Here is a 54,179-nt window from a genome sequence, read left to right as displayed (position 1 = left end):
AATGCGATCAGAAAAAATATTTAAATCAAACTGAAATGCATGGTTTCTAATCAATTCGGGTTCATGAGGGTCTTCTATTTTACAAAACGCCTGATGGCGATGAGGGGGGGGCATCCCGCGATAATATTGAGATACGTCGCCCTTTGTCTACGCCAATAATGACGAAAGGATAGCTCAATTTATTAAAAGCTTCAACAGAAGTATTCAGCAACATCAATAAAATAAGCAATAAATTCATTGCGTACCAACAAGAAAGTAATATTTCCTGTCTGCTGCTTTTTTCTCCTGTCAATTATAAATGCTATATTTCCCATGTTCTCGAGGTCGATAGCCTTTACCAAGGTTGTCTTTATTTAGTATAATCAGGCAAACTAAACCAAGGAGATATTTTTTGTTGTGGAATACTGAGGTTGATGCGCGATGGGTTGATATTTATAAAACGCTCCATGAGTTGGGCCTATTAAGGTTTGAAAACCTGTCTACTGCGTCGCAGTATTGGTTCGCCTATGAAAATTTTCTAAAACATGTTTCACCCCAGGATTCTCATGTTTTAGATTGGGGGTCAGGAGATGGTCATTTCAGTTATTTCTTGCTTAGCCAGGGGTTTAATACCCATTCTTTTAATGTGAATACATCCGATGCATACAACCCTGGTGGTTTTCAAATTGCAGAATTTTTAGATTCCAGATTTAAAGATGCATTCCATTACAAAGTGTCTTCCGGAGATCCTGTTCATTTGCCTTATGAGGACGAAACCTTTCATGCCGTGGTATCCATTGGAGTATTGGAACATGTGAGGCAGGAAGGAGGGAATGAAATAGGAAGTCTTAAAGAAATTCATCGGATATTAAAAAAGGGGGGACATTTTTTTTGTTTTCATTTTCCCAACAAATACAGTTGGATAGAAGCTCTCGCCAGGAACATAGCCTCCAAGCACCATCATCCATACCGATTTACAAAAAAGGATATTTATTCTTTAAATCAAGCGGCGGGATTAAGAGTCGAAGAGATTAAAGGGTATGCCGTCCTCCCAAGAAATGAACTTTCTCGCCTGCCGTTAAGCATTAAAAACAACCTATGTGTTGTAAAATCCTACAACGCAGCGGACCATTTTCTATACTCTTTATTGCCCCCGTTCTTTCAAAATTATTATTTCCTGTCAAGAAAGCCGCATTGAACCCAGGTCAAATTGTTTTTTTTCATCATACTTATTCCACTATTCTTTATTTCTAATCAAGGATAGTGGCCAAAATCCAAAAAATAATCACCACAACCCATGAAGGGCTGAACTTCCTATAAATAAAAGTGCTGCTGTCAGAAATAAAAATTGCGGAAAGGAAAAGTTAGCCGTGCTTTTTCAGCATTGATGTTTTCGATACCGATCTTCAATAAAATGCTGAATGCGATCAGAAAAAATATTTAAATCAAACTGAAGTGCATGGTTTCTAATCGATTCAGGTTCAAACCGGTCTTCTATTTTTTCAAAATGATTTACGGCGGATAACAGGGCTTGCGGCGATTGCTCGTAGAAAAATACTCCTGTAGGGCGGTCTGTTTTTTCTTCGCTGATTCCAGTCTCCGGTTTCCAGGTTCCCCTGTCTGGAATCACAGTTTCCAATAAACCACCCTTCGCAAAACCTATAACCGGACGCCCCATCGACTGTGCTTCCAAGGGAGTGATTCCGAAATCCTCTTCCCCGCAAAATACAAACGCCCGACATCGTGCAAGATAGGAACGGATTTCCTCATCAGTCAACCGACCCTTGAACTGGACGTTGGGACCGGCGATGCTCTTGAGATACTTCCCCCTTTGCCCCTCACCTATGATGACGAGAGGACAGCCTAACTGATTAAAAGCTTCAACCGCTAAATCCAACCGCTTATAGGGCGCGAATGCGGAGACGATCAGGAAAAAATCTTCCTTGTGTTCCTTAATCGGAGAATAAAACACACTATCCACAGGGGGATAAATTATTGTGGATTCCTTATCGTAATATTTTTTGATTCGTTTTTGCACATGCCTGGAAATGGCGATAAACTCATCTACTCTTTTACTCGACCGCACATCCCAACGTCTGAGACGAGGGGCAATAAGGCGCATGGCTGTAGAAGTTAATATCCCACTCGATTTTCTATTGAAATACTGGTCATACTGGTCCCAGATATACCTCATGGGAGTATAACAGTAACAAATATGTAAACTCCCTTTTTCAGGAACAATTCCCTTGGCAACACAATGACTGCTACTCAAAACCAGATCATAACCCTTCAGATCGAATTTCTCTATGGCACGCGGCATCAAGAATAAAAAATGGCGGTATTTTTTTTCAATAAAGGGAAGGGACTGCAAAAACGAGGTGTGAATTTTCCTGTTTTCTATTACGGAAGAAACGGAGCCCGGAATATGCAGAAGGGTGAACAGGTCGGCTTCAGGATAAAGCCGGCAGAAAACTTCAAGACATTTCTCCCCGCCCCGCATTCCTGTCAGCCAATCATGAACGAGCGCAATCTTCATTTACAGGGAGGTCATCAAAAACTCGCAGGCGGGAGTTTGTGATGGGATGGAACCGGATTATTGAATTGCATTCAACTGGGCTAATATTTTCCCTTTGACCGCTGAGGGCGGATTATATTTCAGAGCAGACTCTAAAACTTCGATGGCCCGGCTGGCCTCTCCTTTTTTATAATAACTGATGCCCAGCATCAATCTGGAATCGTGCGCTTTGTTTCCACGAGGAAACTGGTTGATAACCGTATCAAATTGCTTGATCGCATTATCATACATTTCCAGTTTGACGTAATTGCTTCCAATCCAGAAAAGAATATTATCCTTCAAGTTCAACGGCGGATTGCTCAAGGCAAAGTTCTGAAACAGGAGAATGGACTCATCATAATTCCCTTTCTGATAAGCCTCCAGGGCTTTATTGTATTCGGCGGGAGTTCCAGGACTTTTTGAGGAAGTTCCACGGCTGACACTGCTTTCAGAATGTGGCATTTTTGTCCCGCCCATTTTCAGTCTGGAAATTTCTTCGTTTAATTGACCTACCTTTAATTTAAGGTCTTCAATCTCAGGTTGCAGGAACTCTGACTGGTTTGTAACAGAAGATAGACTGCCCTCCAATCGCTCCTGAGTTGCACTCACTTTGGGTTCCAAGGTTTGAAGAATTTCTTCCAACTCTCTAACCTTGCTGATCAATGCCTCCTGCTGGTATTGAAGACTTTCCACATCCCCCTTCAACTCTTTAGAGTCGGTGCCCTGTTCAATACTGGAAAAATCCCCGCTACTCTTTTCCGCCAAAGCTCCGTCCTCTGCAAAAAAATCATCATCACCACCGGAACTCTTGGCGGTCTTTGCAGTCTGTTCGTCTTCAAAAGGAAAATCTTCTTCGAAGGCAAGGTCTTCCTCTTCGCTATCCCCAATCCAGGGGATGTAGCTGCACCCATTCAGGACTAACGGGGAGGCCACAAGGAAAACGACCAGAAGACGAAATAATAAATTCTTTGGGGACATGCGTTTCTCCATTATTTTGAGCAAAGGATTGAATAACCCTTAATTATCAATGGATAATATTATACGATTTTATCAGGTCAATACAAATAAAAGAAATTGGAGTTGCGATATTTTTTCAAAAAAAACCTAAAGTTAGGCTTATCGGGCCATCACCGATTTTTTTCGATTCAAAGTTACAAGGCGACTGAGCGCCTGAGCCGCAAAGTTCAACTGTTCTTTAGTGTTTCTCCACCCCAGGCTGAACCGTAGAGAAGATTTGATTCGATCCTCGGGAACCTGCATATTTGTAAGAACATGAGAAGGAAGAGAAGATCCTGAACTGCAAGCCGAACCTGTCGATACGGAAATTCCCTCCACATCAAGACCGATCATCAGAGTTTCCCCGTCCGCATCTTCAATAGAAAGGTTTAAAGTATTAGGAAGAGAAAACTCTTTGTCTCCCAACATTTCAACTCCCGAAAGCAATTCAGTGATCCGTTGGTAAAAATGATTACGTAAATCTTCCAACGCCTTGACGCCGCCCGATTCCAACCGAGCGTTAGCAAGTTCACAAGCTTTACCAAAACCTACAATGCCGGCCACATTTTCCGTGCCTCCCCGTCTTTTCTTTTCCTGATTGCCTCCACATACCGGGGAAAATAAGGCGGGACTCCCTTTTTTAACAAATAACGCTCCCGAGCCCTTGGGTCCGTTCAACTTATGGGACGACATGGAAAGAAAGTCCACGGGAATTTTTTTTATATCAACGGGAATCTTTCCGACACTCTGAACGGCGTCGGTATGAAAATAGACCGAATTTTCCCGTGCAATTTGCCCGATCTTTTCGATCTGTTGCAAGGTTCCCACCTCGCTGTTCGCGTGTTGCAGTGAAATTAAAACGGTGGAATCTTTTAGGGTACGCTGCAATTGCTCAAGGTCAATGCGACCCTTTGGGTCCACTGGCAGGCGATCAATCTGAAATCCCAGATTTTCGAGTTGTTGGCAGGGATTTAGTATGGACGGGTGTTCTATTTCACAGGTGATAATGTGACGACCCTTTTCCTGCTGACTGAAGGCTACACCGAGAAGAGCCAGGTTATTTGATTCGGTTCCCCCGCTGGTAAAAATAATTTCTCCCGGACTGGCCCCAATGAGACCTGCAACTTGCTCCCGCGCCTCATCCAGGAAGACCCTGGCTTTTCTCCCCTCTGAATGGATGCTCGAAGGATTTCCGAAAAATTCCTGCATTACAGGGAGCATGGCATCCAGAACCTCCGGATGCAAAGGGGTGGTGGCGTTATGATCCAGATATATTTTCTGCAAAATGAATTCTCGTACTTTATGGACAAATAGGAGCGGGTCTGAGGATAAGAACTTATTAACCCGCAAATAATAACCGGAATATTAAGGGTATCTCTAAAAATTGACTAAATGCTCCTAATCGTCAATTTAAGGAAATAGCTTTGTTTTAGTGGAACAGGCGACCTGCCCTTAAAGGTTATACGGAAGTGCGGAATTTAATTCCGCCTTTCCAGCCTGTTCGCACGGGCTAGAAAGCCCGTGCCACCAATATAAGAAATCCTTGTACAGTGTTCGATTTCCTGTAATAAACTAATTTTTAGAGATGCCCTTAATAGCTTTCCCGGAGCAATCGACCCACTTTATTTATTTTTTCCTCCAGGGTCTTCTCGTCCGGAACTTCTCCACCATCAGGATCATCTTTTTTAACCCGGGTCAGCGATAAGCTGGTTTGCCAGGCGCCGTGCGCTTCATCATAGTTTTTCAAGGCAAACTGGACATCGCCCAGATGGTCATAAAGAACCGGATCCGGGGAGGTGTAGACCATGGCTTTTTTGATTTCCGTCAACGCTTTTTCCGAATCCCCCTGTTTAAAATAAATCCAGCCCAGACTGTCCAGAAAATATCCATTGCGCGGCTGAATGGAAAGCGCTTTCTTTAAATGCGTCAACGCCTTGTCCAGATACTGCCCTTCCTGGGCATACATATAGCCGATAAAATTATGCGCGTTCGAGTGCATGGGGTTTAATTCGATGGCCCTCTGCATATTCTCTATGGCGTCCGTGTATTTCCCCGACCGCTCCAAAAGAGCCCCCAACTCAAAATAATAGGAATCTTTACTGTCATTTAGGGTAATAGCGGTGCGCATGCTTTCAATGGCAAGATCAAATTTCTCCACAGCCATATAGGCCAGCGACAGCGAGTGGTACAGGGAATCATTTTTAGGTTGAATGTGAACCGCCTTCTCAACCAACAGAACCGCTTCATTGGGTTGCTCGTTCAAACTGTACAAGCGTGCGGTGTAGCGCAAGATATCCACCGACTCCGGGTCCATTTTTCTCAGAATTTCAAATTCATCAATGGCTTTGTCCAACCTTCCCAGAATTTCATAGATTCTGGACATGAGCATGTGCGGTTCTTTCCTGTCCTCACCGATCAGGGCAAGTTGAAATTCATCCAGAGCTTTAAGATAATCCGCCTGCTCATAAAAAATTGCCGCGATATTCATATGAATATCAACCGGGCGGCTCAAATCTTCGGGAACGTCCTGGGAGTCCAGGGGGACTGCTTTTGCCGCAGACGAAATATTCTGCAGTTGTTCAAGATATTTGCGGACTTTTTCATTACGGGGGTCCAACTTAATGAGCAATTTTAATTCCCGGATTGCCTGTTCGGTTATTCCCAGTTTCATTAGAACCCAGGCAAAATGCTCCCTCGCCTGGATAAAGTTAGGTCTTAAGGAAACGGCTTTCCCCAGGCTCACCTGAGCGGCTTCTAAATCGCCTTGACGAATTTGCGACTGGCTCAGAAGATGATAACCCAGAGGGTTCGACGGTTCGGTCAAAACCACCTTCTCGTACATTTCCCTGGCCGGGTCGTATTGTTTGAGAGCGTCGTACACCGTCCCCATGAGCAGATAAGCCCTGGACCCATCGGGGTCCGCCTCCGCCGCCTTGCGGTAATATTTAATAGCGCCGTAATAATCTTTGCGTCCCGCCAGAACATCCGCCAGGATCAGATTGAGGGCGGGGTTATTGGGAAACTGCTCCAAAGAACTCTGGCAAACTTTGAGAAGCTCGTCCAATTGTCCGGACCTGAGAAGCAGAACCGCTAACGTTTCATGCATTTCCTCCACGGTCGGGTCGTGTTTCACCACTTCCCCGTAATGCGAGGCCGCAAGTTCAAATTGCGATTCGCTTTCAGCTTTCAGGGCCAGAAGAAAATGATAATAAGCCCTGGGGTCTTTGGAAGCTTGCGTGGTTTTGTCCGTTTTCACGCTTTTTACGGCATACGATGAAGCAAGGTCACCATCCCTCATTGAAGAAGACTGGCCCAGAGGCAGTGCACTGCAATTGGCGATCATCATCCACCCCGCAAGCACCAACGGCATACTAAAGGTTCTTCTATCCAGAGGAGTGAGGGACTTGGTGAAACTTAAGACTTTTGTCATTTCTTGATTTCCTTTTCCGCATTATCCTTAATGGCCGCTTGGGTTCGGGTTTTCGATGGAGAGGCTGACACGACCTTAAACAGGATCCGCGTTAATTCTCCACAACCTTCCTGCTCTCGCATTTCAGCAATTATTTTTTCTTGCAACGCCTGCAGAGCGGACAACCATTCGTTCCCCGCCACATCGATGTAAAGCGTTTTCGGTGTCACTTTGTTTACTTGCGTGACTTCGGCGATTTCTTTTCCCGCGACGAGCGCCCAGCGGAGCGCCATCAACTCCAGGGAATCCCTGGGATCGACAACAACCTGTTTTAGCGAATGCGAAAGAATCGAGCGAATCCCCGACCAGGGGCGTTGTTGGCTCATCTTAAGTCGACACCTTCAATAATATGAAATACTTCAACCAGTTTCATTTTAACTGCGTTGTCTGGCAAGATCAAAGTTTTATTTTAGTGCTTCCTCTGCAAAAAACCCCAAAAGTATTCCTGCGAGTCCCCTCCCACCACCTTGCTATTTCCAAAGAATTTTCCCGCTAAAAACGTCAGGCGACTTCCTCCGCTTCTTATCCGTCCCCTTTTTACAATCATATTGAAAAATCGCGGGTCACAAAAAATAGCATGATTATGTACAAGTTTTTTATCGGGCCTGTTTTCAATTTAACCCATAGGCTTGAGCAAGAAAATGTTTTATAATGGTGGGCTTATTGACCATTTGAAAAATAGGGCTTTATGACAGAATCTGTCAAACTCACTATTCCCAGTAATTCCAAATACCTGTGCCTTGTCCGCAAGGTTCTGCACCATCTGCTGCTCGACCATCAGGTGTCTGAGGAAACTGCCCAGCGGTTGATCCTGTGTGTCGATGAAGCGTGCTCCAATATCATCAAATACAGTTATGCCGGTTGCCCGGATCAACCGATAGAGATTTGCTTCTCCCTGGCTGAGGATTCATTTCAAGCAAAGATCCGCGACTATGGCAAACAATGCGATTCCAAAGAAATCAAACCCCGGCCTCTCGATCAGATAGAACCGGGGGGCCTTGGAACCTTTTTTATGAATGAAATCATGGATGAAGTCAGTTATTGCACCGATCGTGAAACCGGGACCCTGCTTACAATGAGCAAGCGTCTGAAAAATGAATTAACCTCTTCGCGATAACAAAACAAACATATGTCAATTGAACTTCAATCCATTGAATCTGGCAACGGAACTGCAACCCTCATAATCCAGGGGGAAATTGACATGAGCACCTCGACCCTGGTGCGAACACATTTAACGGATTTATTTAAAAAAAATCAAAAGATGATTGTGGTTGACCTTTCCAACGTGTCCTATATCGACAGTTCGGGCATTGCCACCCTGGTGGAAGGATTGCAATGGAGCCACAGCAACAACACCAAATTCCGGCTCACAAATTTGACCCCTATGGTCAAGGACGTTTTTGAGATCGCCCGTCTGCTGACGGTATTTGAGGTTTACGATTCCCAGGAAGAAGCTCTGAAAGGGGTTTAGCGATAACCACAGCCTTGCAGGTTGAGCGAAGTCGAATTGCAGGAACTGAAAAAACAGGAAGATCAACGTTCCCTGGCCCAAAGCCCGTAGGCGCAGAGATCACCTGACCCTGACAACCCTCATAGAACAGGGGAAATGTCACCCGGTTTCTCAAAACCCTGTTCCTCACAGATTTTCATATCAGCAGTTCACGTTTCAGCCCTATGCGCTCTCACCGTCAGTTACTTACCTTGGGAATACCCAGTCTGGTTTTGTACGCCTGCCTGACCGCGCTCTCCCGGCAGTTCAACTGGGGGGGCGGATATGCGGACCGGCCCATTCTCACCTACCTGGCAATTTATTTCGCTCTGTTCGGGCTCTACGCTTTTGCCTGCAGGAGGGTGATTCAGAAAACCGACTCCTCATCTTCTGCTCTTTGGGTCATCATCGTCTTGGGTCTTCTGTTTCGGGTGGGCATCCTGCCGGCAAACCAGATTCAGGAAGATGACGTTTACCGCTACCTGTGGGACGGCAAAGTGTTTGCCAACGGCATCAACCCCTATAAATACGCGCCGGAGGAAACTGACGATTACCTGTCTTTTAAAATCCAGGACCCTGAAAATTTCGAGAAACGATACGACCTTGAAAGCCAAAAGAACCTTGATCTTCTCAACGGCCTGAAATGGCAAAACGAAAAAGCCTTGAGAACCCTGGAACGGGTCAACCATCCGGACGTTCCCACGATCTATCCGCCCATGGCGCAGTTTATTTTCCGCGCCGTCGCCAGCATCCAGCCAGATAGCATTTTAGCCATGCGGTTGACCTTTTTGCTTTTTGATCTGATCGCTCTTTTTTTCATCATCAAAATCCTTGCGGCTCTCGGCAAAAACCGCAACCTTTGCCTGATTTACTTCTGGTCGCCGCTACTCATCAAGGAAACGTTCAACTCCACCCATCTGGATGTGCTTGGAGTCGCTTTTTTGTGCGCCGCCGTCTATTACCTGATCGTTCATCGTCATCTGCTGGCCCAAATATTATTGGCGTTCAGTTTTCTGGTCAAGCTGTACCCCATCATCCTCCTGCCCCTGTTCCTGCAACAGGCCGCAATCACCAGCAAACAGAACAACGCCCCCATTTGGAAAGCGCCGCTTTTCCTGCTTCTGGTGTTTGGCGGAGGGGTGATCTTATGCTACCTGCCATTCATCGATTCGGGTCTAAAAACCTTCGAAGGTCTGAAAACATTTTCCATCTACTGGCAAAGCAACGACAGCCTGTTTTCCCTGCTGGTTTATTTTTTTGCAGACGTTCTGGGAATGAATCGCGTGGAGGAAACTTTTTTTTCCAACGACCTGCCGACGTTTTTAAGCAAAATCACCGTTGCGGCGATCCTCATCGGCGCCGTCATCTACCTGGGGGTCAGAAAGGGGTTTTTGCAGAAATCAAAAGCCGAGCTGATGCGCGATATTTTTGTTCTCATGAGCCTGGTATTTCTGCTCAGTCCAGTACAAAACCCGTGGTACCTTTCCTGGGTGATCCCTTTCATCTGCCTGTTTCCCTTACGGTCCTGGATTCTCTTGACCGGACTGGCGGGACTCTACTACCTTGATTTTTACTTCGATTATCAGGACATCCCGCAATATTCCTCATGGATTCCCTGGCTGGAATACACCCCGTTTTATATTTATCTCGCGTTTGAGCTTTGGAAAAACCGGACCCGAGAAATAGAAGAACCCCTGACAGCCACGAAATAAAAGGCGACCCCCTAAAGTTTATAGGAATTGTCAAAATTTGACTTAAAAACTATATTGGCATCTGCATAAAGAACCCTGGATAAATCTTGAACCGCAGGAAGAACGCAAACAAGAAAGGCAGTCCATGGCAAACATTACCGTCGCCAAAATAAAAGCAATGTTGAAAGAGGACACCCGGCCTCATTTGATAGACATTGACTTATCCGGTCTCGATCTTTCCGGGTTGGATTTCAGTGGGGTGACCTGCGTAAAAGGCAATTTCAATAAAACCGCTCTGGTAAAAACCAAATTTGAAAATGCCTATCTCTCCGGGTCCAGTTTCAGGGAAGCCGATTTAAACAGCGCCAATTTTAACGAAGCCAAACTGGAAAATACCGACTTCAGCAATTCTAACCTGCTCAATGCTTCTCTCAGCCGGGCGACCTTGACTTCGGCAAAATTCTTCAGGGCAAACCTCACGGAGGCGAGTTTGACTTTTGCCAATCTTGCAGGCGCCAACCTGCAGGGAGCCAACCTGGAAGCCGCTTCATTTTTTGGAGCCGACCTGACCAACGCCGACCTGACCCAGGCCAAAACCGTCAAAGCCACTTTCTCAAAAGCCAAACTGGACGGAGTCATCGGTTACAAGCCATAAAGACAAACCCCGGTCAAACCATCTCCAGAAAAGAACTCACTTTTAGAGCCGGGAAATCTGCATGCCGCCCGGTCCGGTCGATGAGAATCCCATCCACTCCCGCGAGCCTTGCCCCCTTGATGTCCGTCAGCGGTTCGTCGCCGATGTGGCAGGCTTCCTCCGCGCGGACTCCGCTCAATTTTAACGCCTCAGCGAATATCTTTTGATCCGGTTTGGCCGACCCCACCACCGTTGACGCGAGGATAAAATCGAAATGCCGGGCCAGCCCGATATCATCCAGAGTGTCTTGAAGTCGTGAATCCCAGTTCGAAACGACTCCCAAAATAACCCCTCGGCGCTTTAATTTTTCCAGAATGCCCGACTCTAAAACATCTTCATAAACCCGCCAGCAGTCCTTTTTCCGGAACACATCGTAGATCTGCTCGAAATAATTTTCAAAATCCTGCAAACCGCCAAAATGTTCGAACACTTGAAATACAAGATCCCGCCAGAATTTTTTCTCTATCGTCATTCCACTTTGCCGACCCAGCGATTCAATGCCGCCCATCGCGTTCCATTGCAGACGGAATTGCTTGTCCACATCTGCCGCGTCACCGGAAAACCCGTAGCTCCGGGCATGCCGGGTATAAACTTCCCCGACCGATGGATGCACGCGCAGCAGAGTCCCGCCAACGTCGAAAAACACCGCCTTGTATTTGGTTAACATCCAAACCCCTTCCTGCAAAAATTCCACTGCCGTCCACACAACCTACCCGTGGCTTATAGGATGCCTGACATGAGAATGGAGGTCTTTAAAAATTTACAACCGCATTAAAAAATTTTTATCACTATCCTTCAACTTTTTGTCAACCAATACAAATTTCAATTTTATCCTTGCCCTGAAGTTTGATACGTTAAATGAAACAACATCCCAGATTGCGGATTCATTTCAATATAGAACTGCCGAGGTTCTTCCTGCTCAAGGTTTGCCAGATAATTAAAATACCCGTTCAAAAGGTGGTTGAAAAGTCTCTGCAAGTGAAAGGGAGGAAAATCCAATGGTGGGGGGTGTGCTGATCGTACTGCTTTTCACGACAGAGGCCTCCGCCGATAAAATCCTAATGAAAAACGGAGACCGTTTCCAGGGAACCGTACAAACAATGAAGGGCGGTGTCCTGACGCTGGCAACGGGTTATTCCGAAACCATTCAAATACAAACTTCCGAGATCAAAAAGATCCTTACCGCAAAGCCCGCCAAAATTGTTCTCAACAACGGCAAAACCATCAAAGGACGGTTTCTGCCCTCCACCCCCGGTCAAATCAAAGTGAAATCCCCGTCAGGCAGAGGCTATGCCCTCATTAACAGCAACCCCGGAACCGGCGTGAGGAAAAACGACGTCAATTGGATTCTCTCTCTGGGCTATGCCTTCTGAGGGAAAGATTCCGAGTCCCACCCCGTTCAGTAGCGCAATCGTTCCATCAACCGTAAATATCGCGATGGCGCCCGAAATAATCAAGAGCGTGTTCGTACTCTTCCTGCGTGTCGATTTCAAAACAACCCGGCTGGGTCGTGCTCCAGGCCGCAAGGTCCACGTCACGAGCAAATTCGGTGAACGGGATTTCCCAGAGAACTTTCTCGTACTCGGCTTCGTGTTGCTCGTACAAATCCACAAATCGATTCACGTTGACTGCTGAGAGTTTAAAAAACCCGATCGCTTCCCCGCCAAACGCAAATCCGTTTTTCTCTTCCTCGGTGAAATGCCGTTTGGTGATAAACGCATGAATGTCCCCGGATGCCTTCAACAACGCCTTCGATGATTCTTCGTCATCAATTTCTCCGGGAGTCAACGCGAAAGAAGTCGGGCCTGACGCCCGCACATAATCGATTAAAATCCGCCGCGGGTAAAGAACATCTCCATCCAGAATGAGGACATCACCTGAGCATTGCCTGAGCCCCATTACCATCGAAAGCGTGTTTCCGGTGGTTCGATAAACCTTGTTATCGATGAATTCGATGGGCAACTCGAGCTGTAAGCCCCGAACATAGCTCTCAACCTTCTCTTTGTTGTGCCCCAGAATCAGGTGCGTGCGTTCGATTCCCAGTTCCTGCAAACAGGAAAGGTGGCGGGAAAGAAGAGTGCCGCCGCTGAAAGGCAATAACGCTTTGTGGGGAATGTCCTGCCGGTTCAGGCGCGACCCGTATCCGGCTAAAAGAATAATTGCTTCCATAAGTTGACTGGTATTGATCTCCAGGAAGAAATGACAATGCCTGGATCAGAAGTGAAAAAATATTTAAACCGGCCAAAGGGAAACTTCCCTCCGTTCGCGCAACCCGTCTATTTACTGTAGGCCCAGAAATGCGACATAGGGTCGCCGGAACAAAATCTTCTGAACTTAAGCAGCGTGTCCAGACCGTCCGCCGTGCGTTCCACGTTACTGGGTTCTTCTGGAAAGTCGCCCCAGCCCTGGTCGTTTTTTTCGTCGATGAGCCAGCGAACGCCTTTTGCAATGAAGGGCGTGAATTTTTCACGCTTGCCAAACGTATCGGCAACCAGCATCAGATTGCGGCAGGCATCCATCGTGTGATCCATGTTTTCCTGGTCCCAGGAGCCATTGGCCGCTTGTTCTCCTGCCAGCGAGTCGGCGACATCCATGCAAAGTTTTTCGGCGTAATCAATTCCATCCATAAAATACGCTGGCACGAGGGTGTATTGCATCAGATGAGCGGTGGTTTCAATGCCGGCAGGATGAAAGGTGTTATCCTTCCATAACCCGGAGTCCTGTTGCCAGTTCTTGACAAACTCAAAGCCGCCGATTCTCGCCTTGTTAATCCTTTCTTCACTCTGCCTGTCATGCGTGACCTGATAGATGGTTAGAAAACAAGTCACCGAGCAGGTGGTATCCAGGTGCGACCATTCAGGGTCGTTCCAATGCCCGTCCGCTTCCTGAGTGGACAGCACGTATTCCAGCGCCCGTTGAATGGCAGCCTCGATCTCAGGGTCCTGCAAAATGAGGTTGCCCCGGCAAAGTTTCAAGGCCACAAACGTCGTGATCCACATCGAGGTCTGGTTGGCATGAGACACTTTAGACCAGCCGCCATCCGGGTTTTGTACCTTCACGCATTCCCGGAAATCGTTTCCGAATGTCCGTGTGCTTCCCAAGTGCAGAATACATCTTAGAATATGTTCCAAAACCTCCATGTCCTGCTCACCTTCCAGGAGGCTCCATTCGCCTTTTTTGGAGTCCAGATATTGCCATTCATTGGCAATCAATTGATCGAGTTCTTCCTGCGCAATCGTGGTCATGATGAGACTGGTTTTTACTCAACCCTATTCAAAGTTTTCCCGGAGCAAATCGGATTTGGAAAATCGCAAGGGCAAGCCTGCCTCAATATTTCAGGTTAGATCGCCCAACCTGGAGAGTTATTCCATCAGCCGCGAGAATTTTTTTGAAACCCAACCCATTTGGCCCGAGGAAAATTGAACCTTATACCATCCATTCTGTTCTCTGACAAAGGGGAACTGCGAACCCTTATCCACGGTACCAAGAACCCTGGAGTTCGAGGAAGGTTCTTCCCTGACTCTGAGCGGATCATTGCGAGTGACGATCTCCACGATCTTTTTCGGCGGCTGGCTCCCTTCAAGAGAGTCAAACAGATTGGCAACTTCCGGCGGCTCTTGAGCGGGGAAAAGATCGGTGCCGGTGGAGGGTTTGGGCTCCGGTTGCGTGGCGATTTCTATAGGACGATCGACACTGCGCACAACTTCTTGCGGTTGCTCGGGAACAATTCCCTCATCCAGACTTTCAATCAAAGGCCGTTCCTCAGCTTTTTCGGCTGTTTCCATGATTTTCCCGGCCCCTTCTTTCATGGGGGAGCCAACTTCATCCATGTGCCCTTTGTCCGCACTTTCCAGGATCGAGCTTTCAGCCCCGGAAATATCTTTCTCCATGTCCTCATCACCTGTCTTCGCCATTGCAGGCGCGGGATCACTGTCCGGAATCTCTGTACCACCCGGCGAAACGGCTGGTGAAGAATCTTCCGTTTGCATGCCATCCAGCGCAGTTTCACTCACTTCAGAACTTATTGGCTTCAGTCCTGCTATTTTCGTCCGCGCTTCATCGGCTTTTTTCCCGCTGTTTGGAAAACGTTTGAGGAAACCTTCGTAAGCTTGCAACGTGTTGGATTGTTTGGCTTGCTCGAAAACTTTATCTTCAAACTTCTCAATAATAAAACCGATTTTCTCCTTCTGCTCCGGTGAAGAAAGTTCCTGCGCCTGTTTCAGGGTATCGACCGCGCCGTTGTAATCCCTGGCTTCATTAAGGAGGGTGGACTTGAACATGAGCACCCGGACCAGATTATTTTTGATTTTCTCGTCGTTTGGCTCCAGCGACAGGGCGGTTTCAAATTCGACAATGGACGGGCCCACTTGATCGTCTCCAAAATAAACCAGGCCCAGGTTATTGTGAGCCTCAAAAGAACGCGGATATTTCTGCAGGAATTGTTTCCACACCTTGATCGCCGCCGCACTCCTGTTGTTCTCCTGCCGGAACAAGGCCCGGTCAAAAAGCTCCCGGTCCTCTCTTGTCATTTGTCCCTGCGGGGCCGTAAAATAAGGTTTTTCAGAAAAGTAACCGAGAGGATTGCTGGCGCACGCCTGAATGCACACCAGGAGTCCAATAACACAAAATCTGCTTAACGTTTTTAAATTCATAGTCATAGTTTGAATTATCACTCTTTTTTAAAATTCCGTCAATAACTCTTGACATAAAAGTAAAACTATCGAATGCTAGTCACTTCACTAGGGGTGTTGCACCAACTGAGATTTCCGTAAGGATGACCCTTGGAACCTGATCTGGATTATGCCAGCGAAGGGAAGTGAAGCTATCTTATTCAGATGTGCTGCCATTTCTTCAGACTGCAATCCCGATGATCGGGTTGCAGTTTTGTTTTATCGGTCCCTCCCGCAGAAATCTTACCCAAACAACACACCAGAAAGATTCAGTTCTACTTTCATACGTAATGGAGAAAGCTGGATTTTGTTTAATGAAGTTAAAATGGGGAATCTCGGTGAAGCTGACGATTAACGGTGAAGAACGGGAAATTCATTCCAGTAATACCGTGACCGAACTGGTAGAAGAGCTGAAAATTGTAGCTCCCAACATCGCCGTGGCCGTCAATCATCAGGTCGTTCCCAGATCGCAGTACCCGACCACCGCCGTTCAAGAGGGCGATACCATAGAGATCGTCCACGCAGTTGGCGGCGGAGTTTAACCCGATTAAAAACACGTTTGGGAGGAACATCATTTCCCATGGAAAATACAGTCGCCGCAGAAAAGAACAGTTTTAAAATTGGCGATAAAACCCTGACGTCACGATTGATCGTCGGCACGGGGAAATACGCTTCCTTTGAAGAAACTCGTCGAGCGATTGAAATTTCCGGCGCCGAAATCGTGACCGTAGCCGTCCGCCGCATCGAGCTGGACACCACCAAGGAATCGCTGCTCAACCACCTCGATCCCAAAAAATACATATTTCTACCGAACACCGCCGGTTGCTATTCCGTGAAGGAAGCGGTCATGACCTGTCAGCTGGCCCGGGAAGCCGGGTTGGGCAATTTCGTCAAAGTGGAAGTCATCGGCGATGAAAAAACCTTATTCCCCGACAACGAGGCCACGCTCGAAGCCTCCCGGTTGCTGGTCAAGGACGGGTTTCAGGTATTGCCCTATTGTACGGACGATGTCGTATTGTGCAAAAAACTCGAAGACCTGGGCTGTGTCGCCGTCATGCCTCTGGCCGCGCCGATCGGCTCTGGCTTAGGCATTCGCAACCCTTACAACATCAGGCTGATTCTGGAAGCGGTCAAGGTACCCGTAATTATAGACGCCGGTGTCGGCACCGCATCCGACGCCAGCCTGGCCATGGAACTGGGTGTGACCGGCTTGTTGATGAACTCCGCCATCGCCGGAGCCCGTGACCCGTTAAAAATGGCTTTGGCCATGAAAATGGCGGTCGAGAGCGGCAGGCTGGCTTTTGAAGCGGGCAGGATTCCTAAAAAATTATACGCATCCGCCAGCAGTCCGTTGGAAGGGTTGATAGATATTTAACCAGCAAGGCATGAAGGCAGAAGTAATCGTCAGCCCTACAGGTTTTCAGTAGCACAGGCTTTCCAGCCTGTGTGAAAAGTCTATGTGAATGCACAGGCTGGAAAGCCTGTGCTACTATTTTTAGTTTTGAGTTGGGGGCCGGGGAGATTCTAATGAGGCAAACCAAATCAAAGAAATTGCATCGTTAGCACGGGCAAAGACAATGCATCCTCTGGATGATCTCAAAGTGTACCTGATCACCCAGCGCTCCTGTTTTTCGGAGCACGATTTTTTGCCCTGTCTGGAACTAGCCCTTGAAGGCGGTGTTCGGGCCGTGCAATTACGGGAAAAAGACCTCAGCACCGAGGAACTTTTAAAATTGGCCCAAAAAGTTAAGTTAGCGACGGAAAAGTACGGCGCAAAGTTATTTATAAATGAACGGGCGGACATCGCCCATCAAACGGGCGCTGAAGGCGTACATCTTACAGAAGCCAGCGCTCCCGTGGAAAAAGTTCGAAAGAATTTCCCCAACCTGCTGATCGGCGTATCCACGCACTCCCTGGAAAGCGCGCGCCAGGCAGAATTGGGAGGAGCTGACTTCATAACCTTCAGCCCGATATACGAAACGCCTTCCAAGAAGGAGTTCGGTCCGCCCCAGGGGCTGGACCGATTGCAGGAAGTCTGCCGGGAAATTAAAATTCCTGTTCTCGCATTGGGAGGAATTAGTAAAGACCGAGTCCCACCCGTTCTGGATCAAGGAGCCTTCGGAGTCGCCTTAATCTCTGGCATCTGGAACGGTCCCGATATAAAACAAGAATCCTTTGAATATATGAAATTCTTCGGAAGGAGATAAACAACATGACCGACAATACACCCAGCAATGGCAGCCGGCTCAATCAATTGACCACGCACCCCCTGTCCCCCAATTCCAAAAAAATATATGTCGCAGGCTCCATACACAAGGACATCCGCGTTCCCTTCAGGGAAATAACGTTAACGGATAGCGCGCCCCATTCGGGGAATGGCGGCAACGGTGCCGCGTCCAATGGTTCCATTCTCGTCTACGACACCTCCGGGCCTTACACCGACCCCAATGTAAAAATCGACCCCCACAAAGGGCTTGCGCCTATTCGAGCTAAATGGATTTCAGACCGGGGAGATGTCGAAGCCTACGAAGGTCGAGCCGTCCTTCCGGTTGACAATGGTCACAAGCGTCCTGAGCAAACCGAAATCACCCAGCAGTTCAACCGCGAAGGAATGCAGATTCTGCGTGCCAAACCCGGTAAAAATGTGAGCCAGATGCATTATGCCCGAAAAGGCATCATTACTCCTGAGATGGAGTATATCGCCATCCGTGAAAACCAGCGGCGCGTCGAACTGGATCAGGACGCCAACCGGGAACACCGCCTCCGAGGCAATTCCTTTGGAGCCAGCATCCCCGATGAAATCACCCCCGAGTTTGTCCGCGACGAGATTGCCCTGGGACGCGCCATCATCCCGGTCAATATCAATCATCCTGAAATCGAGCCGATCATCATCGGCAGAAATTTTCTGGTGAAAATCAACGCCAACATCGGCAATTCCGCCGTCACCTCCTCCATCGAGGAGGAAGTGGAAAAAATGGTCTGGGCCACCCGCTGGGGCGCAGACACGGTGATGGACCTCTCCACCGGAAAAAATATTCACGATACGAGGGAGTGGATCATTCGCAATTCATCCGTACCCATCGGCACCGTGCCGATTTATCAGGCATTGGAAAAAGTTGAAGGCAAGGCGGAGGAGCTGACCTGGGAGATCTACCGCGACACTCTCATCGAGCAGGCGGAACAAGGGGTGGACTATTTCACCATTCATGCCGGCGTGCTCTTGTCTTATGTCCCCATGACCGCAAAACGGGTCACGGGCATCGTTTCCCGCGGCGGCGCCATCATGGCCAAATGGTGTCTGGCGCATCACAAGGAAAATTTCCTCTACACCCATTTTGAAGATATCTGCGAAATCATGCAGGCTTATGACGTCAGCTTCTCTTTGGGAGACGGCCTGCGTCCCGGCTCCAGCGCCGACGCCAATGACGAAGGCCAGTTTGCCGAGTTGGAAACGCTGGGGGAACTCACCAAAGTCGCCTGGAAATATGAAGTCCAGACCATGATCGAAGGCCCCGGCCATGTGCCCATGCACCTGATCAAGGAAAACATGGAAAAACAGCTCAAGGAATGTCATGAAGCGCCTTTTTACACCTTAGGCCCTTTAACCACCGACATCGCTCCGGGCTACGACCACTTCACCAGCGGCATCGGCGCCGCCATGATCGGCTGGTTCGGATGCGCCATGCTCTGTTACGTGACCCCCAAGGAGCATCTGGGGCTTCCCAACCGCGACGACGTGAAAGAAGGGGTTATCACTTACAAAATTGCCGCCCACGCCGCCGATGTGGCCAAGGGCCATCCGGGAGCCCGGGTGCGGGACGACGCCTTGAGCAAGGCGCGTTTTGAGTTCCGCTGGGAGGATCAGTTCAACCTGTCCCTCGACCCGGAACGGGCGCGGGCGTATCACGATGAAACCATGCCCTCGGAATCCGCCAAGGTGGCGCATTTCTGCTCGATGTGCGGCCCGCATTTCTGTTCCATGAAAATCACTCAGGATGTCCGGGATTACGCCCAGAAAAAGGGACTTGAAGAGGAAAAAGCCCTTGAAGAGGGCATGAAAGAGATGTCAAAAACGTTTAAAGACAGGGGAAGCGAAATTTATAGCCAACCGTCTTGATTAAAGAATAGGCAATAAATTCAAGGGTTGTTTAGGGGTTTTACGGCAATAATCAGCGGCAAAACTTTACCAGCAGTGGGACTCTGCTTGACAAATGGCGGTTTCCCTCTAAAATAGGCAACCATAACGAATTCAGGCGCGTAGCTCAGGGGTAGAGTACTTGCTTGACATGCAAGGGGTCGGCGGTTCGAAACCGCCCGCGCCTATTTTTCGATTCCCCAGGGTAAATAGAAACCTCCGCTCAAGCGCACGATCAGGACAGTATAAAGTGCGTTTTTGCAAAGCTTTAAGTTTCTCCTTCCCTTAAAGGATATCCCTTACAACCCAGCGGTTGGTGTCAAGCAGGCAATGTGCCGGTACATTGCCGATCAGGAACAATAGTGTAAACCGGAGAACCACGGAAAGTAAAAATGAGCAAGACAACTGAAAATTACGATCTGGAAACCATCCGCCACAGTGCCGCCCATTTGATGGCGCAGGCTGTGAAGCAGTTGTATCCCGAAACTAAAGTGACGATCGGCCCCGTGATTGAAGACGGGTTCTATTATGACTTTTCCCGGGAACAACCGTTTGTGCCGGAAGATCTGGAAAAAATAGAAGCCTTGATGAAGGAAATTGTAGCAAAAGATCTCGAAATCGTCCGCCAGGAACTCCCGCGAGCCGATGCGCTCAAGATGTTCGACTCGCTGGGTGAATCTTTCAAGAAAGAGATCATCGACGACATCGATTCCGATCAAGCCTTGTCGGTTTACACGCAAGGGGAGTTCACGGACCTTTGCCGTGGCCCGCACGTCGGCTCCACCAAAGATTTAAAATCGTTCAAGCTGTTGCACACCTCCGCCTCCTACTGGCGTGGGGATGAGCGCAACCCCGTGTTGCAGAGAATCTACGGGACCGCCTGGCATAATGATAAAGAACTTCGCCAATACCTGAATCGACTGGAAGAAGCCAAGAAACGCGACCACCGCAAACTCGGAAAAGAACTGGATTTGTATTCAGTGACCGATGAAATCGGACCGGGGCTGATCCTGTGGCATCCCAAGGGCGCGAGAATCCGCGGCCTGATCGAAGACTTCTGGAAAAAAGAGCACTATAAAAACGGCTATGAGATGGTTTACAGCCCGCACGCCGCCAAAGTGGACTTATGGAAAACCAGCGGACACATGGCTTTCTATAAAGAAAACATATTCTCGCCCATGGATATCGAGGGCAAGGAATATGTGATGAAACCCATGAACTGCCCGTTTCATATTCAAATTTTTCAGAGCCACCTGCGTAGCTACCGCGACCTTCCCATCCGTTTCGGGGAATTTGGCACGGTTTACCGCTATGAGCGTTCCGGCGTTCTGCATGGTCTTTTGCGGGTTCGCGGCTTCACCCAGGACGACGCGCATCTGTTTTGCCGTCCCAGCCAGCTTGAAGAAGAAATCGTCAAGGTGCTGGATCTGATTCTATTCGTTCTCAAGTCCTTCGGGTTTGAAGAGTACAAAGTCTATCTCAGCACCCAGCCGGAAAAATTCGTCGGCGAGCAGGAAGATTGGGAAAAAGCCACCCATGCCCTGAAAGCGGCCTTGGAGAAATCCGATCTTGCCTATGAAATCGATCCTGGGGAAGGCGTGTTTTATGGTCCCAAAATCGACATCAAAATCAAGGACAGCTTGAACCGTTACTGGCAGGTTTCGACCGTGCAGGTCGATTTTAACCTTCCCCAGCGGTTCAACATCAGTTATATTGAGGAAAATGGTCAGCGTCAGCAGCCGATCATGATCCATCGCGCCCTGATGGGCTCCCTGGAGCGTTTTTTCGGATGCCTGATTGAGCATTATGCCGGCGCTTTTCCTTTATGGCTCGCGCCGACCCAGGTCATCCTGCTTCCGATCACCGATAACCAGCTTCCTTATGTAGAAGAGTTGACCCGACTCCTCGAAAAGGAAGAGATCCGGGTAGAAAAAGACTTGCGTAATGAAAAGATTGGGTTCAAAATCAGGGAAGCCCAGTTACAGAAGATCCCATATATGATTGTTTTGGGTGAAAAGGAAGTCGAGACCCTGACGCTTGCCGTCAGGAAGCGCCGGGCCAAGGAAACTCGAACGATGGACATAGACGCCTTTCTCGAAGAAATAAGAACCAATGTACGAGACAAAACCATCGATTGCTTATAAACACCTTTTTATGAGGAGGACCCTTAATTAACGACAATAAGCAACGCATCAATAAAATGATTCGAGTTAAAGAAGTCAGTGTCATCAGTGACGACGGAGAGCAGATGGGAGTATTCCTCACCGAAGAAGCGATCAGTATGGCAATGGAACAGAATCTGGATCTTGTTGAAGTAGCGCCTCAGGCCAAGCCCCCCGTTTGCCGCATCATGGATTTCGGGAAATTCAAATACCGTCAGAGTAAAAAAGCGCACGAAGCCAAGAAGAACCAAAAGATCGTCCACCTGAAGGAAGTTAAATTCAGGCCCAATACCGACCAGCATGATTTTGATTTCAAGCTGAAGCACGTTTTTCGTTTCATTGAAGCGGGAGACAAGGCCAAAGTGGTTATATTTTTTAAAGGCCGAGAAATCGTTCATCGCGAAAACGGCGTAAAATTGCTCAACCGGGTCATTGCCGCAACCGATGAAATTGCAGCGGTCGAGACCGCCGCCAAGCAGGAAGGCCGGACACTGATTGTGATCCTTGCGCCAAAAGGCAAGAAGAAAGGCCAGTGACGGCAAAACAAATTTTTTGAACAGATATCAATCGAGAGACTATCCATGCCAAAAATGAAAACCAACAAAGGCGCCGCCAAGCGTTTCAGGAAAACCGGTACAGGGAAAATCAAGGGGAACCACGCCGGTGCCAGCCACATCCTGACCAGCAAAAGTACCAAGACGAAACGAAATTTAAGAAAATCCAGGATCTTGTCCCCTGGAGATGCTAAACGCATTAAAGTCTTGATTCCCTACTAGGGGATCGCTAAACAATATATAGGAGAGAGTGAATGCCTCGCGCAGTAAATGGAACCGTTTCAAGAAAAAGACGAAAAAAAATACTTGATTTAGCCTCCGGGTACCGGAGTGTACGAAGCAAGGCTTATCGAAAGGCTAGAGAATCCGTTGAAAAAGGGCTGTGTTATGCCTATCGGGATCGGAAAGTTCGCAAACGTGAATTTCGACGCCTGTGGATCGCTCGCATCAATGCCGCAGTGAGAGCAAACGGATTGACCTACAGCAAGTTCATGCACGGACTGAAGCTCGCCAATATTGAACTTGACCGTAAAGTTCTCTCCGATCTTGCCATCCACAACCAGGATGCCTTTCAGACCTTGACAAAAACCGCCCAGGCGCAGCTGGCTTGACCTCGCTCCCGCGAGGGGGAATTTGCATCCACGCCCAGGCGAGCCTCAGGGTAAAAGGGAAATTTTTACTTCCTCAAACCCATCGCACGTTGATATTGGGACCAGCGACACTCTGACCCCGCTAAGCGGGGAGGATACGTTGGGCTAATGCTCGCATCGCTCACGAGTCCCGGCGAAAAGTTTGGCATTGGGTAGAACATATTCAGCCATAAATCCATAGAACGTTAATATTTGTTCCAGCCCCAGGCTGGCCGCTATGATCGAAAAAATCCAACAGCACCGTCAGGACTTCGATGACAAACTCAAAGGGTGCTCTTCCTCAGATCATCTAAAACAGATTCGCATCGATTTTCTCGGAAAAAAGGGATGCGTCTCTGAGATAATGAAAGACCTGCGGTCTGTGTCGGCAGAAGAAAAACCCCTGCTTGGCAAATATATCAACGGATTCAAAGTACATATCGAACAGGCCCTGGAGGAAAAAGCCCACGCGCTGGGAACCAAAATTCAGGGAATTCCTGACGTCCTGAAAGGGTTCGACCCCAGCTTGCCTGGAAGGAAAGAAATTACCGGCTCCATCCACCCCATTTCGCAGATGTTGGAGGAAATCACCTCCATTTTTTTCAGTCTGGGGTTCCAGGTGGAGGAAGGCCCCGAAATCGAATCCGATTATTATAATTTCGAAGCCTTGAATATTCCCAAAGACCATCCCGCACGGGATATGCAGGACACTTTCTACATTGAAGATGATCTCGTTCTAAGAACCCATACCTCGCCCGTGCAGATCCACGTCATGGAAAAGCAGAAGCCCCCTTTGCGCATTATCGCCCCTGGAAAAGTTTACCGTTGCGATTCGGATGTCTCACACACCCCGATGTTCCATCAAATCGAGGGGTTGATGATCGACGAAAATATTTCCTTCAGCCATCTCAAGGGCATAATCAACATATTCCTGCATCAGGTATTTGGCAAACAAACCAAAATCCGCTTCCGGCCCAGCTTTTTTCCCTTCACCTGTCCCAGCGCCGAGGTGGATATTCAGTGCGTCATGTGTTCCGGCAAAGGCTGTCGGGTCTGTTCCCAGTCCGGGTGGCTGGAGATCATGGGGGCGGGGATGGTGGACCCGGCGGTGTTTAAGTCCGTGAACTACGATTCCGAGAAATGGACGGGGTTTGCCTTCGGCATGGGCATTGAGCGCATCGCCATGCTCAAATACGGGATCAATGACATCCGCCTGTTTTTTGAAAACGACCTGCGGTTCCTGAAGCAATTTTAAGAAAACTTCTGAATATTACTTCAAGACCCAATCAGAAACCAAAAGTAGTAGCACAGGCTTTCTTGCCTGTGCGCACAGCCTGGAAAGGCTGTGCTACTGAAAACCTGTGAGACTGAAAACCCATCGCGCTAAATATTGAGTCCAGCGGCACGCTGGTCATAAAAAAAGGGAACGGGCTTTTTGGCCCCGTTCCCCCTTTTTTGATCCTTCTTGCTTTGCGGTTCCTGAAGCAATTTTAGGAAACCTCGATAACGACCCAGGCACCCACTAAAAACTAGAAGCAGTAGCACAGGCTTTCCAGCCTGTGCATACACATAGACTTTTCACACAGGCTGGAAAGCCTGTGCTACTAAACCTGGTCATCATAAAAAAAAGGGAACGAGCATTTGAGCCTCGTTCCCCTTCTTCAAATCCCTCTTTTACTGGTCTTTTTTACACTTTGAACTGACCCACCAGGCTTTGCAGTTCCGCCGCCATTTTAGAAAGCTCAGCAGATGCGGCCTGCGTATCGACTGCGCCCTGGGTCGTGCTTTGCGCCGCCTGAGCGACGCCTGTGATGTTCTGCGCGATCTCTGCGGTTCCTTTCGCGGCTTCGGCCACATTACGACCGATCTCCGCCGTGGTCGCCGTCTGTTCCTCAACCGCGCTGGCAATGGTGTTGGAGATATCGCTGATCCTGTTGATGACCTCGGTTATCTCAGCGATCGCTGTGATTGAATTTGCCGTGTCGGTCTGGATGGCGCCGATCTTGCCGCTGATCTCCTCCGTCGCCCTGGCCGTCTGGTTGGCCAGGTCCTTCACCTCGTTGGCCACCACCGCAAAGCCTTTGCCCGCTTCACCCGCCCGCGCCGCCTCGATCGTGGCGTTCAGCGCCAGCAAATTGGTCTGTTCCGCGATGGACGTGATCACCTTCACCACCTGACCGATCTCCGCCGAACTCACCCCCAGTTTACTGATGGTGGCATTTGTGGTTTGCGCGATTTTTACCGCCTCAGTAGCGATTCTTGCCGCCTCGCTGGAGTTTTGCGCGATCTCCTTGATGCTGGCACTCATTTCCTCGGCTCCGGTGGAAACCGTCTGCACGTTTTTACTGACCTGCTCGGAGGCCGCTGACACCACGCCAGACTGCGCCGAAGTTTCTTCCGCGTTCCCTGCCATCTGCTGGCTCACTGCCGTCAATTCCTCAGATGACGATGCCAGCGTTTCCGCATTGTGGCCGATCGCCTGCATATTGGTGCGCATCTTCTGCATAAACGCCGATAAACCTTCACCCATCCGGCCGATGGCGTCTTGGCCCTTGACTGTGACGGCCTGGGTCAAATCGCCTTCCGCCGCCGCAGACACCACCTCCAGCATGCTGTCCACCTTGGTCCGCAACTCATCAGCCTGTTTCTGTTCCCGAGCCGCCGCTTCCTTGGCGTTATTGGCGTTTTGTACCAGTTGGGTAACTATAGACCAACCGGCCATGTAGCCAATGAGTTCTCCCTTTTGATCGTTAATAGCCGCCACATTGAGATCAAGAATCTCCGGCCCCAACTGAATTTGAACTTGATGCGGCAGGTTCTTGGGATTCCCCAGAAACTGTCTCTGATGCGCCGGATTCTTATGGAATATATCGATCGACTGTCCCAAAACCTGATCGGCTTTCACCGGCAACAAATTTTCTATCTGTTTAAACGTTCTGGCGGACGCAGGATTAATATACTGAATTTTAAAATCTTTGTCCGCGTACATGATGTTGGTGGACATGCTTTCTACGATCTGACTGATACGAGAGGTCTCCGCATCGGCTTTTTGCTTCTCCGTCGCCTGCCTATACATGCCCTTCAAGTTATCTTCGAACTCACCCTGCAGGCCGAATTTGTCCGACGCCGGGATTCTCCCTTTCAGCAGTTCGTCCGCGCTCTTCAGAAAAATCTTGACGCCCGAAAACAAACCGTTAAAAGCTTCCGACAGACGCCCGATCTCATCTTTGGACCGCACCGCCATATCCTGCATATTTCTCAGGTTGCCGGCGGCAAAGTTCTCAAGGCCGGTGGTCAAGGCAACAATCGGCATTGTTAAAGCCCGTGCGCTCCAGAAACCGAACATCGCGATCAGGCCAAAACATACTGACGCAATCATAAAGAGTTTGTTTTCGATCGCTATGATCGGTGCGTTCACCAATTCATCCGGCGACCTGGCCAGCACCGACCAGTTCATGCCCGGAAACCCCATGGAGCCTTCGAAGTGCGCAAACCCCGCCGCCTGCACGATTTTCTTGCGTGCATGCGTTGCGTACTCAAACCCGGATTCCTTGTTGCTGGCCGCTTTGACGGCGGCGGAAACCCCTTTTTCCGCCAGGTTCAGCTTGAATAAAACATTCAAATCCCGCTTGACGCCATTTTCCGAGCCGTTTCCGTAGGCCGGGTCAAAATCCAGAATCACCTGACCGGCGCCGTTGAGCAGGGTCAGCTCGACATTGGCAAGCCCGCTTTGTTTCAATTTCTGATACGCCGACACAACGATATCCTCGACCAGAGAATACTTGGCGTAATTGTTCCAGACGGCAATCACTTTTCCATCCGCATCGTAAACCGGAGCGGAAAAATTCAGGGTGAGCCCTTCGTCGCCCGGATAAGCGCCTTTAACGTCCTGATCCACATGCACCGGCGTGATCACCGTTCCCGTAAAGCTGCTGTCCCCGCCGACATTGCCCGCCTGGCTGGTATAAAACTTTTTCTGTATCACATCCTGAAACCACTGAGCCTGGCCGAAATTGCGGCCTAATAAATTACCTGTCGAAATTCCCTTGCCGTCCTGGTCCTTGCTGTTGACGGCGATGACGTTGCCTTCCAGATCCACCAGAAGCGTCAGGGAATAAATATCATAAGTGTCCACATAACTGTTCATGGCCGTCACAATCGGGCTGTCCGCCTTGTACCAGTGCTCCCGGTTCTGCAGAACCGCGTTCAAACCGAAGGCCTGAACATCCCCGTAACGCTCGAAGAGATTACGGTCGATTTTATCGGCGATGTTTTCTGCGATGCCTTGCAGGTTACTGGCATTCAGATTCCTTATCTCTTTGAAAGAAATATTATTAATAACCATGACCACGCCCAGCGGAAGCATGCCGATCAGCAAATAAAGGATGATCTGCTTCCACTTCAAACTCATATTTGTCCAAAATTTCATCGCTTTCTCCCCATAAATTCAACCTGGAATAATAAATGATCCCCGCCCCAAGGGGCGGGGTATTTAAAGGTAGTTTTTTTATAACCTCCCCTAACCCCTCCCTGCAAAGGAGACCTTTGCAAAACCCGTCATTGCGAACGAAGTGAAGCAATCCAGAACACCTGGATCGCCGCGCCGCTTTGCGGCTCGCGATGACGTATAGAATAGTCTCAGGGCAAACTCCATGAAGATTCTCGACTTACGCAAAGTTCTCCTTGCAAAGGAGGGGAATGTGGATGGATCTTAATTCCTACTGTTTCCCTCTCCCCCCAGCACCAACAGTGTCATACAACAAACCATATTAGCTTTAACAGTAAGTGTAAAATACATATCACTGTAACCCGTTATTTTTCAAATGACAACAAAAAAATTTAATTGTAAAAAAAATATCGCGCACCGAAGAGGTGGACTCTGCGGTGTTTAAGTCCGTGAACTACGATTCGGAGAAGAAATGGACGGGGTTCCCTTTGGCATGGGCATTGAGCGCATCGGAGAAGGCTGGGATGAGGGGCGCACACTATTATGCAAATGTGAGCTTTTAAGAAAAAAATGAAGGGGAGTAGGAAATTCCGTTATTCGGGTTTCATGGCTTTTTTCACCATGACGCGGTCGAAATAGTTGATGGACATGCCACAGTCGAGGACGATCCCCTGGGCGTTGACGCCGCTCGACCGCTCGCTGAGCAGAAACACGGCTGTATTGGCCACCTCCGGGGTGGTCAGGGCTTTTTTGCGCAGGGTGAGCTGTTCCGCATAAAGATAGGAATCGACGTAACCGGGAATCCCCGCCGAGGCGGAGGTCTTGAGCAGGCCGGCATTGACCGAGTTGAAGCGGATATTGGAAAAGGCGCTGAACGATTTCGCCAGAAAACACAGGGAGGAGTCGAGGGCGGCCTTGGCGGGGGCCATATAGCCATAATTCTCGGCGGCCATGCGGGTGGTGGAGATGGACACCGTCACCACCGAGGCGTTTTTATGCAGAACGTCCTTGAAGGCGTTGGCAAGCCCAATCAGGGAAAAACAGGTGATGTCGATGGATTGCAGGAAATCGGCTTTTTCCGTTTCATGAAAGGGCTTGTTGCCGCCTGCGTAATTGGCGAAAGCGATGGAATGGACCATTCCGTGTAAAGTTTTCCGGTCTTTGGCCACTTCTTGCCGCAGACGGTCGATATCTTCCTTATTTTCGACATCGCACACATACACCGGCGCGTCACCCAGGAGTTTGCCGACGGATTGTTTGCGGGCCTCGGAGCGCACGCTGTAAAGCACATCGGCCCCTTCCTCGGCTAAAGTTTTGCCGATGTGATAGGCCACGCTCTTTTTATTAGCGACGCCGAACACCAGAAAGGTCTTGCCTTTAAGGTCCAAAAAACTCATTTGTGGCGGGCCTCGCTCTTTTTGTTGGAGAACTTTGGATGAGGGCGGCCATCCCCGTTTGCCCAGGGAGCGTATAAATCCCCTCGGCCCCTGTGGTATTTAACATTAGCTCTCATACCCGGCACGGGCACTTCGGTGAAGGGGGAGCAACCGACCCCCCCTTTTAAAAGAGAGCTTTGCTTAAGTCGTCTTTGCGAGAAGCCAACGGCGACGAAGCAATCCAGAGGCCCTGGATCGCCGCGCCGCTTTGCGGCTCGCGATGACGTATGGGGTAGGCTCAGCGGTAATCTGCTTGAAGACGCTCGACTTACGCGAAGGTCTCTTCCCGTTGGCGATGCCAGACACTGAAAACGCTTTAGTTGCCGACTTTTAAAACTCATTTGACTTCCTCCACCAGCATGACGGCGAAATCAAGAGTTGCCACCGTTTTGTCCTTTACCTTTACCCGGCCCGACAGGAAACAGGCGGGTTCCACCCATTCCTTCAGTTTCACCTCGATTTCCATCACATCCCCCGGGAAAACGGCGTGTTTGAACTTGACCTGATTCACCCGCGTGACCACAGGAATGCGGTTGTTAAGATCCTGCATGCGTTTGCCCATGAGGATGGCTCCCGTCTGAAACACCGATTCCAGGATCAACACGCCGGGCATGATGGGCCTGCCGGGGTAATGCCCCTCGAAAAAGGGTTCATCCGCTTTCACATCTTTCTGGGTCTGGATGCACGCGTCCGTGGCGGTTACGACTCGATCCACAAACAGGAAGGGCGGTCGGTGCGGGATAATTTCAAGAAAATCTTGCATGGCTTTATAGTCCGCCGGTGACCTCGTTGACCGCCCCGGTAATATAAGACGATTCTCGGGCGGCCAGAAACAATACGGAGTGCGCGACTTCCTCAGCCGAGCCAAATCGTTTCAAAGGCACTTGCGAGACATAGGCTTTCCGCTGTTCTTCTGAAAGGTCGCCGATAAAGTCGGTGTCAATAAAACCGGGCGAAACGCAATTGACAGTGATCTTGCGGCTGGCCACTTCTTTTGACAGCGAACGGGTGAACGCCACCTGCCCGGCTTTCGATGCGGCATAATTGGATTGCCCGGCAAAACCGAATTTACCGATCGGCGAGGTGATCAGGATGATGCGGCCGTAACGCTTGCGCATGAGGTTCTGCACCGCCAGTTTGCAGACATTAAATGTTCCCGTCAAATTGGTATCGATCACCTGCCGCCAATCTTCTTCTTTCATCAACCCGACCACCGAATCCCGGCGGATGCCGGAGCTGTTGACCAGAATCTGGAAGGGACCGTGATTTTCGTCCACATAGCGAAAAAAATCCTCGACCTGCTGGTAATCGGTGACGTCGAATTTCCTGAGGTCCAGACGGTCGGCACACTCTGCGTTGGCCTCCTGAAACTCCTGCGCGGCGGTATCGTTGGCTTGATAGGTGGCGATGACCTTCGCGCCCGCTTGCAGAAATGCCTCGGAAACCGCTCGCCCGATGCCGCGCGTTCCTCCCGCCACAATGGCGGTCTGACCTTTGAAATCAAATTGCATGGATGGACTTATTAACACTGAGGATGGTTGCGGTTCAAGCGGAAGCTGAAATCAGTTCTTTTTTGGAATCAACGGAGCGGACAAATTTATCCACCTCGTTGGCGACTATGACGCCGTAATTGGCGGCTCCCAGCCAGCCCGACATGATGATCCCCACCGAACCGGAATGAAACAGTCCTGATATCTGCCGGGGCAGATCGCGGCTGACTTTCAGCCCTTCAAATTTGGTCCCGAAAGAAGTTCCGCTCGGGTGCAACGTGTAGCGCTTGAAAGTTTTCGGCGTCGCCGCTTCGACATGGTCGATCTTTTTGCGGATATCGGGAATGTATTTTTCAAGAGCGTTCAGGGTGACTTCGATCAGGCGATTCTTTTCGACCTGATAGGTTTTTTCATCCAGATGGGCCCAGTCGTCATACAGGGCATTGGTCGATGCGACGATGGAATAGCGGTTGGTGCCTGGCCTGATTTCGGGATAATAAAATGAAAATGTCCGGCTGGTGACATCCTTGCTCAAAATCTTTTCGGTGTTGTATTCATCCGCGTCGGAGGAAAAAAGAAGGTCACCGAGGTAGTCGATTTTTTCGCCTTTTTTGATCCCCATATACACCTGGCAACTGGAATTGTTCAGGCGCACTTTTTTGACCTCTTCCACGAACTCAGGCTTGAAGTTTTCGTCTCCCACCAGCCTGTGGACCGTGGTCAGCAAATTGGAGTTGGAGAGCACCGTTTTACAGGCAATGTCTTGCCCGTTGATCCTCACTCCCTGAACAGTCTGGTCTTCCACATGAATTTTTTCGACCAGGCAATGGTTGCGAATGTCCACCCCGTTTTTCAACAGCTCTTTTTTCATTTTTTTGATGAGCTGGTCCGTCCCCCCTTTATAGGTGAAAACCCCCTTGTCCATGAAATTGGAAAACACAATGCCATAGGTCAAAGCCGGGTCGTCCAGGGTGGAGCCGTTGGCGTAGGTGATCGGTTCCATGAGAAAACGCCACACGTCTTTGCGACCGGGAAAAAACTTTTCGAATAATTCGCCGGTGGTCATGAGCAGATCGTCGTAAAAATTCATCCCCCGAGCGGTTTTGAAAAAATCGTCGATCACATCTTTCATGATGCCAAAATGTTCCTGCAAAATCCGGGTGAAATCGGCTTTATCGAACGTCGTGTTCAGGGCGAATTGAGGGTTGTCGAAATGAACGCCTTTTAACTGGATGACCGAATCCGCCATTTCGCGGGTCCAGTATTTACGGAAGGTTTTGATCATGCCTACGGGAAAGCCATGCAGGGAAATATCGAGAACGTGCCCGCCGCGACGCTTGAACCAGGTGGCCATGCCTCCCAGGTTGTAATGGTGTTCCGCCAGAAGCACCGAGTGGCCCAAACGTGCCAGCAGGTTGGCGGACGTCATTCCCGCCAGGCCGCTGCCGATGACGACCACATCATAAAACGATTTTGCGCCCTTCAACCAATCTCTTGCCATAAGATTTTATTCGTTACTTGTTGTCGTTAAGTTTCAACCGCTCGTTGCAAAACATGGAAGTTTGCCATGGAAATGCCGCTCAATGTGGCGCCGACAATTCCCAGAAATCCTTGATCCGTCCCGCAAATGAACAGGTTTTTTACGGGCGTGGTTCCATTTTTTATTTTGCGTGGCGACCCATACACCGCCCCATTCAAATGACCGGTGTATTTTTGGATCGTCCGGGGCGTAAACGTGTCTAAAAATACCACAGAATCGCTAAAATCAGGGAAAAATGTATGCAATGCCTCCAGTGCCTTTGCCCGGCATTCCTTTTTGAGCTGGACATATTCCGTCCGCGCAGGTGCTTTCCACAATTGGGCGCTGGCGAGATTGGTCAACCGCAACATGCCCTCGGAAAGCGGCTCGGGGTAATCAAAGTTATTGGGACAGCACAACACCCCGCTGGTCACATCGATCAACTGATCAGGAACCCGGTAATCGAACTTTGTCTGCGTATTGAAAAAAACGATGCTTTTATCGTAGCCAAGATCCTTGGGCTCCCGGTCGAGCACAAAAATGGATTCCATAAAAGACAACTGGCCCACCGGCCATTCCTGCTCCATCGGCTGAGCAGGCTGACAGCACCTGAGCGTTTCAACCGTCCCCATCGAAGAAATCACCGTATCGGCGGCCAGGCATTCTCCGCCCTTCAAAGTCACCGACTGCACCCGCCCATCTTCCGCATCAATCGACTCCACCTCCGCCCCCAACCGCAATTCCCCGCCCAGTTTCTTGTATTTTTCCACCAGCAGAGAAAGCAGAAACCGCATTCCCTTTAAGGGCTTGGCAAAGCCTTCCACGAAAATGCTTTTAAACATGATGACGAATTGATAAAAATCCATGTCCCGCTCGCGGGCGTTGCCGTAATACATGATCGGGCAGCACAACATATCGATCAGCAGGGGATCGGTGATATAGCTGTTCAATACCGCAAGCGCCGAGGTTTGCGTGTCGCCATCCAGCGAAAGCTCGTCAAATTCCTCAATTTTTTGCACCAGACGCAAAAACCCATCGATTTGACCGGGAAACTTGTCCGCCACCTCCTGCTTTAAAAACTCGAAATCGTTGGAGAAACTCAGGGATTTTTCAGGAAAGCGGATTTCCGACACCTGTTGCGGGCATAACTGAAAATCTTCGTGACGAAAGCGCAGTTGCTTGAGCAGTTTTCCAAGCGGCGAGCTGCGAACGCCTTTCGGGGAGTAGTTGGTCATGGCGTGCAGACCGACATCGAAGGTGCGGTTTTTACGGACATAAAAGGAATTCAACCCGCCCACCTCGATATGCTTTTCGACAATGCACACCTTTTTGTCGAAATGCGCCAGGCGAATTCCTGCCGCCAGCCCCGACAGACCGGAACCTATGATCAGAACATCATAACTCATGGCAGTAAAGACGAAAGTCTGGGATCGCAAAGCCCTGTCCCGCCGGAGACTCCGCACAGGAAAAAGCCCTCCCCGGAGCACACGCAACCGGGGAACGTATTATAAATGGAAGTGGAATTATTTTTATGAAAAACAGCGGGGGAAATAATAGGAAACAATTTCAACCAGCAAGCTGTCGGTCCTTCAAAAGAGGTTGAAGGTAAGTGACGCAGCTGGCCATCGTTGCAAGGTGACCGTAATCCTTCTCGGGGACTTCGATATTAAACCGCTTCCTGAGCTCCATGACGATATCGAGAAAATCCATGGAATCCAGATCGATCTGGTCCCTCAGATTATCCTGATCGTTAATGGAATCGACATCCTCATCAGGAGCAATATCAACAAGTATGTCGATAATGGCTGCTCTGACATCTTCTCCTGTCATCCGGCTCCTCCAAATTTTTTGATTTTATGAAAAAAAACTTAAAAACTCAATAACAAACTAGCCCTGAAACCGTTTCACGATCAGGACGGAATTGATACCAAACATACCAAACGAATTGTTCATTATATAGTTCACAACTTCAAGCTTTTTCGGTCGATTAGCCACAATATTATCAAGAGCGCAATCCGGGTCGAGGTTATCGAGGTTGATAGTCGGATGCACCCAGTTATCCTCAAACGCAGGCAGATTACCTGCAAGCTCCAAAGTTCCCGCCGCTCCCATCGTGTGACCGATAAAGCTTTTGGTGTTGTTGATCCAGACACTCTTTTCGCCACCAAACACGTCGCGGAGGGCGGTGCACTCCTGAATATCCCCAAGCTTCGTCGCCGTCGCGTGGGCATTTAAAATGTCTATATCCCCCGGTTGCAGTCCGGCTTTTTTCAGCGCCAGACGGATGCACTCCGCCTGCCTTATCGGTTCTGGAAGAATAAAATCATGGGCGTCGGAATTGCATGAATAACCAACGATCTCGCCATAGATTTTAGCCCCGCGTTTTTGGGCGTCCGGCAACCGTTCCAGAGTATAGATACAGCCCCCCTCGGAACAGACAATGCCGTTTCGATCCTTATCAAAAGGCCGACTCGCCTTTGTGGGGTCCTCATGCTTCGCCAAGGCCCCTTCGCTGTCGAAACTGGCGAAGATGCCAAATGTATGAATACTTTCTGAAATTCCACCGGCTAAAGCCTGGTCCACTTCTCCCAGACGCAACATCTGCAAGCCCTGAATGACGCCCATATTTCCAGCCGCACAAGCCGCACCGATCGTGTAATGCGGCCCTGTGATCTTCATGTTCAGGGTCACTTCCCCCGCCGGGTTATTGGCCACCGTCCTCGGGTTGTGGTGATGCGACCAGTATTTTACATCGTAATCGTACTGGCTGATGTTATAAACTTCATTTTCCGTCTCGACGTTGCCATGCTCGGTGACGCCAAGATAGACGCCGATACGGGACCGATCCATGTTCTCAAAGTCCCAGCCCGCATCCTGAACCGCTTCCTGAGCGCAATAAATAGAAACCGATCCGGCCCGGGTTCCTCGCCGTAACGCCTTTTTTTTCTGATACTTTAATTCATCAAAGTCACAAACTCCGGCTAAAACCTCGCCCATATACCGGGTTTCAAACTTACGGACGCCTGACTTTCCTTCCAGCAGACTTTTCCTGAAATCCTTCAGGTTATTGCCGTTCGGAGCCGTCAACCCGACTCCCGTTATGACGATGCGTTGTTCAGGGCTGACCCGGTTTTCCATTCCAAAATAATTTCAAATGGATCCTATCGTAACCAGATCCAGAGGCGGGATAAAGTCGTGAACGACCGTAGTATTTAAACTGTTAACTTGTAATCATTCCGATACAGACGGTCCATCAATGGTGCCTAATAAAAATTGACCAGAAAGCCCAGTACTATAACACAAAATTGCTGGCAAGAAAAGTCAAAAGGTTGGCTTGGAAGGGGAAGGCGCGTGAGCCATGTCATCCTGAGCCTGTGATATTCGACCTTTTTCTTCATGCCCCGCAGGGGTATGCCGAAGGTTAAGATGGCCTTAGCAGGTTGCTGAAAAACTATTTTTGGGACCTTAAAATGTTAATTTCAAGTTTACTGTTAATTTAAGAAAACCAGTAGCACAGGCGACCTATCCTTAAAGTTTATGCGGAAGTGCGGAATTTAATTCCGCCTTTCCAGCCTGTGCGCACAGCCTGGAAAGGCTGTGCCACTTAAAAGCAAAAACCTGTAAAACTTAACTCGCTGACGGATTTTTCTCTTTTTCAGCAACCTGCTAAAGAACGATACTCAAAGGTTCTGAAAGCCACAAAGGTTGCGAAAACTTTTGAACCTAAAAATTTTCGACCGCCTTTGGCAAGACAAATTATTTATTTAATGTTATGATGCATTTATGCAACAAAAAATTCTGATCCTCGATTCCAGCCGACCTTCGATTGAAACCCTCAGGCAAGCCCTGAAGCATAAAAACTATGAAGTTATTGCGGCATATACGTCCCTGGAGGGAGAAAAAAGGCTGTTGGAAAAAGTTTTCCATCTGGTCCTGATCAATGAAAATATTGTTGCAAAAAATGGACAAAAATTTCTGGATTTTCTGCATCGCAGGTTCCCCGGTCTTCCGGGAATCCTCCTGACACGCCAGGGCCTGCCGCTCGCAACTGAAGAAACCGCAGAAAAGTCAGGTTTTCACTTGTATCTCCGGTCCCAAGGGACTCCTAAACTACTCGAATTAATAGGCGAAATATTCAGCCAGGGAAACGAGGCCAGCGACAGTTCGGCCCCCGAAACCTCACCGGGCAAACTATTTCAGTTGCTGGGAGAAAGCCCATCCATCCGGCATCTTCGTGAAACCTTGCGCACCGTGGCGGCCACCGATGCAGGGGTCTTACTGCGTGGAGAAACGGGAACCGGCAAAGAACTCGCCGCCCGGTTTCTGCACGCCCACAGCCCCAGGAGCCAGAACCAGTTCGTAGCCGTCAATTGCGCCGCCCTGACGGAATCCCTGCTGGAGAGCGAATTGTTCGGGCACGAAAAGGGAGCCTTCACAGGCGCGCACCGGCAAAAACTGGGTAAATTTGAATACGCGGGTTCCGGCACCCTGTTCCTCGATGAAATCGGCGAAATCTCCCCGCATCTTCAGGCCAAAATGTTGCGTGTTCTGGATGACCGGCAATTTGAGCGGGTGGGCGGGAACAAAACCCTGGACGTGCATTGCCGGGTGATCGCCGCCTCCAACATCGACTTTTCTGAAGCCCTGAAGGCCGGTCGGTTTCGTGAGGATTTGTATTACCGCCTCAATGTGGTCTCCATCGACCTGCCCCCGTTAAGGAACCGCCTGCAGGATATTCCCCTGCTGGCCCGCCATTTTTTAACCCAAAAATCCCAGCACCACAACAAACCGGCGCCGGAGGTTTCCCCTGAAGCACTGAAGCAACTGCAATCCTATGCGTGGCCGGGAAATGTCAGAGAACTGGAAAATAGCATCGAACAGGCTGTGATTCTTTCCAGAACCAGCACCCTCAGCGATTTTCCATTGCCCGGCCATCAAAACCCCACGCCCACTCTGGATGCGTTTGATGACCCCTCACAAATGACCCTCAAGGAATACTTGTCTTCCATTCTCAAGGAGTCCGAAGCCCGCTACTTTGAAGCCCTGCTCAAGCGCCACCAGGGCCATATTTCCCGGGCCGCCCAATCCGCCGGCATCGACCGCAAAACCTTTTACCGGAAAATTGCGCATTGCGGAGTGGACCCAAAAGCATACAAACCCAAAAGGTAGCCGTTATTTTGTAGAATTTATTCATTAAAAATTTATTTTTGTATCTTTTATTCCACAAAATTACCAACAGGCCAACCTCTATTCCTTCCAGCAACTTATAAACCCCTTGCATATCAAAGGATCAGCAATCTCCCCGCCCCCGGCACGTTAATTGCTCTTTAAAAACGTAACCGTCAGATTTTGAGGACAACATGCAAACCCCGGCACTTCGAACCCAACCATCCGAGGACAAAAATGACCACTCCCGATTTATCGAAAATGACCAAAGATGAGTTGATCAGGCTCGCGGCCAAAAATAAAATTTCCGTGAAAAAGACCTTGCTCAAAAGTGAGATCGTGGCTGTCCTGAAAAAGGAAATGAAAAAAGCCTCGAAAACGGATGCACCTAAAAAGGCACCGTTAAAAACTAAAACAGAGCCTTCCAGAAAACCGCCTGCAAAAAGCGGAGCTGTCGCCGCAAAACCCACGAAAAAAACAGAAGCACCTGCAACGGCCGCCAAACCAACAGCCAAAAACGCAACGGTCAAAACAAAGGGAAAGGAAGTTACGAAAAAAACCGCCTCCATTCCTAAACCCAAAGCCGAAGCCAAAACGACAACCGCGCCCTCTACAACAGCACCCACGCGCAAGAAAAAAACGCCAGCCCTCCGAAAAAAATCAGCACGGCCATCCTCCTCCCCTTCCGGCCAACAAGCCATTCCAGGATCCGGCACTCAGGCCCTGCACCCGAAATTTAAATTGGAAGACGGCGCCCAGGAAGCTAATTTTATCCTCGGCAAACCGGACATGCACGACGAATCCCATCAGGAAGTTTACCAGGAGTTGCCTGCCAATTACGGCGACAACAAGCTCGTTCTGCTGGTCCGCGACCCGCACTGGTGTTTTCTCTACTGGGAACTGCAATCCGATAAAATCGAGGCGGGGCTTGGCAGGCTGAACCGCTCCGAGAACGCGGTCCGTCACGTTCTGCGCATCCATTCGCCATCCGGCGGAGGCACTTATTTTGATGCCGACATTGATTTTCGGGCGGGGAGCCACTACATCCAGCTGTCACCACCCGGCGCATCGTTTTACTCGGAAATCGGCCTTCTCGATCAGGAGGGGCACTTTGCCGCACTGGCCGTTTCCAACACGGTCACATTGCCTCTGGACGGGCCTTCGGAAATTATTGACGAGCAATGGATGACCACCAACGAGAACTTTGAAGAAATTTATATGCTTTCCGGAGGCAGAATGGCGGGAGATCGAGCCGGAGAAGGATTGATTCCATTAGGTGCTTCCGAAGCCTTGCAAAGAACCCGAAGCGAACAACGGAGGATGGATTTTTCATCCCCTGCGGTCAGCAGTTTCGGTTCCGGGGAGAACCGCAATCCACCAGAGAGATCATTCAATTACTGGCTTGATGCGGAACTGGTTCTATTCGGCGGAGCGGACCCTGGAGCCACCATCAAACTATCCGGCAAAAATCTGGACCTGCGACCCGACGGCACCTTCTCCACCCGGTTTATCCTCCCGGAAGGCACACTCAATCTCCCGGTCAATTTTGAATCGCCGGACCGGTCGGAAGTTCACACGGTCGCGCCAATCATAAACCGCAAAACAGTGGACAACGTTCAGGAGGTGGAACAATGAGCCAGCCCAAAGGATACCTCGCTCTGGTTTTACACGCCCACCTGCCCTTTGTCCGGCACCCGGAATACAATGAGTTTCTGGAAGAGGACTGGCTGTATGAGGCCATCACGGAAACCTACATTCCCCTGCTCAGTATTTTTGAAGGACTGGTAGAGGACGAAGTTCCCTTCAAACTCACCCTCACCATGACGCCCACTTTATTGAGCATGCTGGGGGACCCCTTGCTACAGGAACGCTATCGTCGGCATCTGGACCGATTGATCGAGTTGTCCTGCAAGGAAATGGAACGCACCCGCTATCAGCCGGAGTTTCACGATCTGGCTCTGCATTATCACTGGGAGCTCAGCCGGGTTCGGGAAATGTTCGTCAACCATTACCAGAACAATATCATCCAGGGCTTCAAAAAATTTCAGGACCTGGGGCATCTGGAATTGATCACCTGCGGCGCCACACACGGGTTCCTGCCTCTGATGGCAGTGAATGAAAGCGCGGTGCGGGCGCAGATTCAAACCGCCGTTCAGACACATGAAAAATTTCTCGGCAGAAAACCGCGCGGCATCTGGCTTCCTGAGTGCGGTTACCAGCCGGGCATTGAAAAATATCTGGAAGAAGTGGGCATCCGTTTCTTTTTTACCGACACGCATGGCATTCTGCACGCCACCCCGCGACCCAAATACGGCGTCTTCGCCCCGATTTATTGTCCCAACGGCGTGGCCGTGTTTGGCCGGGACACGGAATCCTCCAAGCAAGTGTGGAGCGCTAATGAAGGCTATCCCGGCGATTACGATTACCGCGAATATTATCGGGATATCGGCTTCGACCTGGAATACGATTATATCCGGCCCTACATCGCCACGACCGGAGAGCGCAAGATGACCGGGTTTAAATATTTTCGCATCACCGGGAAAGGCGATCACAAGCAACCTTACAACCCCGAAAATGCTGTCACCAAAGCCGCAGATCATGCAGGGAATTTCATGTTCAACCGCCAACAACAGGTAGAGCATTTAGGCCGCCTCATGGACCGGCCACCGCTCGTCGTTGCTCCTTACGATGCCGAGCTGTATGGCCACTGGTGGTATGAAGGGCCCGACTGGCTGAATTTTTTGATCCGCAAAATCGCTTTCGATCAGGAAACCATCGAACTGACGAACCCCTCCAGTTATCTGCAAAAGTATCCGACGCATCAGATGGCAACCCCCTCCACTTCCAGCTGGGGCTACAAGGGATACCACGAATACTGGCTGGGCAAGGATAACGACTGGATCTATCGTCATCTGCATAAAGCCGCAGAACGCATGGAAGAGATGTCCAAAAACCATCAACACGCAACGGGTCTGGAAGAACGGGCGCTCAACCAGGCGGCCAGGGAACTGCTATTAGCCCAGGGCAGTGACTGGGCCTTCATCATGACATCAGGAACCATGGTCGCATACGCCGTAAAACGCACCCGCGACCATATCAATCGTTTCACCCGAATTTATCACGACCTGCAAAGTCAAAGTCTGGATGAGGGATGGCTGGCGGAAATTGAGAAAAAGGACAATCTCTTTACGGATATCAACTTCAGGATGTATGCCGGTTAGTTTTCAGAGCTGGACATCCTCATCGGGCATCCCACAGGGTCCACGCACCGATGAGGATGAAACCGGCGCCGGCGATCAGTTTGAGTTTTTCGACAGAGAGCAAATGGGAGATTTGCCCGCCCACGACAACGGCGATCAACGTGCTCACAACCAGGGCCAGGGAGGAGGCAAAAAAGACCCCTACTTTGCCCAGTGACTGATTGGTAGCGAATAAAAGCGTTGCCAGTTGGGTTTTATCACCCAACTCCGCCAGAAAAACGCTGAAAAAAACGATCCAATAGGCTTTCACGAACACTCTCCAGGATAATATTTATAAGGGCATCTCTAAAAATTAGTTTTCACAGAAAATAGACTCGTGTGCAAAATTTACTTAAATCAGTGGCACGGGCTTTCCAGCCCGTGCGGACAGGCAGGAAAGGCGGAATTAAATTCCGCACTTCCGTATAACCTTTAAGGGTAGGTCGCCTGTCCTACTAAAACAAAAGACGCGTCTTTGAATTGGCGATTCGGCGTCGTTGTCAATTTTTAGAGATGCCCTATTGTTAATTGATGGAAACAAGAAGGACCGTTTGCCAATTGCCGTCATGTTAAACCGGTTTGGCCATAAAGTCCGGCTGGTTAGCTACGGATCAGAGGCCATAGCGTGTTTGCAGTCGGAGGATTTTGACCTGATCGTCGTCAGCCATGCATTGGGGGATATGTCTGGAATCGAATTTTTGGGTCAAAACCAAAAAGATAATAACGCCAAAGTGATCTATTTGTCCGATAAGGGGAGCATTGAAGAATTTATTCAGGTCGTCAATCTGGGGGCCTTTGAATATGTGCGCAAACCGATCAGTCCTGTCCAGTTTGCAGTGATCGTTTGCGACTTCTTTATCGAAAATCTCAGGGAGTATCAATTAAATTCCGGAGCAATTTCTTGAATGCCGGAGCCATTAGGGAAATGTTTGCTGAAAATGCGGATGCGGATATAAATTTCAATATTTATCAATAACTTCGGGTTTCCAGGATGGTTTCTCCCTGGGAGCTTGGAGGGCAGAGGGGAGTTGCGCCCCCTCTGCCTTTTTTAGGCTTTTAAAAATCTAGTTTTTTGTCATTCAAACAGAAATTGAAGGTAGGAAATTACAAAAATGATAATTATATTCAAAATTAGTTGACAAAGAGCTTTATTTTATATAGATTTTCTTTCTGTATTTATAAATGATAACCATTTTCATTTAATATTTTTTTAAGGTTGGGTACCAGTTATTCTCGACTCATGGATGATTAGGTAGAACTCTATTACGTTTTATATTTGAAAGGAGCAAAGGGTGAAGAAAACATTACTAACAGGATTGCTGGTGCTAGCCGTTCTTTTAGGAAGCGGACCAGGATTTGCTCAGAGCGATAATGCCGAGAAGCTTCAAAAACTTCAAAGCCAGGTGGATATGCTTGAAAACAAAGGCGAAGATCAAGAGCTCCTGAAACTGCGAGCGGAGATGGACCGTATTGCAGATATCATGGAGAATTACAAATACACCCAGGGGGCAAAATCAAAATACGATCGCGGTAGAGTCTATGGTTATGGTGAATCGCATTACACGAATCATGTGGACGAAAATGGCGGCAACACCACAATAGATCAACACAGGTTCGTCATTGGTATCAATGCCATTTTGGCGGATTGGATCCAACTCAATGCTGAAATTGATTATGAGCACGGAGCCCAGGAGTTAGAATTCGAGTTGGGTTATCTCGATTTTCGCTTGCTTGACGCGGCCAGTGTCCGGGCCGGCGTGGTGCTGATACCGGTTGGGCTTTTAAATGAGTTTCACGAGCCGAATCTTTTCTGGTCGGTGGAACGTCCGGAACTCCAAAGTAAAATCATTCCTACCACCTGGAACGCCAGTGGCGCGGGTATTTTTGGAACGCCGATGGAGGGCGTTAATTACCGGGTTTATGCGGTCAATTCTGTTCAATCCATCCGCCCTTCAGGGTTTGACGACGGCTCAGGCGTTACCGGCAACGGCGGGCAATCGGGGCGGTTCACATCGTCCAGCGGTATCCGCAGCGGACGTGCGCAACCTAATAACGTCGTTGCTGAAGATTTTGCGGCTACGGGTCGCCTGGAGTTGAGTAAATTGTACCCAGGGCTCCAACTCGGGTTCTCCTTTTACGTTGGCAATACCACTCAGGGCCTTATTGATGAGGGTGGGCGTGTGCTTTTGCTCGAGGCGGACATGAAATACCGCAAGAACTGGTTTGACATGAATGCCTCCATCGTGAATATCGATATTGACGATGCCTCTGCGCTGAACACCTTTTGTGCGGTCCAAACAGCAGGGACATGTTCGACGGTTATTCCAGACAATATTTTTGGCTGGAACGTGCAAGCGGGTATTCATTTGCCGCAGTTATTGGGGGTCAATACATCCCAGGATCTGGTCACCTGGTTCATGTTCGAGCACATTCGTCCCCAGGACAGCATGCCTTCAGGAGCCGCACCCTCAGCCGGAGTCAATTTTGACGTGTATCAGGCGGGCATCACCTATCGGCCCATTTTCAACGTGGCCATCAAGGCGGATTGGCAACATCGTCGTTATAGCAACCCTAATTTTGCTGCCACTGCAGTTGGCAAAGCGGCGGACACCGTCAATTTGGGCGTCGCTTTTATGTATTGATGGACCTTTTGATAGTATAAATTACTTATAAATCCTGGCGCTCTGAATCCACTCCTCTCCTCCAAAGAGTTCAGAGCGTCAGGATTTTTTTTCTTTCCTGCATAAAATAGCTTTATACTAACAAAACTATCTTTTTAAATCTTTCCAACTATCTGATAATAAGGGCTTATGGAGAAATGTCTGTGGAGTTTCATTAAAAGAGAAGTTTATATTTTAGTTTTACCCTTTGTCCTGGCAGGATTTTTAGGCGTCAATCTGATTTTTCCAGTGGAATCCTTTTCAGAGGAGAAGGAATTTGACTTGCAGGTGTATCTCACTAAAGAAGAGGCTTTAGGGGTTGCCTTTCCAGGGGCGGATGCTACTGATAAGGAACGCAAGTGGCTTAGCGAAGAGCAAAAGAAAGCCATTGCAAAGATGTCATTGGTGGAAATTAACGAGAAGTGGCTTACTTTTTATGTGGGCAAAAAAAATGGCACACCCATGGGATATACGCTGATCGATCATATGATCGGTAAGTCGTTCCCTATCACGTTCATGACCGTGCTCAACTTGGACGGAACGGTGCGGGATGTAGAAATTCTGGTTTACCGGGAACCTCGCGGTTGGGAGGTGAAGTTTCCGTCATTCATGAGTCAGTTTTTTGGCCGGAATGCGCAATCCGACTTCCGGGAAATCAATACCATCACCGGGGCGACTCTGTCTGTTAACGCGATTACCACGGGAGTGAAAAAGGCGGTATCGGCCTATCAAGTGCTTTACCTTGACGCCAAAAAATGAGCGCAAGTATTATTCACAAACACCGGGGAAACGGCATGGCTGAGGAAGGAAACGGTGAAACTGAAGAACAAATAAAAAAGCAAAAGCTTAACTGGTTGTTGATGGGCATCGGTATCCTTGTGGCGGGTTTGTCTTTTGTCTGGCATATCATCGCCCTTTTCTTTAAGGAATAGTTCCTCCCTCATGGTTCCCAACCCCCATCGAAATAAAACCGCCCCCCTCATTAAAAAAGCATCGGGTGAGATAGAGCCTTTCTCCAGGGAGAAACTGGAACGATCTCTCAGCATGACCGGCGCTTCCCCGGTGCTTGTTCAGCGGGTGATCGATCGTGTGGCAAAAAAAGTCAGTTCCGGCATATCAACCCGAAAACTTTATCGCATGGCGTTTCAGCTGTTACAAAGGGAGGCGCGCTATCTTGCGGCCCGTTACAGTTTGAAACACGCTGTCATGAGTTTGGGGCCCAGTGGCTTTCCTTTTGAGAAGTTTGTGGGAGCACTATTGGAAAAGCAGGGGTACGAAACCCAGGTCGGCGTTATTATGCAGGGAGCCTGCGTGACCCATGAGGTCGATGTGGTCGCCGTTAAGGGAAATCACAGGCGCCTGGTGGAATGCAAATATCATAATCGAGAAGGGATAAAATGTGATGTTAAAATTCCCCTTTATGTCTATGCCCGCTCCCTGGATTTAAAAAATAACTCTCCAAGTGAATTGGTCAGTGAATTCTGGCTGGTCACCAACACAAAATTTACTGTGGATGCCATTACGTACGGGAGCTGTGTCGGTCTCAATTTACTGAGCTGGGACTATCCCGAGGGCCGGAGTTTGAAACTGATGATCGAAAAGGAGGGCGTCCACCCGATCACCTGTCTGACCACCCTTAAAAGCAATCAAAAGAAAAAGCTTTTGAGTAATAATGTGGTTCTCTGTCATGAAATTTTGGAAAAACCGGACTTGCTTCGAGAAATCGGCTTGAAGGAAGCTCTAATCAACCGGGTTGTGAAAGAAGTGACCGACTTGATCGAAATTTGATGCTTGTCGTTTTACCCTGCGATGGCGCATTGGATTGCATCGGCCACCCGGACAATTCCCTTGCCGTCCACCAATGTTTTCCCCTTGCGGCTCATATTCTCCAGTTGGTTTTTTGCAGTATCGAGAATCCCTGAAATAAATTTCGGATCGAAATCCTCCGGCAGTCCCAGGTCAATAGCCGCTCCCAACCGCTCGATAGGCCGGGTTTTTTCCCGCTGATGCGGGACCTGATTGATAACGAAAGCCGGTGTGCCAACAGCCAGCGATTCGTGCAGGGTGACGCCGCCACTGCAAAAAACCGCATTATGATTGAAGAGAAGTTCCGCCATATTACCGGCATTGCTTAAAATCTGAACCGACCGCATCGAAGATGTGAGGGCCTTGAGCGTTTCTGTTTCTTTGAATCCTGGGCCGAGGACGAAAGTGATGGCTATTTCTTTTTTCCATTGCTGGAAAACCTCAGCGAGCTGAAGGGTTAAATTGTTGGGGTCGGTTCCGCCCATCGTGACCAACAGCGATTCCAGGGCCGGGGGAAAGATTCTTTGCTGCTGATGGTATTCTCCAAACTCCACAGCCAGAACCGAATAAGCCAGACCGAAAAGGGGCTTCACCCCCGGCTTCACCTTGAGGCTCTCCTTGGGGTCGAGGTTGCAATCAATCAACAGATCGACGAAATTCCTGCCCGCTCCCAGATTTTCAAAGCTCACGATTCTTTTTGCCCGATGGCGCAAGGAGGAAATGAATTCCTGGGTTGTGTCCTGAAGATCCAGGATGATCAGATCAAAATAAGTATCCATCTCCTTTGGCAGGCCTTCCTCTTTACCCACGCTGGTGAGGGAAAAATTATTTTTACTCAAAAGTTCGACCGTGGGAGGGTAGTCGGGAATGAAAAACTGAATTTCCATGCCTCTTTGCCGCAGAACTTTAGCCAGATGGAGTTGACGGTAAACATGGCCCATGCCCGTGGTGAAGGATGCCTTGCAGCGAATCGCGATATTAGCCATTGGGGTTGATGTTGGAGCGATTGGCGTTGATTCGCTCAAGAATTTCCCGGTCGGAAAAGCGGACAGCGGCTTTTTCTATTTTTCTTCCCGCAAGCGCCATCGGCAGGCGTTTCAGCGCCATGAAAAATGCCATCCAGAATCGTGATTTGAGACGGAACAAATCACGGAGCAGAAACAGGGGAATAAAAAATATAAACTCCCCGGTCATGCGGCGGTCGAGGATATTTTTCCACACGAACAAATAGTTGTTGCGGGCGGAGATCAAACCGATCTGGCGGCGTTTTTCCTGGCGGGTGATAGTGGACTGGACTTTGTGATAAGCAACGGAGGCCGGTTCATAAGCCACCTGCCAGCCGCGCTTCAAAGCCCGGTAAGACAAATCAATCTCTTCATAATACAAAGGGTGGTACAGGAGATCGAACCCGCCCAGTTCCAGATAGCGTTTGCGATCCACCATGAAAGCTCCGCCACAGGCAAACAGGGTTTGGCTGGTGTCGTCAGGATTTTTTTCGTAAAGGTAGAAATGCCCGTTGTGGAAATAGCCACCGCGGTTGCCGTATAGAAAAGTGGTCTGATCGAAAGCAAAAATCTTGCCGCTCACCGCAAATACGTCGCCGTCATCAAAATGCCGGGCCAGAAGCAGCAACGCTTTCTCGTCCAGTTTGATGTCGTTGTTCATTGGCATCACGATAGAAGACTCAGCCAGCTCCACCGCGTAATTATTGGCTCCTTGAAAGCCGAGGTTGTGCGGCGTTTTTTCCCGCCGGACGCTTGGAAATTCCTTTTCTAGAACTTCCAGGCTGTCGTCGGCACTGCAATCGTCGATGACCAGCACTTCATAGGAATGGGCCGTGTCGTATTCGACAGCGGCAAGAACCGAAGGCAGGCATTCTTTCAAAAGTTCCCGTCCATTCCAGTTGGTGATGATCAGGGTGATGTCCTTGGGCATGCAGAAAATAGTATCGAATAGGTTGATGGGGATGATAAAGCAAGAAAAGCATCCGAGGGAATAAACAATGTCCCCGATAAGTTGTCTTAAAACTATATATAGCAATGGGCGTTAATGAGCAAATTTTAAAGCCAGAGATTAACAGAGACCCGTCAGGATTTATCGGTTGAATCTGTGCCGTGGGCCGGAGATGAAAAAGGAGGAAGATGGGGGAAGGTAAATCAGGTATTCACCGCCGGAATTTGAAAAGAACGACGGCGAATACCTTAAAGCGAATCAAAAGTTTTTATTAGTCTGGCTGAGGTACAGATCCAGTTCCAGATCCAATGAGGTAAGGATAGAATACAACATGTCGAGATTTTAATTTATCGTCATCGTCATCATCGTCGTCATCGTCATCATCGTCGTCATCGTCGTCCTTGTCTCCATCATCGTCGTTGTCACTATCATCATCGGTGTCGCTATCATGGTCTGGAACATTGTAATCCAGAGTCAGGAAATGTGTGGCAGTCAGAATCGTTGCCGGAATTTCAATGATGACCTGCTTTCCTTCTGTGTCCATTCCAAGCACCGTTACAGGGAGGCCGCTGAGGGTGACGGTGGGATTATTCGCTCGATCATGGAGGCGGATGCCGTTGATTTCCAACGCAGGAACACCATTGAATTGACCTTCCGGCGTATTGTAGATCATGGGCTGTTTTTTAGATGAAGAATGGTCGTCGGAACTTGCCAGAACATTGGCGCTGGAGAACATCAGCAATGCCATGATCCCTAAAAGTGCGACAAATCCGGGTTTACAGCGTTTGGTAATTTTAAACGCCTGATGTTTTATTGAAGTACCGTCGAACCGAGGTACAGATTGATCCATGAATTATCTCCTCTCCAAAGATTAAAATATGTGACGCTTTGGGAAGAGCAAAAGTCGGGCCAAAATTTTATTATTGAGGTATGTGTTTATATTTCAGGTTGTTATAGGAATTATGATTCTGTCTGCTCTGTAACATATTCTTCACTTTTGTTGACAGGTTTGAACAAAAGTGGACGATTTTTTAAGTCGCAACCAGGGCGGTTGCGAAGTTTCATGTTATTTAAATTTTGGAAGGATAAAGAGATGGGTTGGTAACAACCAATTTCCCAATAGCAATTTTGGAAAAGTTAAGTTGTGGTCTGCCCTTCTTAAGATAGTAACAATGAATTTAGTATTTCCACCACTTCCTCCTCCCCGTTAAGAGGTACTTTTCCTTTAACGGAAAATTTCAAAGCCTTCCGTATATCATCTTCCCAGTCGCAGGAAAAGAATTTTGTGGAATCCATGATCAATCCAATCTGCTTATCACTCATGTAATCGCGCATCGTTGCAAACTCGTGGAAGTTTTCGCGGGAGCAGGAAATGACTGGTTTATCGTGAGCAAAGGCCGTGGATAGGGTGGAATACCCGGCTTTGGTGCAAACGATGTCCGAACTGGCGATCAAATCCTGATAGAGAAAGCGGTCATCCAGCACAAATAAATTAGCTACATTTTTCGGCAGAGGGTCGCGGGTGAGGAAGACCATATCCTCAAGTTGTTGCAAGTTTTCCCATTGCACCGACTGAGCGCCCATGTCTCCGAGATAGATAAACACGATCGTTTTGTCCGAGATGCCAGGAACCTGTTCCAATCGGCTCTTTACATCTTTCCCTTTTCTGGCAATAAATCCTACCTCTTTCTTGTTTTGAATCACATCGTTGACGATATGGCATTGGGGAAGGATCTGCAAAGAGGCGAGGGCGTACTCTTCTTTTAGCGCATCCAGAATCCCCTGCCATTTTTCGGCGCCAGGGAAGTGGCTGTAGATGTCGTGCCAGGTGAAATTGCAGATCAATACGGATGGAATACCCGCGCGATGAGCGGCCTTCAAAGGCAGGCTGGACGCATCGGACAAAATGAGGTCGATCTTGTTTTGCTGGAGCCATTGAGTTTCCTGCTCAATGAGCGTTTCCGACCGGCTGAAAAACTCCTCCAGCCGCTGGAAGGTTTTTTCAATGTTGATGCGAATAAAATCTTCCTGAACGCATCCAACGTCTATTTGAGTTTGGACAGGTGAGCAGTCTCCGTTCAAATACAAGTGAAAATAGGAAGCGGGAATTTCTGATTTGATATGGATCTGGAAATTTGGGGCGAGCTTTTCCAGAATAACTGTGGATCGCGCCGCGTGCCCATAGCCGTGAGAACTGATATAATAGGCGATCCGTTTGATGTTTTTACCTGCGAATGAGGGGGCCGAAGAAAGAAGTCCCTGTGATTGAAGCCTCGGGTCAGGAGTCCTTTTTTTCGGTTTTGACGGGTTTGTAATTGAACTGGCAGACGGTGCCTAATTTACGAAACATATTGTTGAGCTTCAGGTCCACGTAGTCTTTTCTGTTATTCCAGGGGATCTGGTCAAACATGCAAGCGGTTTCAATATAGTCCACCCTGCCAAAGCGGATAAAGAATTCGGCGAACCAGCAGCGTTTCATTTTATAAGTCCATTGTTTTTCATCGGCTTGCTTATGTTCTAATTGGAATTTTTCCCAGGTATAAATTTCGTCGACTTTAGGGAGATTAGAATCAACAAACGCTTTAAATGGATCTTCCGTGGCACGTTCTGCGGCAACCATTTTTTCCAGTTCCGGTTTTTGCCATGTTTCCAGAGCGTTGATAATGGCTTGCCTGACACGATCGACCCGGATATTGTATTCATCCAGAATATTGTGCGAGGTGTAGATGAACAGACCTATAGTTGTTAAAAATTGCTCTTCAGGGGAAAGACCATCACCTTTCTCGTAATCCCACAGGCGGATGAACAGGTTGCGGATTTTAGTTTTATCAAAGTCCGCTCCTTCGACAGCAAGGTGGTTTAAGATGGGATCAATACGATCCTCGATGCTTGCTTGCTCAGTGGCGGCGGTGCTGTCTAATTTATCGTTCATTTTCAACCTTTAAAATTGAATTAGGGGGCGATCCAGTGCTTCTCAAACCTTTTTTATTTCAGGCCTTTGGATCTTAAAATAGCACAACCTCATTTAAGGGATCAAGCCCTGGAAACACGCAGGGTGAGAGAGGCTCTGAATTTCAGGAAAACTTCAAAAAGCTTCTGCTGGTTGAGAGCTGGAGTTTATTTAATTACAATGAGTTGAATGAAAAGTCGTCCAAATTATGCGAACACTAAGAATGAGAAAAAATACAAAGACTGGGGAAAGCTCATTTCCCATTCGATCGCAAAATTATGAATAATAACGATTTTGACGTCATTATCATCGGGGCGGGGGTCATTGGTTTCAGCATCGCCTTCCGATTGAAACGCATCCAACCGGGTCTGAAAATCGCGGTTTTGGGCGATTCAGTGAACTCCCTGATGGCATCGCGGGCGGCGGCGGGCATGTTGGCGCCGTTTGGTGAATGCGAAAAGGCCGACCGTTTTTTTCAATTTTGCCGGGAATCGCTTGAAAAATATCCCGAATTTATTGAAGAGCTGATAGCTGTGAGCGGCGTGCCGGTCTTTTTTTCCATGCAGGGGTCACTCATGCCATCGGCCTTTTACGGGAATGGATGGGAGGATCTGAAGCGTTTTTTTCAGGAAGAAAAAATTCCGCATGAGGTCTGGCAACCGGAAAAGGTTCGAGCGAAGGCTCCTTATTTATCCAAGGATTGTGGCGAAGTCCTGTGGGTTGGAGAGGGCCAGGTCAACAACCGGCAGTTGCACGACTCTCTCGTTGCGGCGGCTGGCAAGCTGGGAGTTACCATTGCGGAAGAAAACGTCACCGGCTTCGTTCGGGACGCCACTGCGATTGAGTGTGCGGTGACGGATTCAGGAAATATAAAAGGCAAAAAATTTGTATTGGCATCGGGCAGTTGGTCGCAACAACTGGGAAAAACTCTTGAGGTCTCCATGCCCCTGAAACCCATTAAAGGTCAGATGTGTCGGTTGCAAGTGGAAGACAATCGCTTGGACTACACCGTGCACGGGTTGTTGACTTACATTGCGCCGTGGCGGGGCGGGCATGGGTTTGTTATTGGTTCCACCATGGAAGACCGGGGGTTTGACGCCTCGGTGGAAGATGAAGTCATTCAAGGCCTGATTGAACGTGCGTCAGATATTCTCCCTTGTTTGCGGGAGGCTCCTTTGATCGAGTCGTGGACGGGGTTGCGCCCGGCGGCAGAAGACTTGATGCCGGTCATGGGAAAAAGCGTTCGCTATGATAATTTGTATTATTCTACGGGGCATTATAGAAACGGAATATTGCAAACTCCAAATCAGGCTGATTATGTAACGGCGGTTCTTCTGGAAACGTTGCAGGAAGAAATAGCGGAATTTTCTCCCGGCCGCTATCAACTTTAATCCTTTATGAAGCCATTATCTGTTTCATGAACTATTGGCCGATAAACTATGAATAAACTGAAATCTAAGTCGGATGCCGATCTGGTCAGGGATCTCCACTCCATTTGGCATCCGTGCACACAAATGAAAGATCACGAAACCGTCCCGCCGATTTTGATCGAGCGGGGGGAGGGCGTTTACCTGTTTGACCGGGAAGGGAACAAATACCTCGATGTGATCTCATCCTGGTGGGTGAATCTGCTGGGGCACAATCATCCCAGGCTCAATGCGGCTTTGATTAGACAACTGGATAAAGTCGCGCATGTCATGTTTGCCGGCATCACCCATCAACCCGCCATCGACCTGGCCGAGCGCCTGGTGCAACTCACCCCGGAAAATTTAAAAAAGGTATTTTTTTCCGACAACGGTTCCACTGCGGTGGAAGTGGCGGTCAAAATGAGCCTGCAGTACTGGCAACAGACCGGGCGGGGGAACAAACGAAAATTTGCGTATCTGAAAGGCGCCTATCATGGGGAGACTCTGGGGGCCTTATCCCTGTGCGGGATCGACATGTTCCGGGAAAAATTTAAACCAAACCTCATGGCGAATATTGAGGTGCAAGGGCCAGACTGCTTCCGCTGTCCTTATGGATTGAAGCCGGAGTCCTGCCAGGCGGAATGCTTTGCGCCCATGCAACAGACACTGGAAAAGCACAAGGATACTTTAGCGGGTGTGATCATCGAACCGCTGGTGCAGGGTGCGGCGGGGATGAAAATGTATCCCCCGCTTTATTTAAAGAAACTTGAAAAAGCATGCAAGGCGAATGACGTCCACACCATTTACGATGAAATTGCCGTCGGCTTCGGGCGAACGGGTTCGCTTTTTGTTTGTGGTGGATATGAATTGAACCCGACCTTTTTGTGCCTCTCTAAGGGCATCACCTCCGGTTATCTGCCGCTGGCGGCGACCCTCACGGAAGATGAGATCTATTCGGCGTTCTATGGCGAATTTTCCGAGATGAAATTATTCATCCACAGTCACAGTTATTCCGCCAACCCGCTGGCCTGCGCCGTGGCCAATGAATCGCTGGCGATTTTAACCGAAAACGATTTTATGGAAACACTGAAACCCAAAATCCTTGCATTAGGGAAATATGGAAACAAACTGAAGGAATTGAAATGGTGCGGTGAGTTCCGGCAAACAGGAATGATCGCGGCGGTCGAGCTGGTTGCGGACAAAGAGACGAAAGAGGAATTTCCTTTTGAAAGACGAGTGGGGTATCAGATTTATCAAGAGGGGTTAAAGCGTGGGGTGCTCATGCGGCCTATGGGAAATGTGATTTATTTCATCCCTCCATTGGTTATTTCGACGGATGAAATTAAAATGATGATCGACACGGCATATGATTGCATTCAGGCTGTGTGTCAAAAATAAAGGACAGGAAAATGTACGAAGTCAAAATAATCACAAAGTTTTCATCGGCGCATCAATTGCGCCTGTACGATGGTAAATACGAAAACCTGCACGGCCACAATTGGGGCGCGACGGTGATCGTGGAAGCGGAAGAGTTGGACGCAATGGGCGTCGGCATCGATTTCGTGGTGCTCAAAAAAAAGGTAGACGGCATATTGTCCCAACTCGATTACCAGAACATCAATGAAGTCCCGCCTTTCGATAAGCTGAACCCTTCAGCGGAAAACATCGCCCGGTGGCTGTTTGATGCGTTGAACGCCGATATCAAAACAGAAACGATTCGTGTCAAACGTGTGGAGATTCGGGAAATGGACGAATGCGGTGCCGCGTATTACGAATAAAACGTTTTTCACTCCAACGGCAAGGTCATGACGATTCCGCCCATCACATCGTTCAGTTTGAAGTCTCGTTTGGGGCTATTGGGGTGGGCATTGTGGCAGGACACACAGGCGGGGCTCACGGCAAAATCCGGATAAACGGCCTGAAAATATTTTCTTCCGCCAATATCCCTGTATTCAATGAACGGGCGCACCGGGTGGCGGATGATGTCTTTCAAACCCCTGCGTTCAAATTCATTGGCCGGTCCGTTGTGATTGTTGATGGGCCAGGAGCTGATCAGTTTAAAATCCAGATCAATATTTTTATTGATTATCAAATCGGAAGCATTCAGCAGGAATTGCGCCGGAAGGAGTAGGGCATTGTCTTCCCACCAGTTTTCGGATGCGTAAACGATATTGTTTTTCTGCAAGCGGTTCACCACATGCTCTGAATACACCTGCCGGTCCGATTCCAAAACCGAATGAATATAGTCCGCGACCACTTCTGCGGGAATCAGATGTTTCTCTGGATCCGCAGCGTTGTCATTGAGAGGCAATACGATGGAAATGCCGCCCATGACATCGCCGAATTTAAAATCCTTTTTAGGGCTTTTGGGGTGATTGTTATGGCACGTGATACAGGCTTTGGTGATTGCTTTGTCCGGGTAGATGGCTTTAAAAAAGGGTTTCCCTTGGATGGATACCACCTTGGTGAAAGGTTTCTCCGGTGTTTTTAATATTTCTTCCAGCCCGATTTTTTCTATTTTGGTCTTGGGCCCATTTTGCGCATTAATGGGCCATAAGCTCATCAGGCTGTAGGTCATCCCGACCTCTCTGGCATTGGATGTTCGGGAAGATAGTAAAAGAAATTGGGCGGGAAGTGGCAGGGTGTGTTCTTCTTCCCAGTTTTCCGTGGCTTTCAGGTCAATGGTGACTCCCAGACGCTCGACAATCACTTCCGCATAAATGGTCCTTCCAGCTTCAATGACGGAATGAATATAGTCCGCAGCCGATGCGGGGGAAATCCCGCTTTTATTTTTACCTCCGGTAGCAGGGTCGGCCCAGACGGGGGTCAGGAAACCAGTCAACAGGATCAGGAAAAGCAGGAACGGGAGCAGGTATTTTGACATATCTCTTCCTTTAGAGAATCAATTCATACATATAACCATTATATGCCGGGCTTTGTTCTGATTTCATTTTTGTTGGAAGGATGAAGGGCCACCCTCCGGGATGGCCCCATGAGTTCCAGGCTCCTATTTAACTTAGGGTATCTCTAAAAATTGACTAAATGCTCCTAATCGTCAACTTAAGGAGATGGCTTTGTTTTAGTG

Annotated in this window: 50 protein-coding genes, 1 tRNA gene and 1 riboswitch; of the genes, 27 read left to right on the top strand and 24 right to left on the bottom strand. The window is 48.9% G+C overall.

Annotation, left to right across the window (positions count from 1 at the left end; all coding sequences use genetic code 11):
* Window positions 1-391 precede the first annotated feature (391 nt).
* On the top strand, window positions 392-1,177 hold the full coding sequence (locus O3C58_08895; protein MDA0691970.1) for a class I SAM-dependent methyltransferase: 786 nt from the start codon (window positions 392-394) through the stop codon (window positions 1,175-1,177).
* A 180-nt stretch (window positions 1,178-1,357) separates the two neighbouring features.
* On the opposite strand, the gene O3C58_08890 is transcribed toward O3C58_08895, so the two are convergent.
* The 5 genes from O3C58_08890 to O3C58_08870 all read right to left on the bottom strand — a co-directional run bounded on the left by O3C58_08890 (window position 1,358) and on the right by O3C58_08870 (window position 7,324).
* Window positions 1,358-2,515 (bottom strand): glycosyltransferase, encoded by a 1,158-nt coding sequence (locus O3C58_08890; GenBank protein ID MDA0691969.1) that lies wholly within the window; start codon window positions 2,513-2,515, stop codon window positions 1,358-1,360.
* A 57-nt stretch (window positions 2,516-2,572) separates the two neighbouring features.
* On the bottom strand, window positions 2,573-3,511 hold the full coding sequence (locus O3C58_08885; protein ID MDA0691968.1) for a tetratricopeptide repeat protein: 939 nt from the start codon (window positions 3,509-3,511) through the stop codon (window positions 2,573-2,575).
* Window positions 3,512-3,649: 138 nt separating this feature from the next.
* Complete coding sequence (locus O3C58_08880; GenBank protein ID MDA0691967.1) at window positions 3,650-4,813, bottom strand: cysteine desulfurase family protein; 1,164 nt, start codon at window positions 4,811-4,813, stop codon at window positions 3,650-3,652.
* 307 nt (window positions 4,814-5,120) lie between these two features.
* A complete protein-coding gene (locus tag O3C58_08875; protein MDA0691966.1) occupies window positions 5,121-6,959 on the bottom strand; it encodes a tetratricopeptide repeat protein in 1,839 nt (612 codons plus the stop codon).
* Complete coding sequence (locus tag O3C58_08870; protein ID MDA0691965.1) at window positions 6,956-7,324, bottom strand: DciA family protein; 369 nt, start codon at window positions 7,322-7,324, stop codon at window positions 6,956-6,958. Before O3C58_08870 ends, O3C58_08875 begins: the two co-directional genes overlap by 4 nt.
* A gap of 362 nt (window positions 7,325-7,686) precedes the next feature.
* On the opposite strand from O3C58_08870, the gene O3C58_08865 reads away from it, so the two are divergent.
* The 4 genes from O3C58_08865 to O3C58_08850 all read left to right on the top strand — a co-directional run bounded on the left by O3C58_08865 (window position 7,687) and on the right by O3C58_08850 (window position 10,833).
* The gene (locus tag O3C58_08865) at window positions 7,687-8,115 is read left to right on the top strand and encodes an ATP-binding protein (protein ID MDA0691964.1); all 429 of its coding nucleotides are present in this window, start codon (window positions 7,687-7,689) and stop codon (window positions 8,113-8,115) included.
* A 12-nt stretch (window positions 8,116-8,127) separates the two neighbouring features.
* Entirely contained in the window at window positions 8,128-8,469 is a 342-nt protein-coding gene (locus O3C58_08860; protein ID MDA0691963.1) for an STAS domain-containing protein, read from the top strand.
* A gap of 230 nt (window positions 8,470-8,699) precedes the next feature.
* Entirely contained in the window at window positions 8,700-10,199 is a 1,500-nt protein-coding gene (locus O3C58_08855; protein MDA0691962.1) for a glycosyltransferase 87 family protein, read from the top strand.
* A gap of 124 nt (window positions 10,200-10,323) precedes the next feature.
* The gene (locus tag O3C58_08850; GenBank protein MDA0691961.1) at window positions 10,324-10,833 is read left to right on the top strand and encodes a pentapeptide repeat-containing protein; all 510 of its coding nucleotides are present in this window, start codon (window positions 10,324-10,326) and stop codon (window positions 10,831-10,833) included.
* A gap of 13 nt (window positions 10,834-10,846) precedes the next feature.
* Here O3C58_08850 and O3C58_08845 read toward each other — a convergent pair whose 3' ends face one another.
* Window positions 10,847-11,539, bottom strand: a complete 693-nt coding sequence (locus O3C58_08845) for an HAD-IA family hydrolase (GenBank protein ID MDA0691960.1) — start codon at window positions 11,537-11,539, stop codon at window positions 10,847-10,849.
* A 343-nt stretch (window positions 11,540-11,882) separates the two neighbouring features.
* Here O3C58_08845 and O3C58_08840 point away from each other — a divergent pair, with 343 nt between their 5' ends.
* Complete coding sequence (locus O3C58_08840) at window positions 11,883-12,245, top strand: hypothetical protein (protein MDA0691959.1); 363 nt, start codon at window positions 11,883-11,885, stop codon at window positions 12,243-12,245.
* A 46-nt stretch (window positions 12,246-12,291) separates the two neighbouring features.
* Here the strand turns inward: O3C58_08840 and O3C58_08835 are convergent, their stop codons facing one another.
* The 3 genes from O3C58_08835 to O3C58_08825 all read right to left on the bottom strand — a co-directional run bounded on the left by O3C58_08835 (window position 12,292) and on the right by O3C58_08825 (window position 15,401).
* Entirely contained in the window at window positions 12,292-13,041 is a 750-nt protein-coding gene (locus O3C58_08835) for an NTP transferase domain-containing protein (protein ID MDA0691958.1), read from the bottom strand.
* Between the two features lie 107 nt (window positions 13,042-13,148).
* The gene (locus O3C58_08830) at window positions 13,149-14,117 is read right to left on the bottom strand and encodes a terpene cyclase/mutase family protein (GenBank protein ID MDA0691957.1); all 969 of its coding nucleotides are present in this window, start codon (window positions 14,115-14,117) and stop codon (window positions 13,149-13,151) included.
* Between the two features lie 117 nt (window positions 14,118-14,234).
* Complete coding sequence (locus tag O3C58_08825) at window positions 14,235-15,401, bottom strand: SH3 domain-containing protein (protein MDA0691956.1); 1,167 nt, start codon at window positions 15,399-15,401, stop codon at window positions 14,235-14,237.
* Between the two features lie 202 nt (window positions 15,402-15,603).
* Window positions 15,604-15,704, top strand: a riboswitch (TPP riboswitch).
* A 152-nt stretch (window positions 15,705-15,856) separates the two neighbouring features.
* Between O3C58_08825 and thiS the strand changes: the two genes are divergently transcribed.
* The 10 genes from thiS (at window position 15,857) to pheS (ending at window position 24,277) form a co-directional block, all read left to right on the top strand.
* Window positions 15,857-16,084, top strand: a complete 228-nt coding sequence (thiS, locus tag O3C58_08820; protein MDA0691955.1) for a sulfur carrier protein ThiS — start codon at window positions 15,857-15,859, stop codon at window positions 16,082-16,084.
* Between the two features lie 38 nt (window positions 16,085-16,122).
* The gene (locus O3C58_08815) at window positions 16,123-16,917 is read left to right on the top strand and encodes a thiazole synthase (protein MDA0691954.1); all 795 of its coding nucleotides are present in this window, start codon (window positions 16,123-16,125) and stop codon (window positions 16,915-16,917) included.
* Between the two features lie 202 nt (window positions 16,918-17,119).
* Window positions 17,120-17,749 carry a thiamine phosphate synthase gene (gene thiE / locus O3C58_08810; protein MDA0691953.1) on the top strand — a complete coding sequence of 210 codons (630 nt, stop codon included), beginning with the start codon at window positions 17,120-17,122 and terminating at the stop codon, window positions 17,747-17,749.
* A gap of 5 nt (window positions 17,750-17,754) precedes the next feature.
* The gene (gene thiC / locus O3C58_08805; GenBank protein ID MDA0691952.1) at window positions 17,755-19,659 is read left to right on the top strand and encodes a phosphomethylpyrimidine synthase ThiC; all 1,905 of its coding nucleotides are present in this window, start codon (window positions 17,755-17,757) and stop codon (window positions 19,657-19,659) included.
* A 134-nt stretch (window positions 19,660-19,793) separates the two neighbouring features.
* Window positions 19,794-19,865 (top strand) — tRNA-Val (locus O3C58_08800).
* A gap of 204 nt (window positions 19,866-20,069) precedes the next feature.
* Window positions 20,070-21,821 carry a threonine--tRNA ligase gene (thrS, locus tag O3C58_08795; GenBank protein ID MDA0691951.1) on the top strand — a complete coding sequence of 584 codons (1,752 nt, stop codon included), beginning with the start codon at window positions 20,070-20,072 and terminating at the stop codon, window positions 21,819-21,821.
* A 26-nt stretch (window positions 21,822-21,847) separates the two neighbouring features.
* Window positions 21,848-22,375 (top strand): translation initiation factor IF-3, encoded by a 528-nt coding sequence (infC, locus tag O3C58_08790; GenBank protein ID MDA0691950.1) that lies wholly within the window; start codon window positions 21,848-21,850, stop codon window positions 22,373-22,375.
* A gap of 45 nt (window positions 22,376-22,420) precedes the next feature.
* Window positions 22,421-22,615: a 50S ribosomal protein L35 gene (gene rpmI / locus O3C58_08785; GenBank protein ID MDA0691949.1), complete on the top strand. Its 195-nt coding sequence runs from the start codon at window positions 22,421-22,423 to the stop codon at window positions 22,613-22,615.
* Window positions 22,616-22,647: 32 nt separating this feature from the next.
* Window positions 22,648-23,004 (top strand): 50S ribosomal protein L20, encoded by a 357-nt coding sequence (rplT, locus tag O3C58_08780; GenBank protein MDA0691948.1) that lies wholly within the window; start codon window positions 22,648-22,650, stop codon window positions 23,002-23,004.
* A gap of 256 nt (window positions 23,005-23,260) precedes the next feature.
* Complete coding sequence (gene pheS / locus O3C58_08775; GenBank protein MDA0691947.1) at window positions 23,261-24,277, top strand: phenylalanine--tRNA ligase subunit alpha; 1,017 nt, start codon at window positions 23,261-23,263, stop codon at window positions 24,275-24,277.
* 432 nt (window positions 24,278-24,709) lie between these two features.
* Here pheS and O3C58_08770 read toward each other — a convergent pair whose 3' ends face one another.
* The 8 genes from O3C58_08770 to O3C58_08735 form a co-directional block, all read right to left on the bottom strand.
* Complete coding sequence (locus tag O3C58_08770) at window positions 24,710-27,451, bottom strand: methyl-accepting chemotaxis protein (GenBank protein ID MDA0691946.1); 2,742 nt, start codon at window positions 27,449-27,451, stop codon at window positions 24,710-24,712.
* Between the two features lie 611 nt (window positions 27,452-28,062).
* A complete protein-coding gene (locus O3C58_08765) occupies window positions 28,063-28,866 on the bottom strand; it encodes an SDR family oxidoreductase (GenBank protein MDA0691945.1) in 804 nt (267 codons plus the stop codon).
* Window positions 28,867-29,242: 376 nt separating this feature from the next.
* Entirely contained in the window at window positions 29,243-29,668 is a 426-nt protein-coding gene (gene fabZ, locus O3C58_08760) for a 3-hydroxyacyl-ACP dehydratase FabZ (protein ID MDA0691944.1), read from the bottom strand.
* 4 nt (window positions 29,669-29,672) lie between these two features.
* The gene (gene fabG, locus O3C58_08755) at window positions 29,673-30,416 is read right to left on the bottom strand and encodes a 3-oxoacyl-ACP reductase FabG (protein ID MDA0691943.1); all 744 of its coding nucleotides are present in this window, start codon (window positions 30,414-30,416) and stop codon (window positions 29,673-29,675) included.
* Window positions 30,417-30,450: 34 nt separating this feature from the next.
* Window positions 30,451-31,896 carry an FAD-dependent oxidoreductase gene (locus tag O3C58_08750; GenBank protein MDA0691942.1) on the bottom strand — a complete coding sequence of 482 codons (1,446 nt, stop codon included), beginning with the start codon at window positions 31,894-31,896 and terminating at the stop codon, window positions 30,451-30,453.
* Between the two features lie 26 nt (window positions 31,897-31,922).
* Window positions 31,923-33,320: an NAD(P)/FAD-dependent oxidoreductase gene (locus tag O3C58_08745; GenBank protein ID MDA0691941.1), complete on the bottom strand. Its 1,398-nt coding sequence runs from the start codon at window positions 33,318-33,320 to the stop codon at window positions 31,923-31,925.
* A 160-nt stretch (window positions 33,321-33,480) separates the two neighbouring features.
* The gene (locus O3C58_08740) at window positions 33,481-33,744 is read right to left on the bottom strand and encodes an acyl carrier protein (protein MDA0691940.1); all 264 of its coding nucleotides are present in this window, start codon (window positions 33,742-33,744) and stop codon (window positions 33,481-33,483) included.
* 57 nt (window positions 33,745-33,801) lie between these two features.
* Window positions 33,802-35,052 (bottom strand): beta-ketoacyl-[acyl-carrier-protein] synthase family protein, encoded by a 1,251-nt coding sequence (locus O3C58_08735; GenBank protein ID MDA0691939.1) that lies wholly within the window; start codon window positions 35,050-35,052, stop codon window positions 33,802-33,804.
* A 645-nt stretch (window positions 35,053-35,697) separates the two neighbouring features.
* Here O3C58_08735 and O3C58_08730 point away from each other — a divergent pair.
* From O3C58_08730 to O3C58_08720, 3 genes are all read left to right on the top strand, one after another.
* The gene (locus O3C58_08730) at window positions 35,698-37,083 is read left to right on the top strand and encodes a sigma-54 dependent transcriptional regulator (GenBank protein ID MDA0691938.1); all 1,386 of its coding nucleotides are present in this window, start codon (window positions 35,698-35,700) and stop codon (window positions 37,081-37,083) included.
* Between the two features lie 234 nt (window positions 37,084-37,317).
* A complete protein-coding gene (locus tag O3C58_08725; GenBank protein MDA0691937.1) occupies window positions 37,318-38,715 on the top strand; it encodes a DUF4912 domain-containing protein in 1,398 nt (465 codons plus the stop codon).
* Window positions 38,712-40,301, top strand: a complete 1,590-nt coding sequence (locus O3C58_08720) for a DUF1957 domain-containing protein (GenBank protein ID MDA0691936.1) — start codon at window positions 38,712-38,714, stop codon at window positions 40,299-40,301. Before O3C58_08725 ends, O3C58_08720 begins: the two co-directional genes overlap by 4 nt.
* 19 nt (window positions 40,302-40,320) lie before the next feature.
* On the opposite strand, the gene O3C58_08715 is transcribed toward O3C58_08720, so the two are convergent.
* A complete protein-coding gene (locus tag O3C58_08715; protein MDA0691935.1) occupies window positions 40,321-40,590 on the bottom strand; it encodes a TMEM165/GDT1 family protein in 270 nt (89 codons plus the stop codon).
* Window positions 40,591-40,840: 250 nt separating this feature from the next.
* Between O3C58_08715 and O3C58_08710 the strand changes: the two genes are divergently transcribed.
* The 5 genes from O3C58_08710 to O3C58_08690 all read left to right on the top strand — a co-directional run bounded on the left by O3C58_08710 (window position 40,841) and on the right by O3C58_08690 (window position 44,767).
* Complete coding sequence (locus O3C58_08710) at window positions 40,841-41,224, top strand: response regulator (protein ID MDA0691934.1); 384 nt, start codon at window positions 40,841-40,843, stop codon at window positions 41,222-41,224.
* A 387-nt stretch (window positions 41,225-41,611) separates the two neighbouring features.
* Window positions 41,612-42,961 (top strand): hypothetical protein, encoded by a 1,350-nt coding sequence (locus tag O3C58_08705; protein ID MDA0691933.1) that lies wholly within the window; start codon window positions 41,612-41,614, stop codon window positions 42,959-42,961.
* Window positions 42,962-43,129: 168 nt separating this feature from the next.
* Window positions 43,130-43,738: an FMN-binding protein gene (locus O3C58_08700; GenBank protein ID MDA0691932.1), complete on the top strand. Its 609-nt coding sequence runs from the start codon at window positions 43,130-43,132 to the stop codon at window positions 43,736-43,738.
* The gene (locus tag O3C58_08695; protein ID MDA0691931.1) at window positions 43,735-43,911 is read left to right on the top strand and encodes a hypothetical protein; all 177 of its coding nucleotides are present in this window, start codon (window positions 43,735-43,737) and stop codon (window positions 43,909-43,911) included. Before O3C58_08700 ends, O3C58_08695 begins: the two co-directional genes overlap by 4 nt.
* Before the next feature lie 10 nt (window positions 43,912-43,921).
* The gene (locus tag O3C58_08690) at window positions 43,922-44,767 is read left to right on the top strand and encodes an ATPase (GenBank protein MDA0691930.1); all 846 of its coding nucleotides are present in this window, start codon (window positions 43,922-43,924) and stop codon (window positions 44,765-44,767) included.
* Window positions 44,768-44,778: 11 nt separating this feature from the next.
* Here the strand turns inward: O3C58_08690 and O3C58_08685 are convergent, their stop codons facing one another.
* The 5 genes from O3C58_08685 to O3C58_08665 form a co-directional block, all read right to left on the bottom strand.
* On the bottom strand, window positions 44,779-45,771 hold the full coding sequence (locus tag O3C58_08685; GenBank protein MDA0691929.1) for a hypothetical protein: 993 nt from the start codon (window positions 45,769-45,771) through the stop codon (window positions 44,779-44,781).
* A complete protein-coding gene (locus tag O3C58_08680) occupies window positions 45,764-46,720 on the bottom strand; it encodes a glycosyltransferase family 2 protein (GenBank protein MDA0691928.1) in 957 nt (318 codons plus the stop codon). Before O3C58_08680 ends, O3C58_08685 begins: the two co-directional genes overlap by 8 nt.
* Window positions 46,721-47,009: 289 nt before the next feature.
* A complete protein-coding gene (locus O3C58_08675; protein ID MDA0691927.1) occupies window positions 47,010-47,588 on the bottom strand; it encodes a hypothetical protein in 579 nt (192 codons plus the stop codon).
* Between the two features lie 308 nt (window positions 47,589-47,896).
* Complete coding sequence (locus tag O3C58_08670) at window positions 47,897-48,949, bottom strand: hypothetical protein (protein MDA0691926.1); 1,053 nt, start codon at window positions 48,947-48,949, stop codon at window positions 47,897-47,899.
* 67 nt (window positions 48,950-49,016) lie between these two features.
* The gene (locus O3C58_08665) at window positions 49,017-49,670 is read right to left on the bottom strand and encodes an L-2-amino-thiazoline-4-carboxylic acid hydrolase (protein MDA0691925.1); all 654 of its coding nucleotides are present in this window, start codon (window positions 49,668-49,670) and stop codon (window positions 49,017-49,019) included.
* Between the two features lie 296 nt (window positions 49,671-49,966).
* Between O3C58_08665 and thiO the strand changes: the two genes are divergently transcribed.
* Genes thiO through O3C58_08650 form a run of 3 tightly spaced genes read left to right on the top strand, consistent with a single transcriptional unit; the run spans window position 49,967 to window position 52,872 of the window.
* Window positions 49,967-51,079 (top strand): glycine oxidase ThiO, encoded by a 1,113-nt coding sequence (gene thiO, locus O3C58_08660; protein ID MDA0691924.1) that lies wholly within the window; start codon window positions 49,967-49,969, stop codon window positions 51,077-51,079.
* 48 nt (window positions 51,080-51,127) lie between these two features.
* On the top strand, window positions 51,128-52,492 hold the full coding sequence (bioA, locus tag O3C58_08655) for an adenosylmethionine--8-amino-7-oxononanoate transaminase (GenBank protein MDA0691923.1): 1,365 nt from the start codon (window positions 51,128-51,130) through the stop codon (window positions 52,490-52,492).
* 11 nt (window positions 52,493-52,503) lie between these two features.
* Window positions 52,504-52,872 carry a 6-carboxytetrahydropterin synthase gene (locus tag O3C58_08650; protein MDA0691922.1) on the top strand — a complete coding sequence of 123 codons (369 nt, stop codon included), beginning with the start codon at window positions 52,504-52,506 and terminating at the stop codon, window positions 52,870-52,872.
* An 8-nt stretch (window positions 52,873-52,880) separates the two neighbouring features.
* Here O3C58_08650 and O3C58_08645 read toward each other — a convergent pair whose 3' ends face one another.
* Window positions 52,881-53,978: a DUF3365 domain-containing protein gene (locus O3C58_08645; GenBank protein ID MDA0691921.1), complete on the bottom strand. Its 1,098-nt coding sequence runs from the start codon at window positions 53,976-53,978 to the stop codon at window positions 52,881-52,883.
* Window positions 53,979-54,179 lie beyond the last annotated feature (201 nt).

The sequence above is a fragment of the Nitrospinota bacterium genome (genome assembly GCA_027619975.1).
Classification (GTDB): Bacteria; Nitrospinota; Nitrospinia; order Nitrospinales; family VA-1; genus JADFGI01.
Note: the sequence above shows the minus strand (reverse complement) of the source record. Positions and strands in the feature narration are given on the sequence as shown.

What these genes read in the sequence shown, in the direction of transcription:
- O3C58_08890 (MDA0691969.1), bottom strand. Translation starts at nt 2,515, where the DNA reads ATGAAGATTGCGCTCGTTCATGATTGGCTGACAGGAATGCGGGGCGGG.
- O3C58_08885 (MDA0691968.1), bottom strand. Translation starts at nt 3,511, where the DNA reads ATGTCCCCAAAGAATTTATTATTTCGTCTTCTGGTCGTTTTCCTTGTG.
- O3C58_08875 (MDA0691966.1), bottom strand. Translation starts at nt 6,959, where the DNA reads ATGACAAAAGTCTTAAGTTTCACCAAGTCCCTCACTCCTCTGGATAGA.
- O3C58_08870 (MDA0691965.1), bottom strand. Translation starts at nt 7,324, where the DNA reads ATGAGCCAACAACGCCCCTGGTCGGGGATTCGCTCGATTCTTTCGCAT.
- O3C58_08865 (MDA0691964.1), top strand. Translation starts at nt 7,687, where the DNA reads ATGACAGAATCTGTCAAACTCACTATTCCCAGTAATTCCAAATACCTG.
- O3C58_08860 (MDA0691963.1), top strand. Translation starts at nt 8,128, where the DNA reads ATGTCAATTGAACTTCAATCCATTGAATCTGGCAACGGAACTGCAACC.
- O3C58_08850 (MDA0691961.1), top strand. Translation starts at nt 10,324, where the DNA reads ATGGCAAACATTACCGTCGCCAAAATAAAAGCAATGTTGAAAGAGGAC.
- O3C58_08845 (MDA0691960.1), bottom strand. Translation starts at nt 11,539, where the DNA reads ATGTTAACCAAATACAAGGCGGTGTTTTTCGACGTTGGCGGGACTCTG.
- O3C58_08835 (MDA0691958.1), bottom strand. Translation starts at nt 13,041, where the DNA reads ATGGAAGCAATTATTCTTTTAGCCGGATACGGGTCGCGCCTGAACCGG.
- O3C58_08830 (MDA0691957.1), bottom strand. Translation starts at nt 14,117, where the DNA reads ATGACCACGATTGCGCAGGAAGAACTCGATCAATTGATTGCCAATGAA.
- O3C58_08825 (MDA0691956.1), bottom strand. Translation starts at nt 15,401, where the DNA reads ATGACAAGAGAGGACCGGGAGCTTTTTGACCGGGCCTTGTTCCGGCAG.
- thiS (MDA0691955.1), top strand. Translation starts at nt 15,857, where the DNA reads ATGAAGTTAAAATGGGGAATCTCGGTGAAGCTGACGATTAACGGTGAA.
- O3C58_08815 (MDA0691954.1), top strand. Translation starts at nt 16,123, where the DNA reads ATGGAAAATACAGTCGCCGCAGAAAAGAACAGTTTTAAAATTGGCGAT.
- thiE (MDA0691953.1), top strand. Translation starts at nt 17,120, where the DNA reads ATGCATCCTCTGGATGATCTCAAAGTGTACCTGATCACCCAGCGCTCC.
- thiC (MDA0691952.1), top strand. Translation starts at nt 17,755, where the DNA reads ATGACCGACAATACACCCAGCAATGGCAGCCGGCTCAATCAATTGACC.
- thrS (MDA0691951.1), top strand. Translation starts at nt 20,070, where the DNA reads ATGAGCAAGACAACTGAAAATTACGATCTGGAAACCATCCGCCACAGT.
- rpmI (MDA0691949.1), top strand. Translation starts at nt 22,421, where the DNA reads ATGCCAAAAATGAAAACCAACAAAGGCGCCGCCAAGCGTTTCAGGAAA.
- rplT (MDA0691948.1), top strand. Translation starts at nt 22,648, where the DNA reads ATGCCTCGCGCAGTAAATGGAACCGTTTCAAGAAAAAGACGAAAAAAA.
- pheS (MDA0691947.1), top strand. Translation starts at nt 23,261, where the DNA reads ATGATCGAAAAAATCCAACAGCACCGTCAGGACTTCGATGACAAACTC.
- O3C58_08770 (MDA0691946.1), bottom strand. Translation starts at nt 27,451, where the DNA reads ATGAAATTTTGGACAAATATGAGTTTGAAGTGGAAGCAGATCATCCTT.
- O3C58_08765 (MDA0691945.1), bottom strand. Translation starts at nt 28,866, where the DNA reads ATGAGTTTTTTGGACCTTAAAGGCAAGACCTTTCTGGTGTTCGGCGTC.
- fabZ (MDA0691944.1), bottom strand. Translation starts at nt 29,668, where the DNA reads ATGCAAGATTTTCTTGAAATTATCCCGCACCGACCGCCCTTCCTGTTT.
- fabG (MDA0691943.1), bottom strand. Translation starts at nt 30,416, where the DNA reads ATGCAATTTGATTTCAAAGGTCAGACCGCCATTGTGGCGGGAGGAACG.
- O3C58_08750 (MDA0691942.1), bottom strand. Translation starts at nt 31,896, where the DNA reads ATGGCAAGAGATTGGTTGAAGGGCGCAAAATCGTTTTATGATGTGGTC.
- O3C58_08745 (MDA0691941.1), bottom strand. Translation starts at nt 33,320, where the DNA reads ATGAGTTATGATGTTCTGATCATAGGTTCCGGTCTGTCGGGGCTGGCG.
- O3C58_08740 (MDA0691940.1), bottom strand. Translation starts at nt 33,744, where the DNA reads ATGACAGGAGAAGATGTCAGAGCAGCCATTATCGACATACTTGTTGAT.
- O3C58_08735 (MDA0691939.1), bottom strand. Translation starts at nt 35,052, where the DNA reads ATGGAAAACCGGGTCAGCCCTGAACAACGCATCGTCATAACGGGAGTC.
- O3C58_08730 (MDA0691938.1), top strand. Translation starts at nt 35,698, where the DNA reads ATGCAACAAAAAATTCTGATCCTCGATTCCAGCCGACCTTCGATTGAA.
- O3C58_08725 (MDA0691937.1), top strand. Translation starts at nt 37,318, where the DNA reads ATGACCACTCCCGATTTATCGAAAATGACCAAAGATGAGTTGATCAGG.
- O3C58_08720 (MDA0691936.1), top strand. Translation starts at nt 38,712, where the DNA reads ATGAGCCAGCCCAAAGGATACCTCGCTCTGGTTTTACACGCCCACCTG.
- O3C58_08700 (MDA0691932.1), top strand. Translation starts at nt 43,130, where the DNA reads ATGGAGAAATGTCTGTGGAGTTTCATTAAAAGAGAAGTTTATATTTTA.
- O3C58_08695 (MDA0691931.1), top strand. Translation starts at nt 43,735, where the DNA reads ATGAGCGCAAGTATTATTCACAAACACCGGGGAAACGGCATGGCTGAG.
- O3C58_08690 (MDA0691930.1), top strand. Translation starts at nt 43,922, where the DNA reads ATGGTTCCCAACCCCCATCGAAATAAAACCGCCCCCCTCATTAAAAAA.
- O3C58_08685 (MDA0691929.1), bottom strand. Translation starts at nt 45,771, where the DNA reads ATGGCTAATATCGCGATTCGCTGCAAGGCATCCTTCACCACGGGCATG.
- O3C58_08680 (MDA0691928.1), bottom strand. Translation starts at nt 46,720, where the DNA reads ATGCCCAAGGACATCACCCTGATCATCACCAACTGGAATGGACGGGAA.
- O3C58_08675 (MDA0691927.1), bottom strand. Translation starts at nt 47,588, where the DNA reads ATGGATCAATCTGTACCTCGGTTCGACGGTACTTCAATAAAACATCAG.
- O3C58_08665 (MDA0691925.1), bottom strand. Translation starts at nt 49,670, where the DNA reads ATGAACGATAAATTAGACAGCACCGCCGCCACTGAGCAAGCAAGCATC.
- thiO (MDA0691924.1), top strand. Translation starts at nt 49,967, where the DNA reads ATGAATAATAACGATTTTGACGTCATTATCATCGGGGCGGGGGTCATT.
- bioA (MDA0691923.1), top strand. Translation starts at nt 51,128, where the DNA reads ATGAATAAACTGAAATCTAAGTCGGATGCCGATCTGGTCAGGGATCTC.
- O3C58_08650 (MDA0691922.1), top strand. Translation starts at nt 52,504, where the DNA reads ATGTACGAAGTCAAAATAATCACAAAGTTTTCATCGGCGCATCAATTG.
- O3C58_08645 (MDA0691921.1), bottom strand. Translation starts at nt 53,978, where the DNA reads ATGTCAAAATACCTGCTCCCGTTCCTGCTTTTCCTGATCCTGTTGACT.